Raw genomic sequence first — 56,040 nt, 5'->3', positions numbered from 1 at the left:
CGCCCGTACGCATCTCGTCTCCCTGCCGCACCGGTGCGCGTACGGACTTTTGGGGGCGCACCGGTGCGGCAGGGAGACGAGATGCGTACGGGCGAGAGCGGGCCGGAGCCGCAGGCAGGCGCGGGGGCGGAAACGCCGGCAGGTCCGCCCGGGTCCGCGTCCGGTGGTGTGCCCCTCGGCCGGCCGGACCGCTCCGTACGGGCCGGGCGGGTGGCGGTCTCCGTGGTGTTCGCGGTGCACGGGACGGCCAGCGGCACGTTCGCCACCCGGATCCCCTGGCTGCGGGAACATCTTGGCCTCAGCCCCGGCTGGCTGGGGCTGGCGCTGGTGTTCATGACGGCCGGCGCCTCCGCCGCCATGCCGCTCTCGGCGCGGCTGGCCCACCGCTACGGCCCGCGCCGCGCACTGGCCGCGGTTTCGCTGGCCTGCTGCGCCGGACTGGTGCTGCCGCCGCTCGCCCCGGGCCTGTGGTGGCTGTGCCTGGCACTGTTCGTGTTCGGCTGCGGACTCGGCCTGATGGACGTCGCGATGAACGCCCAGGGGGTGCGGGTCGAGGCGGCGTACGGGCGCTCGGTGATGTCCGCGCTGCACGGCCTGTGGAGCGTGGGCACGCTGCTGGGCGGTGCGGGAGGCGTGGTGGCCGCGCATGCGGGGCTGGACGCGCGGGTGCACCTGGGAGTGGCGGCACCGCTGTTGGCCGTGGTCGCGGTGGTCGCGGCGCGGTGGACGCCCGGCGAGGAGCGAAGCCTCCGCGCGGATGCCGGGGACGCGGCGGAAGCCCCGCCCCGCTTCGCGCTGCCCTCGCGCGGCGTGCTGGCGATCGGGTTGCTCGGCTTCTGTGCGGTGTTCGCCGAGGGCGCCTCGATGGACTGGTCCGGCATCTATCTGGCCGACGTGACGGGCGCCGGGCCCGCTCTCGCCGCCTCCGCCTACACGGCGTTCGCCTGCACGATGGCCCTCGCCCGGCTGTCCGGCGACGCCGTGGTGCGGCGGTTCGGGCCGGTGGCGACGGTACGGGCGGGCGGCGTACTTGCGGCGGTGGGCGCGGCGCTGGTGGTAGCCGCGCGGACGCCGCCCGCTGCCGTCGCGGGGTTCGCCCTGATCGGGGTGGGGATCGCCGTGGTCGTCCCGCTGTGCTTCGCGGCAGCGGGCCGTACCGCCGCGGCCGCCCCCGGCCAGGCCATCGCGGGCGTCGCCACCCTGGCGTACGCCTCGGGCCTCGCGGCCCCCGCCGCGGTCGGCTGGATCGCCGAGTCCACCTCCCTCTCGGTCTCCTTCGGCGTCGTCACCGCGCTGCTGCTGGGGCTGGTCACCGGAGCGAGGGTGCTTCGCACCTGAGGGCCGCCTCTTCGGTTGCCCCCTCGCGTTCTGTCCGCCGTCGGGGCGAGCCGTCGCGGCCAGCTCCCTTTCCGCCTCCTTCCCCCGCGACGGCGGGACGCCCGACCGCGGAGACCGGCAGTACCGAGGCGGCGGACACCCGCCGTTGGGGCTTCGCCGAGCGCCCGAGCGCGGGCTCGTCGTGGCCACTCGCGCAGTTCCCCGCGCCCCTGCGGGGCGCCCCCACCGTCACGGCGAACCCCCTCTTCCCCCGCAACGGCGGAGACCGGCAGTACCGAGGCGGCGGACACCCACCGTTGCGGCTTCCCGAATTGCCCGCGTGCGGGCACGGCGTGGCCGCTCGCGCAGTTCCCCGCGCCTCTGCGGGGCGCCCATGCCGGGACGCGGAGGAGAAGTGGCGCGGCGAAGTCGGACTAGTATGTGCGGCGATCAAAATCGGCCAGGGGAGCGGAGCGACATGCGCGGGCTCGGCGTGCGGTGGAAGGTGCACGGCGACGGGCGTGTCCCGGCGCCCGGCGCGGTGGTGCGGCCGGAGGAGCGGCTGTCCTGGCCGCGGACGGCGGGGCTCGGTGCCCAGCATGTGGTGGCAATGTTCGGGGCGAGTTTCGTGGCTCCGGTGCTCATGGGACTGGACCCGAACCTGGCGATCATGATGTCCGGGCTCGCGACGATGGTCTTCCTGCTCGCGACCCGCGGCCGGGTGCCGAGCTATCTGGGCTGCAGCCTCTCCTTCGTCGGCGTGGCCGCGGCCATCCGCGGCCAGGGCGGCAGCAGCGCCACGGTGACCGGCGCGATCCTGGTGGTCGGCGCCGTGCTCCTCCTCGTCGGGCTGGCCGTGCAGAAGTTCGGCGCGCGGATCATCCACGCGGTGATGCCGCCCGTGGTGACCGGCGCCGTCGTCATGCTGATCGGCTTCAACCTGGCGCCCGTCACCGCCTCGACGTACTGGCCGCAGGACCAGTGGACGGCGCTGCTGACCATGCTGCTGACCGGGCTCGCCGTGGTGTGTCTGCGCGGCTTCTGGTCGCGGATCGCGATCTTCCTGGGGCTGGTCGCGGGCTATCTGATGTCGTGGGCGTTCGACACCGTCTTCGGCCGGATCCATTCGCCGGACGCCGGCGGCAAGACGGTGGACCACTGGCGGCTGGATCTCTCCGCCGTGGGCAAGGCTGACTGGTTCGGGCTGCCGTCCGTGCACGGCCCCGACTTCTCCTGGTCGCCCGTTCTGGTGGCGCTGCCGGTGGTGATCGCCCTGGTGGCCGAGAACGCAGGGCACGTCAAGGCGGTCGGCGAGATGACCGGCGATCCGCTGGACGACAAGCTCGGCACCGCGATCGCCGCGGACGGGGCGGGCAGCGTCCTGTCGACCGCGTTCGGCGGTCCCGCCACGACGACGTACTCGGAGAACATCGGCGTCATGGCAGCGACCCGGGTCTACTCGACGGCCGCGTACTGGGCTGCCGCCTGCTTCGCGCTGCTCTTCGGGCTCTGTCCCAAGTTCGGTGCCGTCGTCGCGGCCATCCCCGGCGGGGTGCTCGGCGGTATCACCGTGATCCTCTACGGAATGATCGGGCTGCTCGGCGCGCAGATCTGGCTCAGCAACGGCGTCGACTTGCGCAACCCGCTGAACCTGGTGCCGGTTGCTGCGGGCATCATCATCGGCATCGGCAACGTCACGCTGAAGTTCACCGACACCTTCGAACTCGGCGGTATCGCACTGGGCACCCTCGTCGTGCTCACCGGCTACCACGCCCTCAAGGCGCTGGCCCCGCCCCACCTCAAGACCCAGGAACCGCTGCTGGACGAGGGCACCAGCGACTACGACGAACCGAGCTGAGCCGGGTCGCCGGGCGCCGCTTCCTGCCGCTGCATCTCGAAGTACCGCACCCGGTGGTCCTCCCCCACCACCCGCATACCGACGGCGGTCATCACCCGCTGCGAGGCGAGGTTGTCGAGATCGGCGTCGGCCTTGACCAGGGTGACGCCGCGGGACCAGGCGAAGGCGAGCAGCGCACGCAGCGCCTCGGAGGCGTAACCCTGCCCGCGCACCGAGGCGTTGAGGGCGTACCCCACAGTGACGGTGCGCTGCGCGTCGGGGATCTGGTTGAAGCCGATGCCGCCGATGGCGCGGCCGTCGGTGCGGCGGCGTATCTCGTAGTTGCCGAAGGGGCGGGGGTCCCCGTCGGCCGCGCATGCCTTCAGCAGGTCCTCGGCGCCCTTCACATCCAGGGAGTCCGGGTACTCGGCCCCCCACAGCTCTCCCTCGCCCGGTGTTCCGGCCACGATCCGCTCGGCCTCCTGAGGGCTCATGGGGTGCAGCACGAGCCGTTCGGTGTGCAGGTCGGCCAGGGCATCGGTGGTGCCGGGTGTGTCCGTCATGCCAGGTGACGTATCACGCGGGCAGGCCGCGCCGCACCCGGATAACCGGCAGCGCACACGTCCTCCGTCCGGGGGCCGTACGGGCCGGGCTGCCCTCATGGCGGGAAAGCGGCTGTCAGGCTGCGGGCATGACCTCTACGGATCAGGTGCCCGCGCAGCGCGCGCTCGCCTCGGCACCCATCGCCGAAGTGACGGCCCAGATGCGGGAGATCGGCGCGATACTGCCCCGGCAGGACGGCGTGGCGGTCTTCAACCGGGTGTACCTCTCGGTGACCGAGGAGCTGGAACGGCGCCTGACCGCGGGGCACTTCGATGACCGGGCCGCCACCGGCGAGCTGGGCACCCGGTTCGCGCGGCGCTTTCTGGCGGCGGTGGACGCCGAGGCGGCGGGGCTGCGGGTGCCCTCGTGCTGGCGGGCGCTCTTCCGCTTCCGGCGCCATCCCTCCGTCCATCCGCTCCAGTTCGCGCTGGCAGGCATCAACGCGCACATCGGCCACGACCTGCCGCTCGCGCTGGTGGACACCTGCCGGGCGCTGGAGGCCGCCCCCGACGACCTGGAGGCGGACTTCGAGCGGATCGGCGAACTGCTGACGGGCCTGGAGGAGCGCATCCGCGAGGAGCTGATGCCGGGCCCGGACCTGCTGGACGTGGCCGATCCGCTCACCCATCTGATCGGCTCGTGGAGTCTGGAGCGCGCACGTGCGGGCGCATGGGTGTCGTTCCGGGCACTGTGGGGGCTGCGGATGTGCGGCGACCTGCTGGAGGAGACGGCGGAGGGGCTGGACGCCACGGTCGGCGTGGCCGGGCGCTGCCTGCTGACACCGCTGTGGAACTGAATGTCGACCCGTACAGTCGGACACCCGAGCAATCACCGTGCTACGGAGGCGAGATGGCACTGCGACTGGGCCTGGGGCTGCCGCAGACCGGAACCTACGACCTGACCAGAGACGTCACCGCGGTGGCGCGGGCGGCGGAGGAGCTGGGGTACGACAGCGTCTGGGTGCTGGAGCGGCTCATGCGTCCCGAGGAGCCGCTGGACGACATGTATCTGGTGCCGGGGCTGCGGTGGTCGGGGTACTTCCGGTCGGTCGCCGACCCGCTGGTCACCCTGTCGCTGGCGGCGGCCGTCACCGAGCGGGTACGGCTGGGCTCCGCGGTACTGGTCGGCCCGCTGCATCAGCCGTTCCTGCTGGCGCGGGCGCTGGGGTCGCTGGATGCGGCCAGCGGCGGCCGGGTGATCGCGGGGCTGGGCACCGGCTGGTCCCGCGACGAGTACGCCGCGGCGGGCGCCGACCACGCCACCCGCGGCGCGGCGCTGGACGAGCTGCTGGATGTGTGCGCCGCCGTGTGGGGCCCGGACCCGGCCGCGTACGAGGGACGGCGGACCCGGTTCTCCCCCTCGGCGGTCGGCCCCAAGCCCGCAGGACGGATCCCGGTGCTGCTGGCAGGCGGCACCGACAGGGCGCTGCGCCGCTTGGTGCGGCGGGCCGACGGGTGGCTGCCCGCGATGCTGACCGACGAGCAGATCGCAGCCACCCGGTCCCGGATCGCCGAGCTGGCCCGCGAGGCGGGCCGGGACCCGGCCGAGCTGTCCACCACCCTGCGCACTTCGGTGCAGCTCACCGACCGCCCGGTCGACGGCAAGCGCCGCCCGCACCAGGGCAGTCTCGAACAGATCGTGGCGGACCTGGCCGGCGCGGCGCGGGCAGGCGTCCAAGAGGTACTGCTGGACGCTCAGTTGACCTGCCACGACGCGCAGGAGCTCATCGAGACGGCGAAGGCGCTGCGGGAAGCGGTGACCGAGGCCGGCCTGTAGGCCGGCCTCCCCGGCCGCCCTGGCCTGTCCGCACTCCCCGGTCAGTCCTCCGGGAGCCGCACCGGCTCGATCGCGTCGAAGACGTCGCCCGGTCCCGGGTTGCCGTGGTCGGTGGTGCCGCCCAGGTGGTGCATGACGCCCCAGACGGCGTTGAGCGCGGTCTGTACGGCGCCCTCGGCCCAGCCCGCGGTCCAGGAGATGTCGTCTCCGGCGAGGAAGAGGCCGCGCCGGTCCGCGGGCAGCGTCTCCTGCATGAAGTGGGTGAACAGCCGCCGCTGGTAGCGGTAGTGGCCCGGCAGGTTCGCCTTGAACGCGCCCAGGAAGTAGGGCTCGTCCTCCCAGGAGACGGTGAGCGGATTGCCGGTGATGTGCTTGCGGATGTCGACGCCGGGATAGATCTCGCCGAGCGACTTGAGCATCACCTCCATCCGCTCGTTGGCGTCCAGCGGCAGCCACTTGAGGCTGTCGTCGCACCAGGTGTACGACAGACAGATCACGGCCGGCTTGTCGGGGCCGTCGTCCAGCAGGTAGGTGCCGCGCGTCATCCGGTCGGTCAGCGTCATGCTCATCGTGTCGCGCCCGGTACGCGGGTCCTGATCGAGCCAGAACGGGCGGTCGACGGGCACGAACAGCTTGGAGGACTCCATGTAGTGGGTGCGCTCCACCGCCGTCCAGTGGTCGATGGGCAGCAGCGCGTCGTCGCAGTCGATCCGGCTCAGCAGCAGCCACGACTGGGCGGTGAAGACGGCAGCGCGGTAGGTGCGGATGTCGCCGTCGGTGTCCGTGACCGTGACCCGGTTGCCCGCCGTACGGTGCAGTCTGGTGACGGCGGGCCGGTGCACGCCGCCGGGGTGCAGCGACCTGAGGCTGGTGCCCTGCGGCCAGTGGACGAGCTTGCCCGGCTCGCGCTCCCACAGCCGGAGCGGAAGCTGCTGGCAGCCGCCGACGATGCCGCGGTGATCGTCGTCGGCGCCGGTGTAGACGACGCGCAGGATCTCCAGGATGGAGTTGGGGAAGTCGGTGTCCCAGCCGCCGGTGCCGAACCCGACCTGGCCGAAGATCTCCCGGTGCCGGAAGGAGGCGAAGGCCGCCGAGTCGCACAGAAAGCCGTAGAAGGTCTGGTTGTCCAGCTTCTCCACCAGCCGGGACCAGATCTCGCGGATGCGGGGCACATCCCGCTCGCGTATCGCCTGCTGCATCGCGGAGAAGTCGGCGCCCTCCTCCAGGCACGCGTTCCACGCGTCCATCACCTGGTGGTAGACCGGCGGCAGGTCCTCCAGCGTACGGGCGTAGTGCGACTCACCCTTGAGGTCCACGACCGTCGAGGGGGTGTCGGGGGCCAGCGGGTTGGGGAACGGCTCGGTCTCCAGGCCGACCAGGTCGATGTAGTGCTGGAGCGCGGTCGAGGACGGCGGGAAGCGCATGGCGCCCATCTCGGCGTGCAGTGCCGGGTCGCCGCCCTCGAACGTCGACGTCCGCAGCCGCCCGCCGAGCTGGTCGGCCTCGTAGACGACCGGCTTGAGCCCCATCTTCATCAGCTCGTACGCCGCCACCAGCCCCGACAGCCCGCCGCCGATGACGGCGACCTCGGTGCCGTGCTCGGTCGGCGGTACGGCACCGAGACCGGCCGGGTGCGCGAGGAAGTCGTCGTAGGCGAACGGGAAGTCGGGGCCGAACATGGTCAGCGGACGCTGGGCGCGCTGCTGGGCTTCGTGCTGCTCGTCGTGCTCGTGGGCAGCGTTGGGCACGGTGGGCACGGTGGAGGTCATGCGGGTGTCGCTCCTGGGTGGTACGGGAATTCTTGACGGCTTACGCGGATGCGGCTTCGGGAGCTAGCGCGCGTACAGCTCGGGGCGGCGGTCGGCCAGATACGGGTTGCGGTCACGGGAGGCACGCAGCGCCGCGAGGTCGACGTCGGCCACCAGCACGGCCCCGCCGTTGCCCGCAGCGCGCACCGGCACGGTCCCGTCGGGTGCGGCCAGGCAGCTCAGCCCCGCGAAGTCGAACTCGCCCTCGCGGCCCGCGCGATTGGCGTACGCGACATACAGCTGGCTCTCCACCGCGCGGGCCACGACGAGGGTCTCGGCGACGGTTTCGTACGGGCGCATCAGCGCCGTCGGCACCAGCAGCACGTCGGTGCCCGCCAGCGCATGCGCGCGGACCGCCTCGGGGAACTCCACGTCGTAGCAGATCAGCAGCCCGAGCCGGAGCCCGTCCAGCTCCGCCTGCACGGGCAGCTGCTCGCCTGGGGTGTAGTGCTTCGCCTCGTAGGGGCCGTACAGATGCGTCTTGCGGTAGTTCGCGAGTGCGGCACCGTCCGGGCCGACGAGCTGTACGGAGTTGTGGACCGCGCCGTCCTCGCCACGTTCGGGGTACCCGTAGGCGACGGCGACGCCGTGCTGCCGGGCGATGCGGGAGACGGCCGCGGCGCTCGGGCCGTCAGCCGGTTCGGCGAGCTGAGCCGGGTCCTCCAGCGCGTAGCCGGTGAGGGAGAGCTCCGGCGTGACCAGCAGCCGGGCGCCTCGCGCCGCGGCTTCCCGGGCGGCGCTGTCGAGGGAGGTCAGGCCCGCGGAGCCCGGGGTGGAGGGCTGGGCATGGGTCTGGTGGAGAGCGATTCGCACGCCTTCGACGCTACGGTCGCCGTGGGTGCGCCACAAGCGGGGGATCTTGCGAGTTGACCCGCAGTTTGTTGCGCGTCAAGGCCGGTCGGCATCGATTTGTTGTGCGGGGCAGCCGCTCACAGGGGCGGGCCCGCGTTGTAGCGGCGCAGCAGCGGGGAGAGCACCAGGACGGACTTGGTGCGCTCGACGAAGGCTTCCCCGGCGATCCGTTCCAGCACGGCCTCGAAGTGCCGCATATCGGCGGCGAAGACCTGTACGAGCGCATCGGCCTCGCCGGTGACGGTCGAGGCCGCCGCCACCTCGGGATAGTGGGCCAGCGCCCGGTGGATGTCCTCCGGCGAGGTGCGGGAGCGGCAGTACATCTCGATGAATCCCTCCGTCTGCCAGCCCAGGGCCGAGGGGTCGACCCGCACCGTGAACCCGGTGATCGCGCCCCGCTCCCGCAGCCGGTCCACGCGCCGTTTCACGGCGGGCGCCGACAGGCCGACCTCGGCTCCGATATCTGCGTACGTACGGCGGGCATCCTCGGCGAGGGCGTGGACGATGCGTTCGTCCAGATCGTTCAGTGACACGGCGATCAGTAGAACACGGCGCCGGAGCACGGGCGCGGCGTGGCAGCCGCGTACCCCCGCATGGGGCTGCGCTTGCCGACCCGCTCCGCCAAGCTCTTCCAGCAGGGGGCGCCCAGAAGCGCGGCGCCCCCATCAGTGCGCGGCGGTCACCAACTGGCGTGCAGGGGCTTGCCCTCCGCGTAGCCGGCGGCGCTCTGGACGCCGACGACGGCCTTCTCGGCGAACTCGTCCAGTGTCGCGGCGCCCGCGTAGGTGCAGGCGGAGCGGACGCCCGCGATGATCGAGTCGATCAGGTCCTCGACGCCGGGGCGGGCCGGGTCCAGGAACATCCGGGAGGTGGAGATGCCCTCCTCGAACAGCCCCTTGCGGGCCCGGTCGTACGCCGACTCCTCGGCGGTCCGGTTGCGTACGGCGCGCGCTGAGGCCATGCCGAAGGACTCCTTGTAGAACCGCCCGTCGGCGGACTGCTGGAGGTCGCCCGGCGACTCGTAGGTGCCCGCGAACCAGGAGCCGATCATCACGTTGGAGGCACCGGCGGCCAGCGCCATGGCGACATCGCGCGGGTGCCGCACGCCGCCGTCGGCCCAGACGTGCTTGCCGTACTTGCGTGCCTCGGCGGCGCACTCCAGGACGGCGGAGAACTGCGGCCTGCCGACGCCGGTCATCATGCGGGTGGTGCACATGGCGCCCGGACCGACACCGACCTTGATGATGTCGGCGCCCGCGTCGACGAGGTCGCGTACGCCCTCGGCGGCCACCACGTTGCCCGCCACGATCGGCACGGCCGGGTCGAGACCGCGGACGGCCTTCAGCGCCTCCAGCATGCCTTCCTGGTGGCCGTGTGCCGTGTCCACGACGAGGGTGTCCACGCCAGCGTCGAGCAGCGCCTTGGCGCGGGCCACGGCCTCGCCGTTGATGCCGACGGCAGCGGCGACCCGCAGGGCGCCGTCGGCGTCGACGGCGGGGTTGTAGAGGGTGGCCCGCAGCGCGCCCTTGCGGGTGAGGATGCCCACGAGCTTGCCGTCGGAGTCGACGGCGGGCGCGAACTTGAAGTGGGCCGAGTCGAGTTGGGTGAAGGCGTCCTGCGGGTCGATGTCCGCGTCGAGCAGCATCAGCTCGGAGGTCATGACCTCCGAGAGCTGGGTGAAGCGGTCGACGCCGGTCAGGTCCGACTCGGTGACGACGCCGACGGGCTTGCCGTCGCGGACCACGACACCGGCGCCGTGTGCCCGCTTGGGCAGCAGCGACAGCGCATCGGCCACGGTCTGGGTGGGGGCGAGAGTGATGGGAGTGTCGAGGACGTGATGCCGTCGCTTGACCCAGCCGATGACTTCGGTGACGACGTCGATCGGGATGTCCTGGGGGATCACCACGAGGCCGCCGCGGCGGGCCACGGTCTCGGCCATCCGGCGTCCGGCGATGGCGGTCATGTTGGCGACCACCAGCGGGATGGTGGTGCCCGTGCCGTCGGGCGAGGACAGGTCCACGCCCTGCCGGGAGCCGACCGCTGAGCGGTTCGGCACCATGAAGACGTCGTCGTACGTCAGGTCGTACGGGGGCCGCTGATCATTGAGAAAACGCACGTACTTCATTCTCCCACGTCCGCACATTCATGCGACCACGGACGATCCGCTGGAGTGCCTGCAGCTCCCTGGTGGGATCGCACGAGGAGGTGACGGGGCCATGCAGGCCGGTCACCAAGGGTGACGGCCCACCCACGAGGGCCACCGCCCACGAGGACGACCGCCCACGACGAGGGGCCGCTCACGCGAGTTGATCGCTCACGACGAGTGACCGGCACCGCCCACCGGATCCGGCGCTGCCTCCTCCACGCGGGACAGGGAGCTCTCGTGCTGTGTGCTCGTGCTGTCCGCACGCCCGGCCTCCCGTCGCGTACGGCGGTCGGCCACCAGCCCCTGGAGGCCGCGTACGGCGGGCTCGGTCCAGCGCGCGGTCAGCGGGCCGAAGATCACCAGGAGCATCACATACGCGGTCGCCAGCGGGGTGATCCGCGGATCCGCACCCGCCGCGAGCCCCGCGATGACGATGGAGAACTCACCCCGCGCGACCAGCGCCCCGCCTGCCCGCAGTCTGCCCTTGCTGCCCACACCGGCACGGCCCGCCGCGTACCAGCCGGTGATCACCTTGGTGACCGAGGTGAACGCGGCCAGCGCCAGCGCGGGCAGCAGCACCGGGGGGATCTCGGCCGGTGCGGTGTTGAATCCGAAGAAGACGAAGAACACCGCGGCGAACAGATCACGCAGCGGGGTCAGCAGGCTGCGCGCGTTCTCCGCCGTCTCCCCGGAGAGCGCGATACCCACCAGGAAGGCACCGACGGCCGCCGAGACCTGGAGCTTCGCGGCAATCCCGGCGATCAGCAGGGTCAGCCCGAGGACGACGAGCAGCAGCATCTCGGGGGTGTCGGAGCTGACGGCTCGGCTGATCTGGCGGCCGAACCGCAGCGCCGCGAACAGCACGATGCCCACGGTTCCGATCGCGACGATCATCGCCAGGCTGGTCCCCGCCACTCCGAGACCGGCCACCAGCGCGGTCAGCAACGGCAGGTAGACGGCCATGGACAGGTCCTCGATGACCAGCACGCCCAGAATCACCGGCGTCTCCCGGTTACCGAGCCGGCCCAGATCGGTGAGGACCTTGGCGATGACACCGGACGAGGAGATCCAGGTGACGCCCGCCAGCGCCACGGCCGCGACCGGGCCCCAGCCCAGCAGCACCGCGGCCACCGCGCCCGGCACCGCGTTGAGCAGGAAGTCCACCAGTCCGGACGGGTACTGCGTCTTCAGGCTGGTGACCAGCTCGGACGCGCTGTACTCCAGGCCGAGCAGCAGCAGGAGCAGGATCACCCCGATCTCCGCGCCGACCTCGATGAACCCCTCGCTGGCGGTCAGCGGGAAGAAGCCGCCGTGCCCGAAGGCCAGGCCGCCCAGCAGGTACAGCGGAATCGGGGAGAGCCCGATCCGGCCCGCGAAGCGGCCGACCAGTCCCAGGCCCAGGATGACGGCGCCGAGTTCGATCAGCAGAACGGTGGTGTCGTGCACAAAGGGCCTTTCAGTTGTCCAGCGGCTCCAGTCCCGCTCAGGTGCCGGCGATGATCCGGGTCAGCTCGTCCACTCCCTCACGGGTGCCGACCGCGACCAGGGTGTCCCCCGCCTCCAGCCGGAAGTCCGGACTGGGCGAGGGAACCGCACCGGTACGGCGCAGCACGGCCACGATGGAGGCCCCGGTGCGGGACCGCGCCTGGGTGGCGCCCAACGGCTCCCCGCTGTACGGGGAGTGCCCGGACAGCGGGATGCGGACGGTGACCAGGTCGATCTCCATCTCGCACGTCCCCAGCCTGGGGCTCTCCCCCGGTGCGAGGATCTCCGCGAGGGAGGCGGCCTCCTCCTGGTCGAGCTGCACCGTCGCCTGGCAGGCGTCCGGGTCGTCCTCCCGGTAGAAGCCGAGGAACCTGCGGCCGTCCTGGTGTGCCACCACCGAGATGTGCCGGCCGGTCCGGGTGGTGATGTCGTACTGCTTGCCCAGCCCTGGCAGCTTGGTGCTCTTGGTCGTCATGGCGTACTGCCTTCCGAGAACCCTCTACGAAGAACCGGCTACGAAGCCGCGGTACTGTCCGGGTCCGTACGCTCCAACGCCGGACGGGGCCCCGGTTGTTCCTCGGTCAGCAGCCAGTCGGCGGCCGCCGTGTCCGTCACCAAGCTGGTGACCAGGCCGGAACGGAGCACGGCGCCGATGGCCGCCGCCTTGCGGTACCCGCCGGCGATGGCGACGACCTCCGGGATCCGGCGCAGCCGCTCGGCCTCCACCGTGATGCAGCGCTCCCCCAGGTCCCGGCCGATCCGCCGGCCCTGCGCGTCGAAGAGGTGCGCCGACATCTCGGCGGCCACCCCGAGCGACGAGTAGTGGTCCCGCTCCTTGGGACTGAGCATGTCGTGCACCGTGGAGATACCCGGCTCCCAGGAGCCGATCGAGACGGCGGCGACGGTCACCTTGTCGAAGTACTCGAAGGCGCGGGCGATACCTGTCTGGCTGCGCAGCGCCGCCGCGGTGGCACTGTCCGGCAGCAGCATCGGCGCGTAGACGGGGTGCGCCTCTCCTCCGGCGACCTCGGCCGCCCGCCGTACGGCCTCCACCGAGCCGCGGTCCGCCGTACCGGCGTCGTACACCCCGGTCAGCTGGACGACGGTGCAGGGCGGCAACTGGCGTAGCGCGGTTGCCATATGGATGGTGGAGCGGCCCCAGGCCAGCCCCAGCACATCGCCGTCGGTGACCAGTTCGCCGAGCAGATCGGCGGCCACCTCGCCGAGGTTCTCCGGGTCCGCCGCGTCGTCCCCGGCCTCGGTGGGCGACTCGACGACGACCGCGTGCCGCAGGCCGAACCGGGCACGGAGCGCGTCCGACCGCTCGGCGTCCAGCTCCGCCGGCACCCGGATCTCGATACGCACCAGGTCACGCTCGAGCGCGGTCTCCAGGACCCGGGCCACCTTGAAGCGGCTCACCCCGAACTCGTCAGCGATCTGGATCTTGGATTTGCCCTCCAGATAGAAGCGGCGCGCCATCGCCGCAGCCTGCATGAGTTCGGCGGGTCCCATTCGCGTGGCTCGCCCCGACGACACCGCTCTCACCTCACTGTCTTGCCGTGTCCGCGCTGTCGGCGCTCGCGCGCCGCGCGTTCATCCTTGCAGATCCCCTGACGAGTGTGACCGCGGTCACCCAGCGTTCATCTCAGCCTTCCCGGCCAGGCCCCACCGCTTCCTCGGCCTGCTGCCGCAGCGCGCGGACGGCCGCCGCCGGGTCCTCGGCTCCGTAGACGGCCGAACCCGCCACGAACACATCGGCGCCCGCCTCCGCGCAGCGCTCGATGGTGGAGGCCGAGACGCCGCCGTCGACCTGCAACCACATCTGGAGACCGTGCTTGTCGATGAGCTGCCGGGTCCTGCGGATCTTCGGCAGCATGATGTCCAGGAACGCCTGCCCGCCGAAGCCCGGCTCCACCGTCATGACCAGCAGCATGTCCAGTTCGGGCAGCAGATCCTCGTACGGCTCGATCGGCGTGGCGGGCTTCAGCGCCATCGAGGCGCGGGCACCCTTGGCCCGGATCTCGCGGGCCAGCCGCACCGGCGCCGCCGCGGCCTCCACGTGGAAGGTGACGGACCCGGCCCCGGCCTCCACAAAGCCGGGCGCCCAGCGGTCCGGCTCCTCGATCATCAGGTGGCAGTCCAGCGGAATGTCCGTGGCCCGGCTCAGCGACTCGACCACGGGAGCGCCCAGGGTCAGATTGGGCACGAAGTGGTTGTCCATCACATCGACGTGCAGCCAGTCGGCGCCGGCCACGCCGTCGGTGCCTTCGACGCGCCGCGCCTCCTCGGCGAGGCGTGCGAAGTCGGCGGACAGGATGCTGGGGTTGATCTGAGCCATGGCTACCAGTATTCCGTGTAGACGTTCGAGGTGATCACGCGGTACGGCGCAGCAGCGCCAGGTACATCGCGTCGGTGCCGTGCCGATGCGGCCACAGCTGGATGTCGGGTCCCTCCCCCAGGTCGGGCACACCGGGCAGCAGGGGACGCGCGTCCACCGGCTCGGCGGCCGTCGTGCCCTCCTTCTCCAGCCCGCGCAGTACGTCGTCCACCACGGCACGGGTCTCCGCCAGGTGCGGCGAGCACGTCACGTACGCGACGACGCCGCCGACCCGGGCCGACTCCAGCGCCTGCGTCAGCAGTCCGCGCTGCAACGGCGCGAACCCCGCCACGTCCTCCGGCCTGCGCCGCCAGCGCGCCTCGGGCCTGCGGCGCAGCGCACCCAGCCCGGTGCAGGGCACATCGACCAGCACCCGGTCGAAACTGCCCGGCGCCCAGGCGGGACGGGTGCCGTCCGCGCTGACGACCGCCCAGGGCCCGGGGTTTCCGGCCAGCGCGCGGGCGACGAGGCGGGCGCGGTGCGGCTGCTTCTCGGACGCCAGCAGCGCCGCGCCCCGCTCGGCCGCCAGCGCGCCCAGCAGCGCGGCCTTGCCGCCGGGGCCCGCGCAGGAGTCGAGCCAGCGCGCTTCGGCGCCGTCCAGGGGCGCGTTGGCGAGGGCGAGCGCGACAAGCTGGCTGCCCTCGTCCTGCACCCCGGCCCTGCCCTCGCGTACGGCGTCCAGCATACCGGGCTCACCGCCCTCGGCCAGCCGCACCGCGTACGGCGACCAACGGCCCGGTACGGTCTCGTCGGTGGTCAGCTCCGCTGTGGTGGCCCGTCCCGGCCGGGCGACCAGGGTGACCTCGGGGCGCTCGTTGTCGGCCTCCAGCAGCGCCGTGATCTCCTCGCGCCCGCCTCCCCCGGCCACCGCCGAGGACGCTCCCAGCGCGTCCCACAGTGCGGAGACCACCCAGCGGGGATGTGCATGGCGCAGCGCCAGGTGCTCCTCCGGGTCCTCGTCGTAGGGCGGTGCGATCCGGTCCAGCCAGCCGTCGAGATCGTCGGCCGTGAGGCGCCGCAGCACCGCGTTGACGAACTTCGCCCGCCCGTCCCCCAGCACCACGCGGGCCAGCTCGACCGTCGCGCTCACCGCGGCGTGCTGCGGGATGCGGGTGCCCAGCAACTGGTGGGCACCGAGGGAGAGGACGTCCAGCACGGGCGGGTCCACCTCGCGCAGCGGCCGGTCGACGCACTCGGCGATGATCGCGTCGTAGGTGCCCTGCCTGCGCAGCGTGCCGTACACCAGCTCGGTGGCCAGCGCGGCGTCGCGGGCGTCCAGGCCGCCGTGTGCCGGGTCCTTCTCGCGGGCCTTCCGCAGCAGCGGCGGCAGTACGAGGTTGGCGTAGGCATCCCGCTCGTCCACCGCCCGCAGCGCCTCGAAAGCGAGGATGCGGACGGGATCCTTACGCGGACGCCGGTACCGGTTGCCGCCCCGGCGGGGTTGAGTGCTCACGAAAAAGGTGCTCCGCAAGATGAGGGGTCGAGGCTTCGTAGGGTGAGACCTCCACCCTACGGCCCCGCTGCCCGGAGGCGGCGACCGGTGACGCCCGGCTCAGGAAGCGGGCGCGTCGAAGTGGGCGCCCGCTTCGATACGGGTGCCGCGGGCCCAGTCGGCGGCTCGCATCGGCTTCTTGCCCTGCGGCTGCACCCACTCCAGCTCCACCGGGTGGGAGCCCGTACCGACGTGCACCGAGTTCTTGCCGACCCGCAGCTCACCGGGGGCCGCCTCGTCCGCACCGGCGTCGGGAGCGGGCACGAGCGAACGCACCTTCAGCCGCTCCCCCCGGAAGACGGTCCACGCGCCGGGAGCGGGCGAGCACGCCCGTACCACCCGGTCGACGCGGAGTGCGGGCGCCGTCCAGTCGATCCTGGCGTCCTCGACGGTGATCTTCGGAGCGAGGGAGACCCCCTCCTCCGGCTGCGGCATCGCCTGCAGCGTGCCGTCCTCGATGCCGTCCATGGTGGCGGCCAGCAGTCCGGCACCGGCGAAGGCGAGCCGGGTCAGCAGATCCCCGCTGGTGTCGCGGGACCGTACCTCCTCGGTCACCACCCCGTAGACAGGGCCCGAGTCCAGCCCCTCCTCGATGAGGAAGGTGGTGGCCCCGCTCATCTCGTCCCCGGCCAGCAGCGCGTGCTGCACGGGCGCGGCGCCGCGCCAGGCGGGCAGCAGCGAGAAGTGCAGGTTGACCCAGCCCCTGCGAGGTACGTCGAGCGTGACACGGGGCAACAGCGCTCCGTAGGCGACGACCGGGCAGCAGTCCGGCCCGATCTCCCGCAGCCTGGCCAGGAAGTCCTCGTCCCGGGGGCGCGCGGGCTTGAGCACCTCGATCCCCTCCTCCTCCGCCCGCTGAGCCACAGGGCTGGGCACCAGGCGCCTGCCGCGCCCCGCACGGGCGTCGGGGCGGGTGATCACGGCGACGACCTCGTGCCGTTCGGAGGCGATCAGCGTGTCGAGCGCGGGGACGGCGACCTCGGGGGTGCCTGCGAAGACGAGCCTCATCAGTGGCGAACTACCTCTCACACGTGGAAAGCGTGGAAAGACGGCCCAGTTTACGGTCAGCGCGCCGTCGCCGGGTGAGGGGGCGTACGGGCACCCGCGCGCCCTGTCGATGCCCCTTCCGCGCCCCCGCAGCGTGACCAGAGAGCCCATCGCGGCGTTGGTCAAGTCAGATTGACCAAACCGAGCGCCGCCCCGCCGACGCGCCGCGGCCTCGTTCCCCCCCACATTCCGCACAGCCAGTCACCCCATCCAGCACCACAGCTGAACACCCCCATGTCAGCCGGTCCGAGAGGCTTCTTCATGGCCGACCACGCAACCCACGACGCCCAGGCGCGGGCCAGCCTGCACCTTCTGGTGCGGGACATCGAGCGGGTCCGCCGGCAGGTGGACGCGCTGCGCACCCTCACGGCGCAGCTGGGCAACGTCTATCGCCCACGGCGCACCGGCCCCTCCGCGGGCTTCGTCGTCTACGGCCGCGCTCCGGCGCCGACCGTCAGGCTCGCCCAGGAACTACGCGACAGCGTCGAGACACTGGTGACGGCGGCGGTGGACTTCGACCGCTCGCTCGGCTTCTCCTGGGACGCCGTGGGCTCGGCGCTGGGCGTCACCAAGCAGGCCGTGCACCGCAGGTACGGTTCTGCGCGGCGTGGCACCGCGCGCAACGCCCCCGAGAACGCCGAGACTTCCGCGGCGGGGACATCGCCGGTCCCGTCCCCGGCGTCGGTGCCCCGGCAACCCGAGACCGTGCCCGCCGCCGCCCGTTCGCTTCCCATGGCTCCCGGTACGGCAGCTCCCCGGCCCGCCGGTACGCCGGCGGTACCCGCCGCCCGCTCGATTCCGCCACAGCAGCCACCCGCGGCGCAGCCGTACGACACCCGTCACGAACCCCGGCACGAGCCTCGTCACGACTCGCGCCACGAGGTACGCCAGGACACCTACCGCGATGCCCGGCAGGAGCCGCGTACGGGGGCGCTCCCCTCGCCACGCAACGGCTAGCGCGGGCCCGGCGGGTCTTCCGCAGGGAACGCGCCCCGTCAGGGGCGCCGGGAACTGCGCGACCAGCCATGGGGGTACCTCCCTGCTCGAAGAGCTTGGGGAAACCCGCAGCCCGCGAACGCCGGACAGGGGCACCCCCTCACCGGAACCGGCTCCCACAGTTCGGGCTTCGGACTCCTGGCGTCCCTCTCACCTTCTTACCCCCGCGTTGCCCGGTGCCCTCCGCACCGGGCAACGCGGCGTCCGGGACCTGGCCGCCGCCACGGTCGGCCGGCGTCCGTACCCGGCCTCACCCGATGTCCAGCGGATCGATCCGGACGTGCGCGATCGGGCCCTCCCGGCGGGTCAACCGGCCCACCTGTGCGGTCTTCAGCGCCGCGGCCAGGGCCGCGCCGCTGCCGCGGGGCACCCGCACCAGCGCCCGCTCCCAGAGCTCGCCCGGCGGGGGGTCGCCCGGATTACGGGGTCGGCCCGGCTCCAGCACCGGGAGCGGCACGGGGCCCAACACCTGGGCGCCCTCGGGCAGTCCGGCGTCCCAGGCGGCAGCCAGCAGCCCGGCGACGGCCTCGGGCAGTCCGGTGACCGCCGCCATCCGGGACACCGGCGGAAAGCCCAACTCCGCGCGGTCCGCCAGCTCCCGCTGCGCGTGCCCCGCCGGGTCCCAGCGCACCAGGGCCTGCACCGGCCGCATCGACTCCTCCGCGACGACCACCACGCTCCCGCCCTCGCCCTGCGGCCGCACCAGCGAGGCAGCGCCCAGCCAGCGGCGCAGGGCCTCCTCCCCGGCCCGCAGATCGGGGCGGCCCAGCAGCGCCCAGCCGTCGAGCAGCAGCGCAGCCGCGTATCCCTCGCCGCCCTCCGGAACGGGTTCGGCACCCGGGGTGGCGACCACCAGCGCGGGCCGGCCCGGCACCGACTCCAGTACGTGCGCTCCGCCCGAGGTCCGTACGGGCACGGAAGCGAAGGCCCGCCCCAGCTCCTCCGCCGTGCGGCGGGCACCGATGACGCTGCCGCGCAGCCGCGTCCCCGAGCACATGGGGCAGCGCCACTCCGGCGTCTCCCGGGCACACCAGCCGCAGCGCAGTGCGCTGCCCTCGCCCGCCGCCTCCAGCGGGCCCGAGCAGTGCGCGCACCGCGCCGGCTCCCGGCACCGCTCGCACACCAGCCGCGGTACATAGCCACGGCGCGGCACCTGCACCAGCACCGGGCCGCGCTCCAGCGCGTCCCGCGCCGTGCGCCAGGCGAGACTCGGCAGCCGGGCGCTGCGAGCCGCCGGGTCCCGCCCCTCGTCGCCCTCGGCAGCCGTACGGACCCGAGGCATGGCCGCACGCACGGTGTCCCGGTCAGCAGCGAGTGGCCGCGCGAATCCGGACTCCACGAGCTGTGCGGCCTCCACGGTGCAGCCGTGCGCGCCGAGCAGGAACGCGGCCTGCTCGGTGACAGCACGCTGGAGCAGCACCTCCCGGGCGTGCGGCTGCGGGGCCCGCTCCTCGCTGTGGTTGCTGTCGCCGTCCTCCCAGATCGCGGCGAGGCCGAGGCGGCGTACGGGCGCGAACATCGCAGCCCGCGTTCCGACGACCGCCCGCACCGCCCCGCGGCTGACAGCCAGCCAGCGCCGGTAGCGCGGCTCGGGTCCGGCGTCCGCGGTCAGCAGGACGTGCTGTCCCTCGCCGACGAGCGCGGTGAGCGCGGCGTCCACCCGTGCCGCCGCCTTGCCGTCGGGCAGTACCGCGAGCGCCCCGCGGCCCGCCGCGAGGGTGGCGGCCATGGCGCGGGCCAGCTCGTCCGCCCAGCTCTCCGGGCCGGGCAGCGCGGTCCACACGGCGCGGGGCGCGGCCTTCTCGGCAAGCACCCGCAGGAACGCCGGGCCCTCGGGATAGCGCGCCCACCCGCCCGGCTCGGGCACCGGCGGCTTGGCCGGGCGGCGCCGCGAGGGCTGCTTCTCCGCTTTGGCCCGGCGCGGCGGGACGGCGAGCTGGACCACATCGGCGAGCGATCCCGCGTACCGGTCGGCCACCGCCCGGCACAGCTGGAGAAGTTCGGGCGTGAGCACCGGCTCGGGCGACAGCACCTGGGCGATCGGGGCGAGCCGTCCGGTGAAGTCGGTGTCGGCCCGGCGCTCGACGATGAACCCGTTGATGAGCCCGCCCCCTTCACGGCGCCCCTCGCGCTCCCCCGCCCCGAAGCGCACCCGCACCCGCACACCCGGCTGGGCCTCTTCGTCCATCGCCGCGGGGACGGCGTAGTCGAAGAACCGGTCGAGGTGGACCAGCCCCTTGTCGACCAGCACTCGCGCCACGGGCAGCCGCGCAGCCATCTCGGCACCCCGCCAGGTACGCGGCTTGGCCCTCGGCTGCTGGGCCTTGCGTTCCCGCACGGTCTCCCGGATCAGCGCGAGCTGCTCCGGCGCATGCCGCTGCCGCTCCCCTTCGCCGTTGCCATCACCCCTGCTCACAGCCTCAGTCTCGCAAACAGCACTGACGTCTGCCGCCCGCCGACGCAAGCCCCCTGGCTGACCTGCCCCGGACCCGGCCGGCCGCCCCGCAGGCGCTCCCCCTCCGAGGCGGCCCCGCCAACCAGCGGCCCGGCGACGGCCGGGTCAGTCCAGCGCACAGTCTGCTCTCCCGCCGCGTTGCCCTTCAGGCTGAGGCCGACGAGCGCAAGTGAGAGCCCCGCACTCAGCAGCAGGATCCCGAGCACATCCAGACGCACCCCGGCCGGACCGGCGTGACCGGCCGGACCGGCGTGACGGCCGGACCGGGCAGACCGGGCAGACCGGCTCCGTCGGATTGCACCGTCGGCGAGCCATAAGGTCAGGCGGCGTGCACCGCGGTGAACCGTTCGACGGCGTCCCACAACTCGCGCTCGCGCAGCGGGTCGTAGGACTCCTCGGACGACCGGGCCGTCCGCTCGCGGTCGACGTACGACCCGGTGGACGCTTCGGTCAGGCCGAGGACGATGTCGGCGAGATACCGGCCTGCGGCGGCGCGGCCGGTCGCGAACGGGGTGAGCGCCATCAGCGGCAGGATGCGCCGCATCGCGAACCGCGAGACGGGGCCCGCGTTGCGGGCAAGGCCGGTGCCGGGGACGAACCCCGGGTTGTAGGCGACGACATCCACCCCGGCCGGCAGGCGGCGCGCGTACTCGTGCACGAGATGGATGGCGGCCAGCTTGCTCGTCGAGTAGGCGGTGCGCCCGGCGGACGTGGAGTCCGGCTCGGGGAAGGCGCCCGTGCGGGCGAGGACTTCCGGAAGCTGCCAGACCGGCCCCGGCACCATCCCCATGTTGTGCTTGAAGTCGCCGAAGTGCGTGTCACTCGAGGTGATCACGATCCGGGCGGGTACCGCGAAGCAGTCCTGGAGCAGTCGGACGAACAGATGGTTGGCGAGCACGTTGACGGTGAATGTCGACTCGAGCCCCTCCGGGCCCTCGGTGAGCGCGTTCGTGTACTGCACTCCCGCATTGCCCACGAACCCGCGCAACGGCGGCAGCACACCACACTCCAGTCGGTCACGGATCTCCGCAACTGCAGACCGCACGCTCTCCAGCGAGCTGAGGTCCGCCTGTACGTGCGAGACCGCGCGCCCGCCCGAGCCGAGTTCCGCGGCCAGCCGCGCACCGGCGAGCCCGCGGGCCACGACGAGGAGGTGGGTGTCCGGGGATTCGCGCAGGATGTGCTCTGCGGCGACGCGGCCGATCCCGCGGCTCGCGCCCGTCATGACGGTGGTGGACTGCATGGGTGGCCCCTTCATCGGTCGGCCGACGGCGGCGTTTCAACGGTCGGTGGACGGGCGACGTTTCAACGGTCGCCCGACGGACGCCAGTTCGTCGCACGACGACCGACGGGCACCTGCTCGGCGCGCCCCCACGCTCGCCGCTCCGACCACCGCCGGCCAGAACCCTCCCCGTCACTAGGACTGCCAGTACCCAGGCTCGACGGGCGCCGGGCAGCGAGAATGCCGATATGGCTCCCTCCCGCTCAGCCTTCGCCGCACTCGTGCGCTCCTGGCGCGACCGCCTCTCCCCGGTCGACGCCGGTCTTCCCGTGCTGCCGGGCCGCCGCGTCCCAGGACTGCGCCGCGAGGAACTGGCACAGTTGGCGGGCCTCTCGGTCGACTACGTCCTGCGTCTGGAGCAGGGGCGTGCGAAGAACCCCTCCGCCCAGGTCGTCGGTGCCCTGGCTCGAGCCCTCCAGCTCTCCCGCATCGAACGCGACCAGCTCTACCGAAGCGCCGCCCTGCTGCCGCCGCAGGACGGGACGATCAGCGTGCATGTGCCGCCGGGCATACAGCGGCTCGCCGCACGCCTCGGGGACGTTCCCGTCGGGGTGTTCACCGCCGACTGGACCTTGGTGTGGTGGAACTCCCTGTGGAGCGCCCTGCTCGGCGACCCTGCCGAGCTCCCGGCCGAGGAGCGGAACCTTGCCCGCGCAATGTTCGGCAACGGCGCCGCGCTGCCGCCCGTACGGCCCGAGCGCGGCGAGGAGGCTTTCGCCGCGTCGATCGTCGCCGATCTGAAGGATGCCGCCTCGCGCTATCCCGCGGACGCCCAGCTCGATCGCCTCGTACAGGAGCTGCGGGAATCGTCCGACGCCTTCGGCCACTACTGGGCCACGGCGACGCCGACGCCGCACGCGACCGAGCGGAAGACGATTCGGCATCCGGAGATCGGCGACATCCTGCTCGACTGCGACGTCCTGCTCGTCCCGGGAGCGGATCTGCGCATGGTGACCTACACGGCGGCCGCGCGCAGCCGTGCCGCGGACAAGCTGGACCTGCTGCGTGTCACCGGGGGCCGTTCCGTCCCCGCGCTTCCGTGACGGGCCGCTGGTCATCACCGTCGGGGGGCGGGGACGGACGCGCCCGAGGTCTGAGTCGGCCGAGGGGCCAGGCCGATAGGCCGGAAACGGGTACGCCGGAGGCCCGGCACCCCGCCAGCATGGGGTGCCGGGCCTCGGCGGACGAACGGAGGGACGAACGCGCAGGCGGAGGGCTAGAGCCCGGCCGCCTTGCGCAGCGCTTCGACCCGGTCCGTGCGCTCCCACGTGAAGTCGGGCAGCGCGCGGCCGAAGTGCCCGTAGGCGGCCGTCTGGGCGTAGATGGGGCGCAGCAGGTCGAGATCGCGGATGATTGCGGCCGGACGGAGGTCGAAGACGTCAGCGATGGCCTGCTCGATCTTCTCGTCGTCCACCGTGGCGGTGCCGAAGGTCTCCACGAAGAGACCCACCGGCTCGGCCTTGCCGATCGCGTACGCGACCTGCACCTCGCAGCGGGAGGCGAGCCCGGCGGCCACGACGTTCTTGGCGACCCAGCGCATGGCGTACGCGGCGGAGCGGTCGACCTTGGACGGGTCCTTGCCGGAGAAGGCACCGCCACCGTGGCGGGCCATACCGCCGTAGGTGTCAATGATGATCTTCCGGCCGGTGAGTCCGGCGTCGCCCATGGGGCCACCGATCTCGAAGCGTCCGGTCGGGTTGACCAGCAGCCGGTAGCCCTCGGTTTCCAGCTTGATGCCCTCGTCGACCAGGGCCTTCAGCTCGGGCTCGACGACGAACTCGCGGATGTCGGGTGCGAGCAGCGAGTCCAGGTCGATGTCGGCGGCGTGCTGGGAGGAGACCACGACGGTGTCGAGACGCACGGCCTTGTCGCCGTTGTACTCGATCGTGACCTGGGTCTTTCCGTCGGGGCGCAGATAGGGGATGGTCCCGTTCTTGCGGACGGCGGAGAGCCGCTCCGAGAGCCGGTGGGCCAGGGTGATCGGCAGCGGCATGTACTCGGCGGTCTCGTCGCAGGCGTAGCCGAACATCAGGCCCTGGTCGCCGGCGCCCTGCTCGTCGAGCTCGTCCTCGTCGCCTTCCACCCGCCTCTCGTAGGCGGTGTCGACACCCTGCGCGATGTCGGGCGACTGGGCACCGATGGACTCCGAGACACCGCAGGAGGCGCCGTCGAAGCCCTTCTTGGAGGAGTCGTAGCCGATCTCGAGGATCTTGTTGCGCACGAGCGTCGAAATCGGGGCGTAAGCCTTGGTCGTCACCTCTCCGGCCACGTGGACGAGGCCGGTGGTGATCAGCGTCTCGACGGCGACCCTGGAGTGCGGGTCTTCCTTGAGGAGGGCGTCGAGGATGGTGTCGCTGACCTGGTCAGCGATCTTGTCAGGGTGACCCTCGGTCACAGATTCCGAGGTGAACAAGCGGCGCGACACATCGCTCCCTGGGGTTGCAGCGGCTGCTGGCTGAGCATGGGGCGGACCGGTCGGGGGCTGCGCCCAAGCACGGTCCGCGGCCAGTTTATCCATCTCCACCGGCATCCAATCACGGACTCTCGAACTACGAGACGACCATGACCTGCTCAATCCGGACTCCAACGGCGCCGGAAGGCCACCTGAGATCCGGATATGTCAGGGCGTGTCGGTCGGTGAAGGGCCTGGTCAAGAGTGTTGTTCCGGCCTCTTACGGCGACTTCCGGCCCACTCGGTCATAGCGCCGAATTCCTCCGGCCGAACGCCGGAAGGAGAGATTCCGCGATGCTCACCCATTCCCCGGAAGCCCGGGGAGGCGCTCGGCGATCAGATCCCACACCGTCTCCGCAAGCGCTTCCTTCGGCCCGTACGGCACCGGGGTCTCACTCCCGTCGGCGGCCAGCACGACGGCTTCGTTCTCCTCCGCGCCGAATGTCTTGCTCTCCCCCACCTCGTTGACGACCAGCAGGTCACAGCCCTTCGCGGCGAGCTTGGCGCGGCCGTGCGCCAGTACGTCGTCCGTCTCGGCGGCGAAGCCGACCACGACCTGACCCGGGCGCGGACGGTTGGCGGAGATTTCGACAAGGATGTCCGGGTTACGTACCAGTGCCAGCGGCTCGGGCTCCTGGTCGTCCTTCTTCTTGATCTTTCCGGTCGCGTACGCGGCGGGACGGAAGTCGGCGACCGCGGCAGCCATCACCACGGCGTCTGCGTCGGCAGCCGCCTTGGTCACGGCTTCGCGCAGCTCGAGCGCGCTGCCGACCCGCACGACGTCCACGCCAGCGGGGTCCGGGAGAGCACTGTTCGCGGAGACGAGCGTCACCCTGGCGCCCCGTGCGGCGGCCGTACGGGCGAGCGCGTAGCCCTGCTTGCCGGAGGAACGGTTGCCGAGGAAACGTACCGGATCGAGTGGTTCGCGGGTACCGCCCGCGCTGACGACGAGGTGCCGCCCCGTGAGATCCGCCTCGGCGCCCACCGCGCCCCGCAGCAGTGCCCGGCGGCAGACGTCGAAGATCGCGTCGGGGTCCGGGAGCCGCCCCTTGCCGGTGTCCTTGCCGGTCAGGCGGCCGACGGCCGGCTCGATGACAAGGGCGCCGCGACGCCGCAGAGTGGCGACGTTCTCCTGTGTCGCGGGGTGCTCCCACATCTCGGTGTGCATTGCGGGGGCGAAGACAACGGGACAGCGCGCAGTGAGCAGCGTATTGGTGAGCAGGTCATCGGCGAGCCCATGGGCAGCCTTGGCCAGCAGATCAGCTGTTGCGGGTGCAACGACGACGAGATCGGCCGTCTGCCCGATACGCACATGAGGCACCTCGTGCACGGATTCCCACACCTCCGTGGCCACCGGGTGCCCGGTCAGTGCCGACCAGGTGGCGGCCCCGACGAAGTGCAGCGCCGACTCGGTGGGGACGGCGCGGACATCGTGTCCGCTCTCGGTCAGCCGCCGCGCCAGCTCGCACGCCTTGTAGGCGGCGATGCCACCGCTCACCCCGAGCACGATCTTCGGCCTGCCGGCTGCCGCCCGCCCGTCCCGCTGCTGCGTCACTCGTCTCTCCCCATGCCATACGCGTCGTTATGCCCTTATGACACACCAGGGGCCCGGCAGCCGCGCTGCCGGGCCCCTGGTGGAAGTGGTGCCGACGGCTACTGGCCCACCGGCGGAGCCTCCACGGGCTCGGAGGTGAGGAGGCCGGCGTTGATCTCGCGGAGCGCGATGGAGAGCGGCTTCTCGTGCACGTGGGTGTCCACCAGCGGGCCGACGTACTCGAGGAGGCCCTCACCGAGCTGGGAGTAGTACGCGTTGATCTGGCGCGCGCGCTTGGCGGCGTAGATCACGAGGCTGTACTTCGAGTCGGTGGCCTCGAGCAGCTCATCAATCGGCGGGTTGATGATGCCCTCGGGCGTGGTGATGGAAGAGGACACTCTCTGCCTTCCGAAGGGTGAATTAAGAGGGGATCGATGCGCGGACAGCGCGCTGAGTGCTGGAGGTCTATCGATACGCACTCAATCGATACTCATCAAGGCTAGCAGCTCGGCGCTGACCTCCTCGACGGAGGTGTTCACCAAGGTCCGGTCGAACTCGGCCTCGGCCGCCAGCTCGGTGCGGGCGACCTTCAGCCGGCGCTCGATGACCTCCGGCGCCTCGGTGCCCCGGCCGGTCAGCCGCCTGACCAGCTCCTCCCAGCTGGGGGGAGCCAGAAAGACGAGCTGCGCCTCGGGCATCGACTGCTTGACCAGGCGGGCGCCCTGCAGATCGATCTCCAGCAGGACGGGCTCCCCGCGCTCCAAGTGCTCCAGCACCGCCTGCCGGGGGGTGCCGTAGCGGTTGCCCGCGAACTCGGCCCATTCGAGCAGCTCACCGTTGGCGACCAGCTTGTCGAACTCCTCGTCGTCCACGAAGAAGTACTGCACCCCATGGCGCTCGCCGGGGCGGGGCCTGCGGGTGGTGGCGGAGACGGAGAGCCAGACCTCGGGATGGGTCTTGCGCATATGTGCGACGACCGTGCTCTTACCGACCCCGGAGGGGCCGGAGAGCACGGTCAGCCGCGATGTGCCGACCGGGGGTGCCGGGGTCTCCCCCCGGGGAACTGCAGAACTCATGCAGCGATTATCCCGGTTAACGCGAGTGCCTGAGACCTCAGGCGTTGGCACCGCCGAACTCGCGCTCCAGGGCAGCGATCTGGTTGGAGCCGAGACCACGGACCCGCCGGCTCTCGGAGATCCCCAGCCGCTCCATGATCTGCTTGGCGCGGACCTTGCCGACGCCGGGCAGGGACTCCAGGAGCGCGGAGACCTTCATCTTGCCGATCACGTCGTTTTCCTGGCCCTGCTTGATGACCTCGTGCAGAGACGCGCCGGAGTGCTTGAGCCGGTTCTTGACCTCGGCGCGCTCCCGGCGAGCCGCGGCGGCCTTTTCGAGCGCGGCTGCGCGCTGTTCAGGGGTAAGGGGCGGAAGAGCCACGCCTACGTCACCTCGGATGTCGAACTGTCGGATACGGATCGGTGAGGAACCTAGTAGGCCCGCACCTGCGGAGCAACGAGCAACGCGCCTGTTCGCGGTGCTCTCGACGGAGACTAGCGGGCGTGAGCGCCGGAGTCAGCGAGAACAGACGAAAAGTCCAGGTCAGCCTCTGTCGACCCGGACTTTTCGGTACATACCCGGCGCATTTTCAGCTCTCAGCGTGGGATTCGCCGGTTCTCGCGGTGGGATTTGTCGACTCTCGGTGTGCGATTCGCGGGCCTCGCTTCGGATTCGTCGGCCCCCGGCGCCTGATTTCCCGCCCTCAGACGTCCGATTCTTAAACCCCGGACGTCCGATTCCGCGCGCCCGAACGTCCGATTCCGCGGCACCGGACGTCCGATTCCCGCCCTCGGTTCGGGATCACGAATGACGGCCCGGGTGCTCAGCCCACTGCGCTGCGTACCTCGTCGGCGAAACCGAGTGCGGAATTCCGCAGTCCGGTTGTGTCGGGACCGTGCCGGAGCACTCCCCTGCTGACGCTCGGTACGACATTGCGGACCGCGTCGCCGAAGACCGCGGGCAGATCGGCGGGGGTGGCGCCCTGCGCCCCGATGCCGGGCGCCAGCAGGGGACCGTTCACCGCCAGGTCGAAGGCCGACAGATCCCCCAGCGTGGCGCCGACCACCGCGCCGAAGGAGCCGAGCGGCTCGGCGCCCGCGTTCCGGTCCGCCAGGTGCCCCAGCACCGTGGCCGCCACCGACGAGCCGTCCGCGCGGACCGCGCGCTGGACCTCCTGCCCCTCCGGGTTGGAGGTGAGCGCCAGTACGAACAGCCCGGAGCCGCTCGCGGTGGCCGCCGTGAGGGCCGGTTCCAGCGCGCCGAAGCCCAGGTAGGGGCTGACGGTGAGCGCGTCCGAGAACAGCGGGCTGCCGGTGTCGAGGAAGGCCGCGGCGTAGGCGTCCATGGTCGAGCCGATGTCCCCGCGCTTGGCGTCCATGACGACGAGCGCCCCGGCCTGCCGGGCCTCGCTCACCGTCCGCTCCAGCACGGCGATGCCGCGGGAGCCGAAGCGCTCGAAGAAGGCCGACTGGGGCTTCAGCACGGCCACCCGGTCGGCAAGCGCCTCGACCACCGTACGGCTGAACCGCTCCAGCCCCGCCACGTCGTCGTCCAGCCCCCAGGCGTGCAGCAGGGAGGCGTGCGGGTCGATGCCGACGCACAGCGGGCCCCGGACGTCCATGGCGCGGCGGAGCCGGACGCCGAAGGGTTCGGGCGCGGTCGCGTCCCGCTCTGTCGTCCCCGGGGCTGTCATGCGGCGTCCTCCTGCTGCTTGCCGTCCTGCTGACGGTGCTCGGCGCCGACGGCCTCGGCGAGGGTGGCGTACGGGCTGGCCGCCAGCAGCTCGGCGAGCCCCTGGTGCATGCGGCGCATCCAGAAGGGGCCCTCGTACAGGAACGCCGTGTAGCCCTGCACGAGCGTGGCACCGGCCAGGATGCGGCGCCAGGCGTCGTCGGCGGTGGTGATGCCACCGACGCCGACGAGCGTGAGCCGGTCGCCGACGCGTGCGTACAGCCGGCGCAGCACCTCCAGGGACCGGTCGCGGACCGGCGCTCCGGACAGTCCGCCGGTCTCGGCGGTCAGTGCCGGGTCGGAGGTGAGGCCGAGCCCGTCGCGCGCGATGGTGGTGTTCGTGGCGATGATCCCGTCCAGCCCCAGCTCGACGGCCAGGTCGGCGACCGCGTCGATGTCCTCGTCCGCGAGATCGGGGGCGATCTTGACCAGGAGCGGGACGCGGCGCGTGGTGACCGTACGGTCGGCCGCCTCGCGTACGGCGGTCAGCAGCGGGCGCAGCTGCTCGGTGGCCTGGAGATTGCGCAGTCCGGGCGTGTTCGGCGAGGAGACGTTGACGACCAGGTAGTGGGCGTGCGGGGCCAGTGCCTCGGTGGAGGTGACGTAGTCGGCCACCGCCTCGGACTCCGGGACGGCCTTCGTCTTGCCGATGTTGACGCCGACGGTCGTACGGAAGACCGGCTCGCGGGTGGCCAGCCGGGCGGCGACGGCGGCCGAGCCCTCGTTGTTGAAGCCCATCCGGTTGATCAGCGCCCGGTCCTTGACCAGGCGGAACAGTCGCTTCTTCGGGTTGCCCGGCTGGGCGCTGCCGGTGACGGTGCCGACCTCGACATGGTCGAAGCCGAGCATGGCAAGGCCGTCGATCCCCTCCGCGTTCTTGTCGAACCCGGCGGCGAGGCCGAACGGCCCGTGCATCCGGCGGCCCAGGGCTTCGATGCGGAGTTCCTTGTGGCGCGGGGCGAGGGCGGCTGCCGCGAAGGTGCGGAGCACAGGGGTGCGTACTGCCCTGCGGATCCAGGAAAAGGCCAGGTGGTGGGCCTTTTCCGGGTCCATGCGGCAGAAGACGGTGCGGAAGAGGAGTCCGTACATGGGTGGGTGGGTTCCTGGTGGTGGGGCTCCTCCTCATACGCCGGGCCGACCGGTTCCGGCCTGCCCGGCGTATGAGGACCGGGGGTGGATCAGCTCTTGCGGGCGGCGATCAAGTGATCGGCGTGCTCCTGCAGCGACCGCACGCTGACCTCGTCGCGGGCCATGGCGTCGATGCCCTGTACCGCCGCGGCGAGCGCCTGCACGGTCGTCAGACACGGCACCGACCGGGCGACGGCTGCGGTGCGGATGTCGTAGCCGTCCAGGCGGCCACCCGTGCCGTACGGGGTGTTGACGATCAGGTCGACCTCGCCGTCGTGGATGAGCTGCACGATCGTCGGCTCACCGGCGGGGCCCACGCCCTGGCTCTGTTTGCGGACAACTGTCGCGTTGATCCCGTTGCGCTTGAGAACCTCTGCGGTGCCGGAGGTGGCCAGCAGCTCGAAGCCCATGGCGACCAGCTCCCGCGCGGGGAAGATCAGCGAGCGCTTGTCCCGGTTGGCGACCGAGACGAAGGCGCGGCCCTTGTCCGGCAGCGCACCGTACGCGGCGGTCTGCGACTTGGCGTAGGCGGTGCCGAAGACCGAGTCGATGCCCATGACCTCGCCGGTGGAGCGCATCTCCGGGCCCAGCACGGTGTCCACGCCGCGGCCCTGCACATCGCGGAACCTGCTCCAGGGCATCACCGCTTCCTTGACGGAGATCGGCGCGTCCAGCGGCAGGTCCCCGCCGTCGCCCTCGGCCGGGAGCAGGCCCTCGGCGCGCAGCTCGGCGATGGTGGCGCCCAGCGAGATCCGGGCTGCGGCCTTTGCGAGCGGAACGGCGGTGGCCTTGGAGGTGAAGGGCACCGTACGGGAGGCGCGCGGGTTGGCCTCCAGTACGTAGAGGATGTCGCCCGCCATCGCGAACTGGATGTTGATCAGACCCTGGACGCCGACGCCGCGGGCGATGGCCTCGGTGGAGGCGCGCAGCCGCTTGATGTCGTAGCCGCCGAGGGTGATCGGGGGCAGCGCACAGGCGGAGTCGCCGGAGTGGATGCCGGCCTCCTCGATGTGCTCCATGACGCCGCCGAGGTAGAGCTCGTTGCCGTCGTAGAGCGCGTCCACGTCGATCTCGATGGCGTCGTCGAGGAAGCGGTCGATGAGCACCGGGTGCTTCTCGATCAGTCCGGCGTGCCGCTCCAGGTAGGACTCCAGCGAGAGCTCGTCGTAGACGATCTCCATGCCGCGGCCGCCCAGTACGTAGGACGGGCGGACCATGACCGGGTAGCCGATCTCGGCAGCGATGCCCTTGGCCTGCTCGAAGGAGAAGGCGGTGCCGTACTTGGGGGCCGGCAGCCCGGCCTCGGTGAGCACCCGGCCGAACGCGCCGCGCTCCTCGGCCAGTTCGATGGCCTCGGGCGAGGTGCCGACGACGGGGACGCCGTTGTCCTTGAGCGCCTGGGCGAGGCCGAGCGGGGTCTGGCCGCCGAGCTGGACGAGGACACCGGCGACGGGGCCGGCCTGCTGCTCGGCGTGCACGATCTCCAGTACGTCCTCCAGGGTGAGCGGCTCGAAGTAGAGCCGGTCGGAGGTGTCGTAGTCGGTGGAGACGGTCTCCGGGTTGCAGTTGACCATGACGGTCTCGAACCCGGCGGCGCCCAGTGCGAAGGAGGCGTGGACGCAGGAGTAGTCGAACTCGATGCCCTGGCCGATGCGGTTGGGGCCGGAGCCGAGAATGATCACAGCGGGCTTCTCGCGGGGCGCGACCTCGGTCTCCTCGTCGTAGGAGGAGTAGAAGTACGGCGTCCTGGCCGCGAACTCGGCGGCGCAGGTGTCCACGGTCTTGTAGACGGGGCGGATGCCCAGCGCGTGCCGTACCTCGCGCACCACGTCCTCGCGCAGCGAGCGGATGGCGGCGATCTGCGCGTCGGAGAAGCCGTGCCGCTTCGCCTCGGCGAACATACCGGGGCTCAGTTCGGGCGCTGCGGCGATCTCCTCGGCGGTCTCCTTGATGAGGAAGAGCTGGTCGACGAACCAGGGGTCGATCTTCGTCGCGTCGAAGACCTCCTGCGGAGTGGCGCCGGCCCGGATGGCGGCCATGACCGTGTTGATCCGGCCGTCGGTGGGCCGCTCGGCGTCGGTGAGCAGCTGCGCCTTGTCGCCGAGTTCGGAGACCGGGGTGGCGAAGTCGAACTGGCTGCCCTTCTTCTCCAGCGAGCGCAGCGCCTTGTTCAGCGCCTCGGTGAAGTTCCGGCCGATGGCCATGGCCTCACCGACCGACTTCATGGTGGTGGTGAGCCGGGAGTCGGCGGCCGGGAACTTCTCGAAGGCGAAGCGGGGCGCCTTGACCACGACATAGTCGAGCGTGGGCTCGAAGGAGGCCGGGGTCTCCTCGGTGATGTCGTTGGGGATCTCGTCCAGCGTGTAGCCGACGGCCAGCTTCGCGGCGATCTTCGCGATAGGGAACCCGGTGGCCTTGGAGGCGAGCGCCGAGGAGCGGGAGACCCGCGGATTCATCTCGATGACGACGACCCGGCCGTCCTCCGGGTTGACGGCGAACTGGATGTTGCAGCCACCGGTGTCGACACCGACCTCGCGGATGACGGCGATACCGATGTCGCGGAGGATCTGGTACTCACGGTCGGTGAGCGTCATGGCGGGCGCGACGGTGATCGAGTCGCCGGTGTGCACGCCCATCGGGTCGAAGTTCTCGATGGAGCAGACGACCACCACGTTGTCGTGCTTGTCCCGCATCAGCTCCAGCTCGTACTCCTTCCAGCCGAGGATGGACTCCTCCAGGAGCACCTCGGTGGTCGGCGAGAGGGTCAGGCCCTGCCCGGCGATGCGGCGCAGCTCCTCCTCGTCGTGGGCGAAGCCGGAGCCGGCGCCGCCCATGGTGAAGGAGGGGCGGACGACGACGGGATAGCCGCCGAGTTCCTCGACGCCGCGCAGCACGTCGTCCATGGAGTGGCAGATGTAGGAGCGTGCGGACTCGCCGTGGCCGGTCTTACGGCGGACGGCCTCGACGACCTCCTTGAACTGGTCGCGGTCCTCGCCCTTGTGGATGGCCTCGGGGCGGGCGCCGATCAGCTCGACGCCGTACTTGTCCAGCGCGCCCGACTCATGGAGGGAGATCGCGGTGTTGAGCGCGGTCTGACCGCCGAGGGTGGGCAGCAGCGCGTCGGGGCGCTCCTTGGCGATGATCTTCTCGACGAAGTCGGGGGTGATCGGCTCGACGTAGGTGGCGTCGGCGATCTCCGGGTCGGTCATGATCGTGGCCGGGTTGGAGTTGACCAGGACAACGCGCAGGCCCTCGGCCTTGAGCACGCGGCACGCCTGGGTGCCGGAGTAGTCGAACTCGGCGGCCTGTCCGATGACGATCGGACCTGAGCCGATGACCAGGACGGACTGGATATCGGTGCGCTTAGGCACGCTGGTCCTCCATGAGCTGTGCGCTGTGCTTGTCGTTGTCTCGCATGAGCTCGACGAACCGGTCGAAGAGGTAGGCGGCGTCGTGCGGACCCGCTGCCGCTTCGGGGTGGTACTGGACGCTGAAGGCGGGCCTGTCGAGAAGCCGCAGTCCCTCGACGACGTCGTCGTTCAGGCAGACGTGCGAGACCTCGGCCCGGCCGTAGGGGGTGTCGCTGACGCGGTCGAGCGGCGCGTCCACGGCGAAGCCGTGGTTGTGCGCGGTGACCTCGACCTTGCCCGTCGTACGGTCCTGGACGGGCTGGTTGATGCCCCGGTGGCCGTACTTGAGCTTGAAGGTGCCGAACCCGAGGGCGCGGCCGAGGATCTGGTTGCCGAAGCAGATCCCGAACAGCGGGGTGCCGCGCTCCAGCACGCCGCGCATCAGCGCGACGGGGTGCTCGGCGGCGGCCGGGTCGCCGGGGCCGTTGGAGAAGAAGACCCCGTCGGGCTTGACGGCATAGAGGTCCTCGACGGTCGCGGTTGCGGGCAGCACATGCACCTCTATGCCGCGCTCGGCCATCCGGTGCGGGGTCATGCCCTTGATACCGAGGTCGACGGCTGCGACGGTGAAGCGCTTCTCACCGATCGCGGGGACGACATACGCCTGCTGGGTGGCGACCTCGCCCGCGAGGTCCGCGCCCTTCATGGCGGGGATCTCCCGCACCCGGGCCAGCAGCTGCTCCTCGCTGCCCGCGCAGGCGGCGCCGGAGAAGATGCCGACGCGCATGGCGCCGCGCTCCCGCAGGTGCCGGGTCAGTGCGCGGGTGTCGACCCCGCTGATGCCGACCACTCCCTGGTCGCGGAGTTCCTGGTCGAGGGAGCGGGTGGCGCGCCAGTTGGAGGGGGTGCGGGCCGGGTCGCGTACGACGTAGCCGGCCACCCAGATACGGGCCGACTCGGGGTCCTCGTCGTTGACGCCGGTGTTGCCGACGTGCGGGGCCGTCATGACGACGACCTGGCGGTGGTAGGAGGGGTCGGTGAGGGTCTCCTGGTATCCGGTCATCCCGGTGGAGAACACGGCCTCGCCGAACGTCTCCCCCACGGCCCCGTAGGCGCGCCCGCGGAAGATGCGGCCGTCCTCCAGGACGAGTAGGGCGGGATTCGCCGTGGTTCCGGTCGCTCCCCTGGCGGAGGTCGTCATCATGCGCCTTCCTTGTGCTGCTGCATCGCCGCGACGCCGTTGTCGCCGCACATTGCGTTGATCTTCTCGACCCATCGGGCCTGGTCGGCCGAGTGGTCGAAGCGGAATCCGGAGTCGAGCCGCCGTCCGCCGTGCTCCCAGGTGACGATCAGCAGGCCGCCCTCGGTGAGGACCTTGCCCGCGATGCCGGTGTCGAGCCTGGCGCCGCGCAGCTGCTCAGCGGGGACGAAGAAGTCCTGGGCCGCGGGCCGTACGACGTCCACACCGTGCTCGGTCAGCGTCAGCTCTGCGCGGCTGCGGGTGCCCAGGCCGTGCGCGACGATCCGGTCGAGCCACTGGCCCGCGCTGGTGGAGCCGTGGTAGCGGCCGGTGGCGCTCAGCAGCGGCTCGCCACTGGGCTCGGGCGACTGCGGAAGCTCCGGCAGGTCGCCCTGCAGGGTGCCGCGCCACTTCCAGCCCTGGCGCATCAGCCAGTACAGCAGCGCGACGAACAGGACGAGCCCGACAACCCAGCCGATCCGGGCGGCCCAGTCGGTGACTTGCTGTGACTTCTGTTCGGCGGCAAGGCCGATCAGGGGGAGGTTCGTTGCACTCACGCCGCTCACACTGCTCCCGCTGCTCCTACGAGTTTCCCGTCCACGACCGTCGGGCGGCCCCGCAGCCAGGTGTGGGTGACGCGTCCGGGCAGCTCGCGGCCCTGGTAGGGGGTGTTCGCGCTGCGGGAGGCGAAGCCCGCGGGGTCCACCTGTCCACGGTAGTCCGCGTCGAGGAGAACGAGGTTGGCTGGCTCGCCGGGTGAGACGGGGCGGCCGTGGCCCTCCAGCCGTCCGATGGCGGCGGGCCGGAAGGACATCCGGTCGGCGACCTGCGTCCAGTCCAGCAGCCCGGTGTCCACCATGGTGTGCTGCACCACCGCCAGCGCCGTCTCCAGGCCGACCATGCCCATGGCCGCCGCACCCCACTCGCAGTCCTTGTCCTCGTGCGGGTGCGGGGCGTGGTCGGTGGCGACGCAGTCGATGGTGCCGTCGGCCAGCGCCTCGCGGAGCGCCATCACATCGGCCTCGGTGCGCAGCGGCGGGTTGACCTTGTAGACGGGGTCGTAGGAGCGGACGAGCTCGTCGGTGAGCAGCAGATGGTGCGGGGTGACCTCGGCGGTGACGTTCCAGCCCTTGGATTTGGCCCAGCGGACGATCTCCACGGAGCCGGCCGTCGACAGGTGGCAGATGTGGACGCGGGAATCGACGTGCGCGGCGAGCAGCACATCCCGCGCGATGATCGACTCCTCGGCGACGGCCGGCCACCCCTGCAGGCCCAGCTCGGCGGAGACGGTGCCCTCGTTCATCTGGGCGCCCGCGGTCAGCCGGGGCTCCTGGGCGTGCTGGGCCACGACACCGTCGAACGCCTTCACATACTCCAGGGCGCGCCGCATGATCACCGCGTCGTCGACACACTTGCCGTCGTCGGAGAAGACCCGTACCTCGGCGGCGGAGTCGTGCATGGCGCCCAGCTCGGCGAGCTGCTTGCCCTCGAGGCCGACGGTGACGGCCCCGACGGGGCGTACGTCGCAGTAGCCGTACTCCTTGCCCAGCCGCCACACCTGCTCGACCACACCGGCGGTGTCGGCGACGGGGAAGGTGTTGGCCATGGCGTGCACGGCGGTGTAGCCGCCCTTGGCGGCGGCCCGGGTGCCGGTCAGCACCGTCTCGGAGTCCTCGCGGCCGGGCTCGCGCAGATGGGTGTGCAGGTCCACGAGGCCGGGCAGCAGGATTCGGCCCTCGGCCTCGACGACCTCGGCGCCGGGGGCCTCGATGCCGCGGCCGATCTCCTGGAGGGTGCCGTCGGCCAGCAGCACGTCCTGCGGCTCGCCGCCGAGGACCTTCGCACCGCGAATCAGGGTCTGGGTCATATCAGTTGCTCTCCTCAACGGCAGGGCGCGCAGCGCCTCCATCCGTGGTGGTGGCGGGTGCCGGGTGGGGCGGCTCGGCGCCGCCGAGCAGCAGGTACATCACGGCCATCCGGATGCTGACGCCGTTGGCGACCTGCTCGACCGCGGTGCAGCGGGGCGAGTCGGCCACCTCGGCAGTGATCTCCATGCCGCGGTTCATCGGCCCCGGGTGCATCACGATGGCGTGCTCGGGCATCCGCGCCATGCGCTCCCCGTCGAGGCCGTAGCGGCGGGCGTACTCGCGCTCGGTGGGGAAGAAGGCGGCGTTCATCCGCTCGCGCTGGACGCGCAGCATCATCACGGCGTCGGACTTGGCCAGTACGGCGTCCAGATCGTAGGAGACCTCGCACGGCCAGCTCCCCACGCCGATGGGCAGCAGGGTGGGTGGCGCGACGAGGGTGACGTGGGCGCCCAGGGTGCTCAGCAGATGCACGTTGGAGCGGGCGACGCGGCTGTGCAGGATGTCGCCGACGATCGTGATCCGCTTGCCGTCGAGCGCGGTGCCCTCCTCGCCGACCAGCCGGCGGCGCATGGTGAAGGCGTCCAGCAGCGCCTGGGTGGGGTGTTCGTGGGTGCCGTCACCGGCGTTGATGACGGAGCCGCCGATCCAGCCGGAGGTCGCCAGCCGGTGCGGGGCCCCCGAGTCGCCGTGCCGGATGACGACGCCGTCGGCGCCCATCGCCTCCAGGGTGAGCGCGGTGTCCTTGAGGGATTCGCCCTTGGAGACGGAGGAGCCCTTGGCGGAGAAGTTGATGACGTCCGCCGACAGCCGCTTGGCCGCCGCTTCGAAGGAGATCCGGGTGCGGGTGGAGTCCTCGAAGAAGAGGTTGACGATGGTGCGGCCGCGCAGGGTGGGCAGTTTCTTGATCGGCCGGTCGGCGAACCTGGCCATCTCCTCGGCGGTGTCGAGGATGAGGACGGCGTCGTCGCGGGTGAGGTCGGCGGCCGAGATGAGGTGACGCTTCATCTTTTGCCTGGTGCCTTCCGTGGGTGGGATATGAGGTCGTCGCGAGGGCTCGCCCGCTGGGGGCATTTCCCGGCCGAGACTGGGGGATACGCCTTCGGGCGGCGTGCGCCCGGGCAGGCCGTGGAGAGCGGGCACGCGGGCGTACGGCGGTGCTTCGCGCGCCGAGCGGATGCGCCGGGCAGGCGCGCGGGCACAGTTCGGTACGCGGCTAACCAGCGGGCGCGGCGCCGTGGCGCGCGTGTGCTGTTCCTTCGGCGTGCTCGGATTCGGCCGAGCGGATGCCGAGCAGTACGCCGTCATGGCCGTCCTCCTCGGTCAGCTGGACCTTGACGGTCTCGCGCTGCGAGGTGGGCAGGTTCTTGCCGACGTAGTCGGCGCGGATCGGAAGCTCGCGGTGACCACGGTCCACGAGGACGGCGAGCTGGACCGCGCGAGGACGCCCGATGTCACCCAGGGCATCGAGTGCGGCGCGGATGGTGCGGCCGGAGTAGAGCACGTCGTCGACGAGGACCACTAGTCGTCCGTCGACCCCATCGCCGGGGATCTCGGTGTGTGCGAGGGCCCGTGCGGGGCCGAGCCGGAGATCGTCCCGGTACATCGTGATGTCGAGCGAGCCGACCGGGATCGCGCTTCCGGTGATCTCTTCGAGCTTGGCGGCCAGCCGGCGGGCGAGGAAGACGCCGCGGGTGGGAATGCCGAGAAGTACCACGTCGTCGGCGCCCTTGGCGCGCTCGACGATCTCGTGGGCGATGCGGGTGAGCACCCGCTTGATGTCCGGCGCCTCCAGTACGGGGCGTGCCGGATGCAGGCTCGCGCTGTTGTCGTCCATGAAGAGTGGACCTCCTTCCCCGCCTCACGGGACGGGCCTTAAAGGACGTCTTGCTGTCGCTGCTCAACGCTACCAGGGGCCCGCTCACGTCCCGCGCGGGGGCGGAGCCAACCGTTCGGACCCCCTCGGCTTGACGCGGCACATTACGCTGCGTAACCTCACAGTGAGTTACGAAGCGCGAAGGCGCGCGGCGCAGCACACCGCGTGGCGCAGCCGCTCAGCGATACAGCGTCCGGGGAGCCATATGTCCAGCGAATACGCCAAACAGCTCGGAGCCAAGCTCCGCGCCATCCGCACCCAGCAGGGCCTCTCCCTCCACGGTGTCGAGGAGAAGTCCCAGGGCCGCTGGAAGGCGGTCGTGGTGGGCTCGTACGAGCGCGGCGACCGGGCCGTGACCGTGCAGCGCCTCGCCGAGCTGGCTGACTTCTACGGGGTGCCGGTGCAGGAGCTGCTGCCGGGAACCACTCCGGGCGGGGCCGCCGAGCCGCCGCCGAAGCTGGTGCTCGACCTCGAGCGCCTGGCCCACGTACCGGCCGAGAAGGCGGGTCCGCTCCAGCGGTACGCCGCGACGATCCAGTCGCAGCGTGGGGACTACAACGGCAAGGTCCTCTCCATCCGCCAGGACGATCTGCGCACCTTGGCCGTCATCTACGACCAGTCGCCGTCAGTGCTGACGGAGCAGCTGATCAGCTGGGGCGTCCTCGACGCGGACGCACGGCGGGCTGTTTCACACGAAGAGGTCTGACCTTTTCCCGCTGACGGCACAGATCGGCGGTGCCGAGCTGACCGCAACCCATCCCAAGGACGGGTCCGGTCGGCTTGGCACCGCCGATTGCGCTATTTCAGGGTCTAAGCACCTTCGCGCCGGGAAAGAGAGGGCTTCAGTTCCTTCAGCCGGCCCAGCAGGCCGTTGATGAAGCCCGGCGATTCATCTGTGGAGAACTCCTTGGCCAGCTGAACGGCCTCGTCGATGACCACCGCGTCGGGAACCTCGTCCACCCACAGCAGCTCGTAGACGCCCAGCCGCAGGATGCTCCGGTCCACATCGGGCATCCGGTCCAGGGTCCAGCCCACCGCGTAGGTGGACAGCAGTTCGTCGATACGGGCTATGTTCCCCGCATAGCCCTCGACGAGCGTCATCGTGTACTCGGAGACCGGCGGCTGCCGGGAGTCCGTCCGGGCGAGCCGCAACCAGTCCGCGAGCACGGTGCGTACGTCCGCACCACGCTGGTCGGCCTCGAAGAGGATCTGGAAGGCGCGCTTGCGGGCCTTGTTGCGTGCAGCCACGGTTAGCTGTTCACCCGACCGAGGTACTCACCGGAGCGCGTGTCGACCTTGATCTTCTCGCCGGTCGTGATGAAGAGCGGGACCTGGATGCTGTGGCCCGTCTCCAGCTCGGCGGGCTTGGAGCCGCCGGTGGAGCGGTCGCCCTGGATGCCCGGCTCGGTGTGCTTGATCTCCAGCTCGACGGCGGCGGGCAGCTCCACGTAGAGCACCTCGCCCTCGTGCTGCGCGACCGTGGCGTCGAAGCCCTCGATCAGGAAGTTGGCCGCGTCGCCGACGGTCTTGCGGTCGACGTGGAGCTGGTCGAAGGTCTGCATGTCCATGAAGACGAAGTAGTCGCCGTCCATGTATGAGAACTGCATGTCCCGTCGGTCCACGGTGGCCGTTTCGACCTTGGTGCCCGCGTTGAACGTCTTGTCGACGATCTTGCCGGAGAGGACGTTCTTCAGCTTCGTTCGGACAAAAGCGGGCCCCTTGCCGGGCTTGACGTGCTGGAACTCGACAACGGACCAGAGCTGGTCGCTGTCGAGCTTGAGCACCATGCCGTTCTTGAGGTCGTTCGTGGATGCCACGGTCGCGGAATCTCCTGAGACTGCTGCGGAGACCAGGGCGGCTGCCGCGCCTCCGACGGCCCGTGGGCTGAGCCCCGTGGGGGGCTAGAGGGCGAGCAGCTCCTTGGTCGTGATGGTGAGTAGCTCGGGTCCGCCGTCCGCCTGCGGGCGGACGACGAGCGTGTCGTCGATCCGGACGCCGCCCCGGCCCGGGAGATGGACCCCCGGCTCGACGGTGACCGGCACACAAGCGTCCAGTTTACCCACGGCCTCAGGTGAGATCCGAGGGTCCTCACCGATTTCCAGCCCGACTCCGTGCCCGGTCGCCTCGCCCAGCGCCGCACCGTGCCCCGCGGCCCCCAGCACCTGACGCGCCGCACGGTCCACCTCCCGGCACTCCGTGCCCGGCCCCAGCGACTCCCGCGCGGCCCGCTGAGCGGCGAAGACGGTGTCGTACAGCTCGATCTGCCAGGACTCGGGCGCGGTGCCGATGACGAAGGTACGGCCGATCTGGCAGCCGTATCCCCGGTAGCGGGCGCCCAGCCGTACGGAGAGGAAATCACCCTCCTCGACCCGGCGGTCGGTGGGCCGGTGCCCGGGAAGTCCGGAGTTGGGGCCGGTGGCGACGGAGGTGGGGAGGGCGGCGCCCTCGGCACCGTGGTCGATCAGCCGGCGCTCCAGCTCCAGCGCCAGATGCCGCTCGGTGCGGCCGACCAGGATCGACTCCAGCAGTTCACCGAGGGCCTGGTCGGTGATCTCGGCGGCGATCCGCAGCGCGGAGATCTCCTCGTCGTCCTTGACGACCCGTTGCTGTTCCACCACCAGGCCCAGGTCCGCGAGGCGTACGGAGGGCGCGACCGCGGCCAGCGCGCGGTGCCGGGCGACGGTCAGATGGTGCTCCTCCACGGCCAGTGCGCCGGCCCCGCTTTTCTCGGCGAGCCCGGCGGCGGCCACGGCGGTGTCGTTCCGGGCGCCGCCGTGCGGTTCGGCGGCGTAAGCGCCGCTCGGCATGTCCAGGGTGACCTCGCGGAGGTCGTCGGCCGGGTGGGCGCCGTTGGCAGGTCCCTCCCCGGGAGCCGAGACGAGGGTGTCCTGGCCGTCCGGGCCCAGCAGCAGCACGCTGCCGGGCGCCGCGCGGCCGGTCAGATACCGGACGTTGGCGGGACGGGAGATCAGCACCGCGTCGGCCGGACCGTCGTGGGCGGTGCTCGCCGCACAGCGGTCGCGCAGCCGGGCGCGGCGGGACACATGCACCTCGGACATATGCCGAGCGTACGCAGCACCCGGCTCGTCGGCCCTCCGGACACGGCCGAGCGAGCGATGCGGTGAAGATTGTCAGCTCAGCAGTCGGCTCTGCGGCCCGGTACCCGGGCCGGCCGGCCCCTGGTGCCGTACGCGGGACGGCGGATCAGTGCCCGGCCGGTCACCAGCTCACGGGGCTGGCGAGGCTGCGGGCGACCACGTTGTCGAGCATCTGCGCCGTGCTGGCCACATCCTGTCGGGAGTTGTCGATGATCGGCAGCCCGGAGCTGTACCAGCCGGCCATCCGGCCGTGGATGTGCGCCACCTCCTCGTCGGAGAGCCGCCTGTTGCCCGTACGCTCCGCGTTCCGCTCCAGGACGATGTCGAGGCCGGGCAGCAGCACCACCGGGATGAGGCCGGGGCCGACGTGCCGTTTCCAGCCGCCGAGCCCGATGACGGGCCAGTCGGGGAAGACGGCGTCGTCCAGGATGCAGGAGATGCCGTTTGCCAGGAAGTTGCGGGCCGCGAAGCCGCAGGTGCGGCGGGCGAGGCGGTACTGGGCCTCGGAGTTCTCGTTCCAGCCCGCCTGCGGGTCGGCGAAGCCGGAGCGCACCCACTCGCGTACGTCGTCGAGGCTGATGTGGGCCGTGCGCACCGCACGGTGTTCCGCCCAGTAGCGCGCCACGGTGGTCTTCCCGGCGCCCGCCGGGCCGATCAGCAGGACGGCGACGGCGGCACGGGTGGCATCCAGCTGGGCCGGGGTCGCGCCCGGCGCCGGGACCTGGACGGGGGCGCCCGGCGGCAGCTTGACGTGGCCCGTCGACTCTCCGCCGGGCGCGCCGTTGCCCGGCTGCGAGGGTGCACCCGGGGGCGGCGCCGGCGTGCCGCCGCCGGGGTTGCCCGGCGGCTGGGCGGGGAGGGGGCGCGTGTGCTGCGGGGGTGGCTGATGCGGCGGCTGGGGTGGCTGCGGCGCCGGAGCGTGGGGCCGGGGCTGGGGCTGCGGCTGGGGCTGCGGGGGCTGTGGCGGAGGGGCCTGGGTGTGCGGGCGCGGCGGCGGTGCCTGCGGATGGGGGTGCGGCTGGTGGGCCGGGCCCTGTGCCGAGCGGGCGCCGGGGGCCGGCGGGGGTGCGGGCCACTGTGCCCCGAAGCCTCCGTAGGCGCCTTGGGCACCGCTGTGCTGCATCCGGACCCCAACTCCGTCCCACTTGTGAAGGCGCTGCAACGCAACGCCAGGTGTTATGCGAATACTGACGGTACCTTCCCCGTCCGTCTCCGTGTGAACGGCCGGGTCCACTCCCGAGTGCCCGACGCCCGCTGCGGCCAACGCGGTTCCCGCTCCAGGCTCCGTGTGACGGCCCGCGCAACGGCCCCGCCGGGCACAGGGGCGGGCGGACTTCAGGCGGCGATCTCGGCGTGTGCCGCCAGCAGCATCGCGGGGTCCGGGCTCTCCAGGACGGCCGGTTTGGCCAGCCCTTCGAGCACGATGAAGCGCAACCGGTTCCCGCGGGACTTCTTGTCGACCTTCATGGTCTCCAGCAGCTTGGGCCACTGGTCGCCGCGGTAGGTGACGGGCAGCCCCACCGACTCCAGCACCGTGCGGTGCCGGTCGGCCGTCGCGTCGTCCAGCCGGCCCGCGATCCGGCCCAGTTCGGCGGCGAAGACCATGCCGACCGACACGGCCGCGCCGTGCCGCCAGTTGTAGCGTTCGTTCTTCTCGATGGCGTGGCCGAGGGTGTGCCCGTAGTTGAGGATCTCGCGGCGGCCCGACTCCTTCAGGTCCTCGGAGACGACCTCGGCCTTCACCCGGATCGAGCGCTCGATCAGCTCGGCGGTGTGCGGCCCCTGGGGCGTCCGCGCCGCCTCCGGGTCGGACTCGATCAGCTCCAGGATGGCCGGGTCGGCGATGAAGCCCGCCTTGATGATCTCCGCGAGACCGCTGACGTAGTCGTGTACGCCCAGCGACTCCAGCGCCGCCAGGTCGCACAGCACCCCGGCCGGCGGGTGAAAGGCACCCACCAGGTTCTTGCCCTCGGCGGTGTTGATGCCCGTCTTGCCGCCGACCGCAGCGTCCACCATGGCCAGCACGGTGGTCGGCACCGCGATCCAGCGCACCCCGCGCAGCCAGGTCGCCGCGACGAAGCCGGCCACATCGGTGGTGGCCCCTCCCCCGACGCCGACGATCACATCGGTACGGGTGAAGCCGGTCTGGCCCAGCGCCTTCCAGCAGTAGGCGGCGACCTCGGCGGTCTTGGCCTCCTCCGCGTTGGGCAGCTGGACGGCGACGGCCTCGTAGCCCTGACCCGCCAGATCCTCGCGCAGCGCCTCCCCGGTGGAGGCGAGCGCCTCGGGGTGCAGCACGGCGACGCGCTGGGCTTCGGCGCCGATGAGGCCGGGGAGTTCGCCGAGGAGCTGCCGTCCGACGAGCACGTCATAGGGGGCCGTGCCCGCCGTGCCACCGACGGCGATACGGGTCACGGCGGGGTCCTGGGTCGTCATTGCTGCTTCTCCGGCTGGGTGGTCGGTAGCTGAAGGGCGGCGAGGATCTCGTCGGCGACCTCGTCGGGCGTGCGGTCCTCGGTGCTGACGACGACGCGGGCCACCTCGGTGTACAGCGGCCTGCGCTCCTCCATCAGCTTGCGCCACTGCTGGCGCGGATTGATGACGAGCAGCGGGCGCGGGGCGTCCAGTCCGACGCGCTTGACGGCCTCCGCCACCCCCATCTCCAGGAAGACGACCGGCCGTCCGGCCAGCAGCGCCCTGGTCTCCTCTGCCAGTACGGCGCCGCCGCCGAGCGCGAGCACGCCCGTGTGCTCGGCCAGCGCCGTACGCACCGCCGCCCGCTCCAGCTCGCGGAAGTGCGGCTCGCCCTCGTCCAGGAAGATCTCCGAGATGGGCTTGCCCGCCTTGGCGACGATGTCCTGGTCGGTGTCGCGGCAGGTCACGCCGAGCCGCTCGGCGAGGATGGCGCCGACGGTCGACTTGCCGACCCCCATGGGGCCGACCAGCACGATGGCGGGCCCGGTCACTTGATCTCCAGGTTGTCGAGGAAGCCGCGCACGTTGCGGCCGGTCTCGGCAACGCTGTCGCCGCCGAACTTCTCGGCCACCGCGTCCGCCAGCACCAGTGCGACCATCGCCTCCGCGACGATCCCGGCGGCCGGTACCGCGCACACGTCCGAGCGCTGGTGGTGCGCCTTGTCGGCCTCGCCGGTGCGGACGTCGACGGTGGCCAGGGCGCGCGGCACGGTCGCGATCGGCTTCATCGCGGCGCGTACCCGCAGCAGTTCGCCGGTGGACAGACCGCCCTCGGTGCCGCCGCTGCGTCCGGAGGCGCGGCGGATACCGTCCGGGGTCTGCAGGATCTCGTCGTGCGCCTGGGAGCCGGGGACCCTGGCGAGACCGAAGCCGTCGCCCAGTTCGACGCCCTTGATGGCCTGGATGCCCATGAGCGCTCCGGCCAGCCGCGAGTCCAGCCGCCGGTCCCAGTGCACGTGGGAGCCCAGGCCGACGGGCACACCGTGTGCGACGACCTCGACGACGCCGCCGAGGGTGTCGCCGTCCTTGTGGGCCTGGTCGATCTCGGCGACCATCGCCTCGCTCGCCTCGGTGTCCAGGCAGCGCACCGGGTCGGCGTCCAGCCGCGCCACGTCGCCGGGCTCCGGGACCTTTCCGTACGGGGCCTTCGCCGCACCCAGCTCCACCACGTGCGAGACGATCTCGATGCCGGCCGTCTCCTTGAGGAAGGAGCGTGCGACGGTGCCGAGCGCGACCCGTGCCGCGGTCTCCCGCGCCGAGGCGCGCTCCAGGATCGGTCGGGCCTCGTCGAAGCCGTACTTCTGCATCCCCGCCAGATCGGCATGGCCGGGGCGGGGCCGGGTGAGCGGGGCGTTGCGGGCCAGCTGCTCCAGCTCAGCGGGGTCGACCGGGTCGGCCGCCATCACCTGCTCCCACTTGGGCCACTCGGTGTTGCCGACCATGATCGCGACCGGCGAGCCGAGGGTGCGGCCGTGGCGGACACCGCCGAGGAAGGTGACCTCGTCGCGCTCGAACTTCATCCGGGCGCCGCGGCCGTAGCCGAGGCGGCGGCGGGCCAGCTCGTCGGCGACCATGTCGGTGGTCACCGGTACACCGGAGGGAAGGCCCTCCAGGGTTGCCACGAGTGCGGGGCCGTGCGACTCCCCTGCGGTCAGCCAGCGCAACCTGCTCAACGGTGCTCCTCTCGGCCGCCTTGCGGCCCGTCCACTTTCCTGGAACCGATCCTCCCACGCCGCCGGGAGGACCCTTTCCCCAAGGCGTTCCCGTCTCGGAATGTGGGCGGCACACCGGGTCACACGGTGCGGGCCCGCAGTTCGGCCTCTCCGGCGGCACGCATGGCCGCCAGCGGCGCCGGGCGGCGTCCTGTCATCAGCTCCACCTGGAGCACCGCCTGGTGCACCAGCAGGTCGAGGCCGCCGATGACGGCACCGTTCCAGGCGCCGGCCAGGGCGGTCGGCCACGGGTCGTACAGGACGTCGAAGAGGGTGCCCCCCGAGGCGGGCACCGTCTGGGCGAGCCCGTCGGTGGCACCCGCGGGCGTGGTGGAGATGACCAGAGGCGCCCGCAGCCCCTCGGCGGCCCGCGTCCAGTCGGCCGTCCGTACGGCGACCCCGAGCCGTTCCCCCCACCCGCGCATCTCGCGGCCCCGCTCCTCGCTCCGTACATACGCGGTGACCTCGCCCTCGCAGATCCGGGCGAGGGCGGCCAGTGCGGAGGACGCCGTGGCGCCCGCGCCCAGCACGGTGGCGCTTTCGACGGTGCGGATGCCGCGTTCTCGCAGTGCGGCGATCATGCCGGGGATGTCGGTGTTGTCCCCGGTGCGGCGCCCGTCCTCGGTGAACAGGACCGTGTTGACGGCCTCCACGGAGGCGGCCGTCTCGCTGATCTCGTCCAGCAGCGGGATCACGGCGCGCTTCAGCGGCATGGTGAGGGAGAGCCCCGCCCACCGCCGTCCTGCTTCGTCCTGCTCGTCGAGGCCGGCGAGAAAGCCCGCGAGGCCCTGTTCGTCCACCTGGTAGCGGTCGTAGGTCCAGCCGTCGAGGCCGAGTTCGGCGTAGGCGGCCCGGTGCAGCACCGGGGAGAGGGAGTGCGCGACCGGCGAGCCGAGGACGGCGGCGCGCCCGGCCTCCTGCGAGAGGGTGGATGGCATCAGCCGCCGTTCCCCTTCCTACTTGCGCTGTTCCTTGTTGAAGTCTTCGACATTCTTCTGGTGTTCGTGCGGGTCGTCGGTGAAGCGGGTGTCGCCGGGCTTGACCGTGACGAAGTACAGCCAGTCGCCCTTCGTCGGCTTGAGTGCCGCCTCTATCGCCTGGTGCCCAGGATTGCCGATCGGCCCTGGCGGGAGGCCCTTGTGCAGATAGGTGTTGTACGGCGAGGGGTATTTGGTGTCGGCGACCGAGGTGTTGAGCGTGGAGCGGCCCATCGCGTAGTTGATGGTGGAGTCGAAGCCGAGCTGCATTCTCTTGTCGAGCCGGTTGTAGATGACGCGGGAGACCTTGCCGAACTCCTCGTCCTCCTGGGCCTCCGCCTGTACGAGAGAGGCAATGGTGATGATCTGCTCCGGCGTCTTGCCGGTCTCCTTGGCCTTCTTCTCCAGGCCGGTCCTGGCGTACTCGGACTCCGCCCGTTTGACCATCTCCCGCAGCACGTCCTTGGGCTTGCTGGCCTTGCCGACGCTGTACTTGGAGGGGAAGAGGAAACCTTCCGGCTTGCCGTGCGCCCACGCGGGCAGGCCGAGACCGCCGGACTCTGCGGCCTTCTTGGTGGTGCCCTTGGCGACGTGGAGCTTCTTGTCGATCTCCGCGTAGATCCTTGTGGCGCGCCAGCCCTCGGCGACGATGATGCCGTTCTGGCTGGCCGGATCGAGCATCATCTCGACGGCGCTGGCCCCGGACATCTTCTTGCGCAGCGTGTAGGTGCCCGCCTGGATGCTCTTGTCGCCCGCCGCATCGACGAAGGCACCGGGGCTCTTGACGACACCCTCCTTCTGCAGGAGGGCTCCCATGTCGGCGAGCGAGGCGCCGTCCGGGATGTCGACCATGACCTCGCCGGTGCCTTCGCCCGCGTAGTCGGGAGCCGGGCCGAAGTGGGTCTGGTAGAAGTCGTAGCCGAAGTATCCGACGACACCGACCCCCGCCACGAGAGCGGCAGAGATGACGATTCCGCAGCCGCGCCCCCGCTTGGTCCTGCCGCCGCCCTCACGTCCGCGGCGGCCACGGTCGTCGTCCTCGTCGTAGTAGTCCTCGGGCAGCTCGTCCTCACGGTCCCGGAAAAAGGCGTGCTCGCCCTGATCGGGCCCCGGGTCCCAGCCCGTCTCCGGATCGGCCGCCGGCACCGGTGCCTGCCGCGGCCCGGGCACGGGGGCCTGCTGCGGACCGGGGGCGGGGGCCTGCTGCGGACCGGGGGCGGGGGCCTGCTGCGGACCGGGCACGGGGACCTGCTGCGGGTGCACAGCGGGATTGCCGTCCGGGTAGCCGCCCTGCTGCGCGTAGTAGCCGGGGTGTTCGCCGGTGCTGTACTCGGCGGAGCGGTACTCGCCCGAGGGGTATTCGCCTGTCGAGTACTCACCCGTCGGGTATTCGCCGGTGCGGTACTGCCCGGTGCTGTAGTTACCCGTGCTGTATCCGCCCGTGCTGTACTCGCCGCTGGGGTATTCCGTGTAGTGCCCGCCGGTGGGGTACTCCCCCGTGCTGTAGTTGCCGGTCGGATACCCACCGGTGTGGTACTCCCCGGTCGGGTACTCCCCCGTGCCGTATTCGCCGGTCGGGTACTCGCCCGTGGAGTACTCACCCGTGCGGTACTCCCCGGTGCCGTACGGGTCCGCCGGGTGTCCGGGGTGCTGCTGGGCGGCGTACGACGGGTCGTAATGCTGCCCGGTTCCGTGGGCGGCCTGCTGGGTGCCGTCCCAGCCGTTGTGACCGTACTGCTGCTGCGGGTGCGGGTACTGCTGCTGGTACTGCTGCTCCGCGTACTGCTGGGGGCCGGGGTGGCCGGAATACTCCCCCTGTTGAGGGATCTCGTTCCAGCCACCCTGGTACTCGGGCTGCCGGCCACCGTCCCACTCCTGATCCCCGTAGAGAGGGTCGTCGGGGTGCCACGGTTGGGAGCCATGTCCCTGGCCATAGTCAGTCATCGGTCCCCTTGCGACGCGAGAGCGGCAGCCGGTGACGCACCGGACATCCTGCGCCGGAGTCCCCCGCACCGTACGGGTTCGTCGTTCCGTTCACGTGCTGTACCAGTGCGGTTACGCGTGCATCGGCGGCTGCCGTGTCGCGCGGAACGTTACCGTACAGCGATCAGACAACCACCTCGACGCACTGCCCCGGGGGACGGCCCGAGGACCGTTCCGCCTCCATAGCGCTCTGGAGAATCACCACGGCGGCCGCCTGATCGATGCGTGAACGTCCCTTTTTGGAACTGACTCCGGAGGCCCGCATCCCCTGCGCCGCGGTGACCGTCGACAGACGTTCATCGACGAGTCTGACCGGAACGGGTGTGATGTTTTTCGCCAACTCCTGGGCGAAGCTTCGGACCTTGGCCGCCGCCGGGCCCTCCCCTCCGCTGAGCGAACGGGGCAGCCCGACGACGACCTCCAACGGCTCGTACTCCGCCACCAGCGCCACCAGCCGACGCTGGGCCGCCGGGACATCGCGCCCGGGAACCGTCTCCACCGGGGTGGCCAGCAGCCCGTCGGGGTCGCTGCTCGCGACCCCGATCCGAGCGTCCCCGACATCGACGGCGAGCCGCCTGCCGCGCCGGAAGGACTCCGGCTGCGCGGCATCGTCCGGGACCATCAGGCGTTGCCCCCGGCCTCCGCGACCAGGCGCTCCACGGCGGCCACGGCGTCGTCAACGGCTTCCGGGTTCTGGCCGCCGCCCTGGGCGACGTCCGGCTTGCCGCCGCCACCGCCCCCGAGCGTCTTGGCAGCCGTACGCACCAGGTCACCGGCGCGCAGCCCGGCGTCCCTGGCGGCCTCGTTGGTGGCGATCACCGTGACGGGGCGCCCGTTGGTGACGGCGAACAGCGCCACGACGGCCGGGCGGCTGCCGAGCCGCTGGCGTACGTCGAGCACCAGGGTGCGCAGGTCGTCGGCCGCTGTGCCGTCCGGCACCCGGGCCGCGGCCAGCGCGATACCGCGGACGTCCTTGGCGTTCTGGGCGATCCCGGCGGCGGCCTGGAGGACCTTCTCGGCGCGGAACCGCTCGATCTCCTTCTCGGCGTCCTTCAGCCTGGTCAGCATCCCGGAGATACGCTCGGGCAGCTCCTCGGAGCGGCCCTTGAGCAGCTCGGTCAGCTGCGAGACGACAGTGTGCTCGCGGGCGAGGAACCGGTAGGCGTCCACACCCACCAGGGCCTCGACACGGCGCACACCGGAGCCGATGGAGGACTCGCCCAGCAGCTTGACCAGGCCGAGCTGCGCCGTGTTGTGCACGTGCGTGCCGCCGCACAGCTCCTTGGAGAAGTCGCCGATGGTCACCACGCGCACGGTCTGGCCGTACTTCTCGCCGAACTCGGCCAGCGCACCCTGCTTCTTGGCGTCGTCGATGCCCATGTACTCCGCGTGCACGTCCAGTTCGCGGGCCAGCACCTCGTTGATCTTCTGCTCGACGTCGGTGAGCACGGTGCCGGGGACGGCGGCGGGCGAGCCGAAGTCGAAGCGGAAGCGGCCGGGGGCGTTCTCCGAACCGGCCTGCGCGGCCGTCGGGCCGAGCGCGTCACGCAGCGCCTGGTGGGTGAGGTGGGTGGCGCTGTGGGCCCGGGCGATGGAGCGGCGGCGGTCGCCGTCGATCTGCGCGTAGGCGGACGAGCCGACGGTGACCTCGCCGACCTGGACGGTGCCCTTGTGCACACTGACGCCGGGCACCGGCTGCTGGACGTCGCGCACCTGCACGACGGCGCCGCCCTCCAGCCGGATGCGGCCGGTGTCGGCGAGCTGCCCGCCGCCCTCGGCGTAGAAGGGGGTGCGGTCCAGAACGACCTCGACCTCGTCGCCCTCACCGGCGGCGGGCGAGGAGATGCCGTCGACCAGCAGTCCGACGACGGTGGCCTCGCCGGAGGTCTCGCCGTAGCCGGTGAAGTCGGTGGCGCCGGCGCTGTCGGCGATCTCGCGGTAGGCGGACAGATCGGCGTGGCCGGTCTTCTTGGCCTTGGCGTCGGCCTTGGCGCGCTCCCGCTGTTCCTTCATCAGCCGGCGGAAGCCCTGCTCGTCCACCGACAGGCCCTGCTCGGCGGCCATTTCCAGGGTGAGGTCGATGGGGAAGCCCCAGGTGTCGTGGAGCAGGAACGCCTTGTCACCCGGCAGCACGCTGCTACCGGTCTTCTTGGTGTCGGCGACGGCGGTGTCGAGGATGTTGGTGCCGGCCTTCAGCGTCTTGAGGAAGGCGGCTTCCTCGGCGAGCGCGACGGTCTCGATGCGCTTCCGGTCGGTGACCAGCTCGGGGTACTGCTGGCCCATCGTCTTGATGACGACGTCGATCAGGTCCTCGGCGACCGGTCCCGTGGCACCCAGGATGCGCATGTTGCGGATGGCACGGCGCATGATGCGGCGCAGCACATAGCCGCGGCCCTCGTTGCCGGGGGTGACGCCGTCGCCGATGAGCATCACGGACGTACGGATGTGGTCGCAGACGACGCGCAGCGACACATCGCTGTCCTCGGCGGCACCGTAGGCGACGCCGGTCAGCTCGGTGGCCTTGTCGATGACGGCGCGCGAGGTGTCGATCTCGTACATGTTGTGCACGCCCTGGAGGACCATCGCCAGGCGTTCGAGGCCGAGACCGGTGTCGATGTTCTTGCTGGGCAGCTCGCCGAGGATCTCGAAGTCCGTCTTGGTGGAGCCCTCGCCGCGCTCGTACTGCATGAAGACGAGGTTCCACAGCTCCACGTACCGCTCGTCGTTGACGGCGGGGCCGCCCTCGGGGCCGAACTCGGGCCCGCGGTCGTAGTTGATCTCCGAGCAGGGTCCGCACGGGCCCGGTACGCCCATGGACCAGTAGTTCTCCTCCATGCCCAAGCGCTGGATGCGCTCGGCGGGCACGCCGACGACGTCACGCCAGATCCGCTCGGCCTCGTCGTCCTGCTCGTAGACGGTGATCCACAGGCGCTCGGGGTCCAGTCCGTAGCCGCCCTGCTCCTGCGAGGAGGTCAGCAGCTCCCAGGCGAGCTCGGCGGCCCCCTCCTTGAAGTAGTCGCCGAAGGAGAAGTTGCCGCACATCTGGAAGAAGGTGCCGTGCCGGGTGGTCTTGCCGACCTCTTCGATGTCCGGTGTACGCACGCACTTCTGCACGCTGGTGGCCCGCGGCCAGGGCGGGGTGGTCTCGCCCAGGAAGTACGGCTTGAAGGGCACCATGCCCGCGTTGACCAGCAGCAGCGTCGGGTCGTCCGCGATCAGCGACGCCGACGGCACGACGTGGTGCCCGCGCTCCTCGAAGAAGCGCAGCCAGCGGCGGCGGATTTCAGCCGACTCCATCAGTGGTCCTCGTTTCGGTCGTTCGGGTGGTTGGGGGTGGCGGGCCGGTCCTGGTGGTCCGGCGGTTCCGGGGTGAGCGGCGGGGCGTGGGGGTCCCTCCCGGCCGGAGGCTGGGGGAGCACACCGCCCAACTGCCGCTTGCCCTGCTGCCGCGGAAGGCGCTTGCCCTGCCGCCGTGGGGCGGGGGCCGGTTGCGCGGCCGGGAGCTCCCGGAACCGCTCGGCCTCCCCGGGCGCCGACAGGCCCAGCGCGTCCTTGAGTTCGCTCTCCCGCTGGACCATGCCCGCGCGTACGTCGAGCGCGAACTCGCGGAGCCGGTGGCCGCCTTCGACGGCCTTGTCGGCGGCGCGCAGTGCCAGCGCGTCCGGGGCGAGGCTACGGATCTTGCGCTGGACCTTGGTGGTGGCCCAGACCCCGGCGGCGGCGCCGGTGGTGAACCAGAAGGCACGGCGGAACATCTGCGCTCAGCCCCTTCCACGCTTGCGGCCGCCGCGGCGGGCGGCGGGCACGGTGCGGCTGACGACGACCTTCCGGCCGCCGCGCGTCTCCCGCTCGGGCACGTCCTTGCGGCCCAACGCCCGCCGTACGCCGTAGCCGAAGGCGGCGACCTTGACGAGCGGGCCGCCGAAGGTGGTCGAGACGGTGGAGGAGAGCGCGGAGGCGTTGGAGGTGACCTCCTGGACGTCCGTCGCGATGGCGTCGACGCGGTCGAGCTGGGTCTGTGCGGAACGGACGGTCGCCGACGCCTCTCCCAGGAGGGGGACTGCCTGCTCCGTCACGCCTGTCACCAGCTTGGTCGCCGCCTTGAGCGTCTGCGCGAGCCTCACCAGCACAACGGCGAGGAACGACACCAGGATCGCCCAGAAGACGGCCACGAGGAGGCCGGCCACTTCTCCACCGGACACGCTGCACCGCTTCCCTTGATGGTCATGGGGGTCGGCCGCCGCTCGCCGGGGGCCGACCGCGGCGGCGTACGAGGTATCGACCTTATCGCGCCGCACCGTCACCGCCGTACCGCATTCCGAGGCGGCACCCCCGGGGAACGCCGCAGCCCGCCGTACCCGTACCGGGTGGGACCGGCGCCGGGCAGGCGGGCTGGCGGGGCTGAGCCGAAGCAGGCGGTCAGCGGGCGTAGTACTCGACGACGAGCTGCTCGTCGCAGATCACCGGAACTTCCTTGCGGTTGGGGTCCCGGTCCAGGCGGAAGGCGAGGGCCTGGAGGTTGACCTGGAGGTAGCGCGGGGTCTCTCCCTCACCGGCGTAGCCACCCTCACGGGCGACCTGGAAGGGGTGCTTGCTGCGGCTGCGCTCGCGGACCATCACCACATCGTCGGGGCGCACCCGGAACGACGGCTTGTCGACCTTGCGGTCGTTGACCGCGATGTGGCCGTGCACCACCATCTGCCGGGCCTGGTAGATGGTGCGGGCCAGCCCGGAGCGCAGCACGAGCGCGTCCAGCCGCCGCTCCAGCTCTATGACCAGGGCCTCGCCCGTCTTGAGCTCGGTCTTGCGGGCGCGCTCGTAGGCGCGGCGCATCTGGCTCTCGCTGATGTCGTACTGCGCGCGCAGGCGCTGCTTCTCCAGCAGACGGACCTTGTAGTCACTGTTCTGCTTGCGGCCCCTGCCGTGCTCCCCGGGCGGGTACGGGCGCTGCTCGAAGTACTTGACGGCCTTCGGGGTCAGCGCGACGCCCAGGGCACGCGACTTCTTGACCTTGGGACGCGACTGGTTCACGTTGAACGGACCTCCGTGTAAGTTAGGTGAGCCTTACCTTAGCCGAGGAGCACGTATGTTTCGACCTGGGATTTCCCCGCCTGGCACCGACGCCGAGGAGGAACAGCCGCGTCCCGTGGAAGACGCCCGGCGGCCGACCGCCGCCGAACGCGTACGAACCCTCGCGCAATCCAGCGTATCCGCCCTGCTGAGCATCCCCGGAGCCGAGGCCGACCTGCGGGAACCCGGCTCAGGCATGCCCGAGGCCCGCACCGTCACCCCCGACGGAGACGTCCTGCTGCTGGTCCCGGCGGACTCACTGGAAGCACGCGTGAGCGCCAACGCACAGGACGACGACCTCGTGGCGGTGATGGAGATCACGGATGTGGCGCCCGTCTCAGTACCTCACCGGGTACGCGGACGCGCCTGGATCGCCGGCTGGCTCACCCCCGTACGTGGCGAGGAACGCGCCGTCTGCGCCCGGCTGCTCGCCGAGGCGGCTCCCTCGGCCCCCGTCGCCGGCACCTCCCGGCGAATGTTGCGACTGGAGGTCGGCGAGGCGTACATCGACGACCTGTGGGGCGAGGAAGAGGTGGAACCGGACGCCTTCGCCGCGGCCTTCCCCGACCCGCTCGCCGTCCATGAGGCGGAGCTGCTGCAGCACCTGGCCGCCGCGCACCAGGAGCAGGTGCGAGGGCTGTGTGCCTGCCAGGGGTGGGAGCGTGCCGTTCCGCTGGCGCTCGACCGGTTCGGGCTGCGGGTGCGCGGATGGAGCCGTACGGGCATGTGTGCGGACGCCCGCTTCGAATTCGCGGAGCCCGTCAGCACGGTTGCGGAGCTGCGCCATGCCATGCACGCGCTGTTCGCGGCGGGCGGGTAGCGGCCTCTCGGCGATCCGGTGGGGAGGTCAGTCCCCCTCTCCCCGGAGCCGGGCCCGCACACGGTCGGCGATGTCGGCGTAGCGGGCCTCCGCGCCGTAACGGGTCGGCTCGTAGTAGCGGCGCCCGTGCACCGCGTCCGGCGCGTACTGCTGGGCTGCGATACCGCCCGGCAGATCGTGCGGGTACTGATACCCCTCGCCGTGCCCCAGCTGCTGCGAGCCCTTGTAGTGGCTGTCCCGCAGATGCGGCGGCACCGGCCCGGCGAGCCCGGCGCGTACGTCTGCGAGCGCCGCGTCGACGGCGAGATACGCCGCGTTCGACTTGGGCGCCAACGCGAGGGCCACCGTGGCATGGCCGAGGGTGATCCGCGCTTCGGGGAAGCCGATCATCGCGACCGCCTGCGCCGCGGCGACAGCCGTCTGGAGCGCGGTCGGATCCGCGAGTCCGATGTCCTCGCTCGCGGAGATCATCAGGCGCCGGGCGATGAACCGCGGATCCTCCCCGGCCTCGATCATCCGCGCGAGGTAGTGCAGCGCGGCGTCCACGTCGGAGCCCCGGATCGACTTGATCAGCGCGCTGGCCACGTCGTAGTGCTGGTCACCGGCGCGGTCGTACTTCACGGCTGCGCGGTCGACGGCCTCCTCCACGCTGGCCAGCGAGATGGTGCTCTCGCCCTTGGCGAGTGCAGCTCCCGCACCCGCCTCCAGCGCCGTCAACGCACGCCGGGCGTCGCCGCCCGCGATGCGCAGCAGATGGTCCTCGGAGTCCTCCGGGAGTGTCACCTCTCCGGCCAGACCGCGCTCGTCGGCGACGGCCCGGCGCAACAGTCCGCGGATGTCGTCGTCGGTCAGCGGCTCCAGCGTCAGCAGCAACGAGCGGGAGAGCAGCGGGGAGATCACCGAGAAGTACGGGTTCTCCGTCGTGGCCGCGATCAGCGTGACCCAGCGGTTCTCCACCGCGGGCAGCAGCGAGTCCTGCTGGGCCTTGCTGAAGCGGTGGATCTCGTCGAGGAAGAGGACGGTGTCCTTGCCGTAGGCGCCGGAGGCGCGGCGGGCGCCGTCGATGACGCTGCGTACTTCCTTGACTCCGGCGGTGATTGCCGAAAGCTCCACGAACCGCTTTTCGGTGGCCTTGCTGACGACGTATGCGAGCGTCGTCTTTCCGGTGCCGGGCGGACCCCACAGCATCACGGAGGAGGTGCCGGCCGGACCGCCGCCGCCCTCCCCCACCAGCCGGCGCAGCGGTGAGCCGGGGCGCAGCAGATGCTGCTGCCCCACGACCTCGTCCAGGGTGCGCGGCCGCATCCGTACGGCGAGGGGGCTGGCGGACGGGTCCTTGGCCTGGCGTTCCTCTGCTGCTGCGGTGAAAAGATCGGGCTCCACACCGGAAACCCTAAGTCAGCCCTCTGACAGCCGTACCGCCCGCGGTCCGGCCCCGGGGAGCCCTCGCTCCTCGGCCGATACGCGGCCCCGGAGTCAGCTCGTCCAGAAGTCCCACCAGCGGGTGAGGACCAGGATGCCGATCACTCCGATGTGCAGCACCGGGAGCACCCATGGGAACTCGTCGGCGAAGCCGCGTACCGCAGCAGGGGCCGGCAGGAAGCCGTTGCGGACGCTGTGCGCGGTCACGTACCAGAACATGATGATCGTCGCGACCCAGGCCAGGCAGCACCACAGGCACAGGTTCCCGATGTTGTACAGCGACTGGTACTGGAGCCAGGTCACGAAGCCGACGCCGAACAGGCACCCCGCGTTGAACGTCAGCCAGTACCAGCGCGGGAAGGTGGTGCGGGTGAGCAGGGTGACGCCGACGCAGATGACGATGCCGTAGGCCACCAGCCCGATCATGGGGTTCGGTGCACCGAAGGCCGCGGCCTGGTCGCTCTGCATGATGTTGCCGCAGGAGACGACCGGGTTGATGCTGCACCCCGGCTTGAAGTTCTTGTCCTCCAGCAGCTTGAACTTGTCCAGCGTGATGACCCAGGACGCGAGCAGTCCGGCGGCGCCCGTGACGATGAGCATCCAGGCGAAGGCCAGGCTCGCGCCGACGGCACCCCCCTTCGGTGTGTCCGCGCCCACGTGCGCCTCGTCGAGGGGTGCCGTCGTCGTCATAACCTTCGTCATCCCGTCATCTGGTCCATGCCCGGCAGGGGCACATTCTGCCCCAACTGGCTGTGCGGTCGTTGCAGCTTGGCCCGCAC

51 protein-coding genes (1 of these 51 only partly in view) are annotated in these 56,040 nt (G+C 71.5%); 8 read left to right on the top strand and 43 right to left on the bottom strand.

Features of this window, described 5'->3' with window-relative positions; genetic code table 11:
- Window positions 1-81: 81 nt before the first annotated feature.
- Complete coding sequence (locus tag ACTWP9_RS26875) at window positions 82-1,338, top strand: MFS transporter (protein WP_443248859.1); 1,257 nt, start codon at window positions 82-84, stop codon at window positions 1,336-1,338.
- A gap of 457 nt (window positions 1,339-1,795) precedes the next feature.
- Entirely contained in the window at window positions 1,796-3,175 is a 1,380-nt protein-coding gene (locus ACTWP9_RS26870; protein WP_443248852.1) for a uracil-xanthine permease family protein, read from the top strand.
- On the opposite strand, the gene ACTWP9_RS26865 is transcribed toward ACTWP9_RS26870, so the two are convergent.
- A complete protein-coding gene (locus ACTWP9_RS26865; protein WP_443248851.1) occupies window positions 3,157-3,717 on the bottom strand; it encodes a GNAT family N-acetyltransferase in 561 nt (186 codons plus the stop codon). The two genes, ACTWP9_RS26870 and ACTWP9_RS26865, sit on opposite strands and share 19 nt — an antisense overlap.
- A gap of 128 nt (window positions 3,718-3,845) precedes the next feature.
- Here ACTWP9_RS26865 and ACTWP9_RS26860 point away from each other — a divergent pair, with 128 nt between their 5' ends.
- Window positions 3,846-4,553, top strand: coding sequence for a DUF5995 family protein (locus ACTWP9_RS26860; protein WP_443248850.1), 708 nt, complete (start codon window positions 3,846-3,848; stop codon window positions 4,551-4,553).
- 53 nt (window positions 4,554-4,606) lie between these two features.
- Window positions 4,607-5,533, top strand: a complete 927-nt coding sequence (locus ACTWP9_RS26855; RefSeq protein WP_443248849.1) for a TIGR03619 family F420-dependent LLM class oxidoreductase — start codon at window positions 4,607-4,609, stop codon at window positions 5,531-5,533.
- Window positions 5,534-5,574: 41 nt separating this feature from the next.
- On the opposite strand, the gene ACTWP9_RS26850 is transcribed toward ACTWP9_RS26855, so the two are convergent.
- The 10 genes from ACTWP9_RS26850 to fmt all read right to left on the bottom strand — a co-directional run bounded on the left by ACTWP9_RS26850 (window position 5,575) and on the right by fmt (window position 16,701).
- Window positions 5,575-7,302: a flavin monoamine oxidase family protein gene (locus tag ACTWP9_RS26850; protein ID WP_443248848.1), complete on the bottom strand. Its 1,728-nt coding sequence runs from the start codon at window positions 7,300-7,302 to the stop codon at window positions 5,575-5,577.
- A gap of 63 nt (window positions 7,303-7,365) precedes the next feature.
- Window positions 7,366-8,154 (bottom strand): carbon-nitrogen hydrolase family protein, encoded by a 789-nt coding sequence (locus ACTWP9_RS26845; RefSeq protein ID WP_443248847.1) that lies wholly within the window; start codon window positions 8,152-8,154, stop codon window positions 7,366-7,368.
- 116 nt (window positions 8,155-8,270) lie between these two features.
- Complete coding sequence (locus tag ACTWP9_RS26840; protein WP_443248846.1) at window positions 8,271-8,726, bottom strand: Lrp/AsnC family transcriptional regulator; 456 nt, start codon at window positions 8,724-8,726, stop codon at window positions 8,271-8,273.
- Window positions 8,727-8,872: 146 nt separating this feature from the next.
- Complete coding sequence (locus ACTWP9_RS26835; protein WP_443248845.1) at window positions 8,873-10,318, bottom strand: GuaB1 family IMP dehydrogenase-related protein; 1,446 nt, start codon at window positions 10,316-10,318, stop codon at window positions 8,873-8,875.
- A gap of 189 nt (window positions 10,319-10,507) precedes the next feature.
- The gene (locus tag ACTWP9_RS26830) at window positions 10,508-11,785 is read right to left on the bottom strand and encodes a cation:proton antiporter (protein WP_443248844.1); all 1,278 of its coding nucleotides are present in this window, start codon (window positions 11,783-11,785) and stop codon (window positions 10,508-10,510) included.
- A 37-nt stretch (window positions 11,786-11,822) separates the two neighbouring features.
- On the bottom strand, window positions 11,823-12,299 hold the full coding sequence (locus ACTWP9_RS26825; RefSeq protein ID WP_443248843.1) for a cation:proton antiporter regulatory subunit: 477 nt from the start codon (window positions 12,297-12,299) through the stop codon (window positions 11,823-11,825).
- A gap of 38 nt (window positions 12,300-12,337) precedes the next feature.
- A complete protein-coding gene (locus ACTWP9_RS26820; RefSeq protein WP_443248842.1) occupies window positions 12,338-13,336 on the bottom strand; it encodes a sugar-binding transcriptional regulator in 999 nt (332 codons plus the stop codon).
- Window positions 13,337-13,469: 133 nt separating this feature from the next.
- On the bottom strand, window positions 13,470-14,162 hold the full coding sequence (gene rpe, locus ACTWP9_RS26815) for a ribulose-phosphate 3-epimerase (protein ID WP_443248841.1): 693 nt from the start codon (window positions 14,160-14,162) through the stop codon (window positions 13,470-13,472).
- Window positions 14,163-14,196: 34 nt separating this feature from the next.
- Window positions 14,197-15,654, bottom strand: a complete 1,458-nt coding sequence (locus tag ACTWP9_RS26810) for an RsmB/NOP family class I SAM-dependent RNA methyltransferase (protein ID WP_443248840.1) — start codon at window positions 15,652-15,654, stop codon at window positions 14,197-14,199.
- Window positions 15,655-15,753: 99 nt separating this feature from the next.
- A complete protein-coding gene (fmt, locus tag ACTWP9_RS26805; RefSeq protein WP_443248839.1) occupies window positions 15,754-16,701 on the bottom strand; it encodes a methionyl-tRNA formyltransferase in 948 nt (315 codons plus the stop codon).
- 300 nt (window positions 16,702-17,001) lie between these two features.
- On the opposite strand from fmt, the gene ACTWP9_RS26800 reads away from it, so the two are divergent.
- Window positions 17,002-17,697 (top strand): hypothetical protein, encoded by a 696-nt coding sequence (locus ACTWP9_RS26800; protein ID WP_443248838.1) that lies wholly within the window; start codon window positions 17,002-17,004, stop codon window positions 17,695-17,697.
- Between the two features lie 289 nt (window positions 17,698-17,986).
- Here ACTWP9_RS26800 and ACTWP9_RS26795 read toward each other — a convergent pair whose 3' ends face one another.
- Both ACTWP9_RS26795 and ACTWP9_RS26790 read right to left on the bottom strand, forming a co-directional pair.
- A complete protein-coding gene (locus ACTWP9_RS26795) occupies window positions 17,987-20,152 on the bottom strand; it encodes a primosomal protein N' (protein ID WP_443248837.1) in 2,166 nt (721 codons plus the stop codon).
- Window positions 20,153-20,510: 358 nt separating this feature from the next.
- Complete coding sequence (locus tag ACTWP9_RS26790; RefSeq protein WP_443248836.1) at window positions 20,511-21,434, bottom strand: SDR family NAD(P)-dependent oxidoreductase; 924 nt, start codon at window positions 21,432-21,434, stop codon at window positions 20,511-20,513.
- Window positions 21,435-21,661: 227 nt separating this feature from the next.
- Here ACTWP9_RS26790 and ACTWP9_RS26785 point away from each other — a divergent pair, with 227 nt between their 5' ends.
- Window positions 21,662-22,516, top strand: coding sequence for a helix-turn-helix transcriptional regulator (locus tag ACTWP9_RS26785; RefSeq protein WP_443248835.1), 855 nt, complete (start codon window positions 21,662-21,664; stop codon window positions 22,514-22,516).
- Window positions 22,517-22,689: 173 nt separating this feature from the next.
- On the opposite strand, the gene metK is transcribed toward ACTWP9_RS26785, so the two are convergent.
- From metK to pyrR, 13 genes are all read right to left on the bottom strand, one after another.
- Window positions 22,690-23,898: a methionine adenosyltransferase gene (gene metK / locus ACTWP9_RS26780; protein ID WP_443248834.1), complete on the bottom strand. Its 1,209-nt coding sequence runs from the start codon at window positions 23,896-23,898 to the stop codon at window positions 22,690-22,692.
- A gap of 325 nt (window positions 23,899-24,223) precedes the next feature.
- Window positions 24,224-25,480 (bottom strand): bifunctional phosphopantothenoylcysteine decarboxylase/phosphopantothenate--cysteine ligase CoaBC, encoded by a 1,257-nt coding sequence (coaBC, locus tag ACTWP9_RS26775; protein ID WP_443248833.1) that lies wholly within the window; start codon window positions 25,478-25,480, stop codon window positions 24,224-24,226.
- 98 nt (window positions 25,481-25,578) lie between these two features.
- A complete protein-coding gene (gene rpoZ, locus ACTWP9_RS26770) occupies window positions 25,579-25,857 on the bottom strand; it encodes a DNA-directed RNA polymerase subunit omega (protein ID WP_443248832.1) in 279 nt (92 codons plus the stop codon).
- An 81-nt stretch (window positions 25,858-25,938) separates the two neighbouring features.
- Window positions 25,939-26,535: a guanylate kinase gene (gene gmk, locus ACTWP9_RS26765; RefSeq protein ID WP_443248831.1), complete on the bottom strand. Its 597-nt coding sequence runs from the start codon at window positions 26,533-26,535 to the stop codon at window positions 25,939-25,941.
- Between the two features lie 37 nt (window positions 26,536-26,572).
- On the bottom strand, window positions 26,573-26,896 hold the full coding sequence (locus tag ACTWP9_RS26760) for an integration host factor (RefSeq protein ID WP_019356158.1): 324 nt from the start codon (window positions 26,894-26,896) through the stop codon (window positions 26,573-26,575).
- Window positions 26,897-27,338: 442 nt separating this feature from the next.
- Window positions 27,339-28,208 carry an orotidine-5'-phosphate decarboxylase gene (gene pyrF, locus ACTWP9_RS26755; protein ID WP_443248830.1) on the bottom strand — a complete coding sequence of 290 codons (870 nt, stop codon included), beginning with the start codon at window positions 28,206-28,208 and terminating at the stop codon, window positions 27,339-27,341.
- The gene (locus ACTWP9_RS26750; RefSeq protein WP_443248829.1) at window positions 28,205-29,335 is read right to left on the bottom strand and encodes a quinone-dependent dihydroorotate dehydrogenase; all 1,131 of its coding nucleotides are present in this window, start codon (window positions 29,333-29,335) and stop codon (window positions 28,205-28,207) included. The genes pyrF and ACTWP9_RS26750 overlap by 4 nt, the downstream gene beginning before the upstream one ends.
- Before the next feature lie 89 nt (window positions 29,336-29,424).
- Window positions 29,425-32,745 carry a carbamoyl-phosphate synthase large subunit gene (carB, locus tag ACTWP9_RS26745; RefSeq protein WP_443248828.1) on the bottom strand — a complete coding sequence of 1,107 codons (3,321 nt, stop codon included), beginning with the start codon at window positions 32,743-32,745 and terminating at the stop codon, window positions 29,425-29,427.
- Window positions 32,738-33,925, bottom strand: coding sequence for a glutamine-hydrolyzing carbamoyl-phosphate synthase small subunit (gene carA / locus ACTWP9_RS26740; protein ID WP_443248858.1), 1,188 nt, complete (start codon window positions 33,923-33,925; stop codon window positions 32,738-32,740). Before carA ends, carB begins: the two co-directional genes overlap by 8 nt.
- Complete coding sequence (locus ACTWP9_RS26735; RefSeq protein WP_443248827.1) at window positions 33,925-34,521, bottom strand: PH-like domain-containing protein; 597 nt, start codon at window positions 34,519-34,521, stop codon at window positions 33,925-33,927. Before ACTWP9_RS26735 ends, carA begins: the two co-directional genes overlap by 1 nt.
- Before the next feature lie 5 nt (window positions 34,522-34,526).
- Window positions 34,527-35,831, bottom strand: coding sequence for a dihydroorotase (locus ACTWP9_RS26730; protein ID WP_443248826.1), 1,305 nt, complete (start codon window positions 35,829-35,831; stop codon window positions 34,527-34,529).
- Window position 35,832: 1 nt separating this feature from the next.
- Window positions 35,833-36,837, bottom strand: coding sequence for an aspartate carbamoyltransferase catalytic subunit (locus ACTWP9_RS26725; RefSeq protein ID WP_443248825.1), 1,005 nt, complete (start codon window positions 36,835-36,837; stop codon window positions 35,833-35,835).
- 208 nt (window positions 36,838-37,045) lie between these two features.
- Window positions 37,046-37,666 carry a bifunctional pyr operon transcriptional regulator/uracil phosphoribosyltransferase PyrR gene (gene pyrR / locus ACTWP9_RS26720; RefSeq protein WP_443248824.1) on the bottom strand — a complete coding sequence of 207 codons (621 nt, stop codon included), beginning with the start codon at window positions 37,664-37,666 and terminating at the stop codon, window positions 37,046-37,048.
- A 244-nt stretch (window positions 37,667-37,910) separates the two neighbouring features.
- Here pyrR and bldD point away from each other — a divergent pair, with 244 nt between their 5' ends.
- The gene (gene bldD, locus ACTWP9_RS26715; protein WP_030407913.1) at window positions 37,911-38,411 is read left to right on the top strand and encodes a transcriptional regulator BldD; all 501 of its coding nucleotides are present in this window, start codon (window positions 37,911-37,913) and stop codon (window positions 38,409-38,411) included.
- Between the two features lie 104 nt (window positions 38,412-38,515).
- Here bldD and nusB read toward each other — a convergent pair whose 3' ends face one another.
- From nusB to rpsD, 14 genes are all read right to left on the bottom strand, one after another.
- On the bottom strand, window positions 38,516-38,953 hold the full coding sequence (gene nusB / locus ACTWP9_RS26710) for a transcription antitermination factor NusB (RefSeq protein ID WP_443248823.1): 438 nt from the start codon (window positions 38,951-38,953) through the stop codon (window positions 38,516-38,518).
- Window positions 38,954-38,955: 2 nt separating this feature from the next.
- On the bottom strand, window positions 38,956-39,522 hold the full coding sequence (gene efp, locus ACTWP9_RS26705; RefSeq protein ID WP_443248822.1) for an elongation factor P: 567 nt from the start codon (window positions 39,520-39,522) through the stop codon (window positions 38,956-38,958).
- Window positions 39,523-39,606: 84 nt separating this feature from the next.
- Window positions 39,607-40,764: an aminopeptidase P family protein gene (locus ACTWP9_RS26700; RefSeq protein WP_443248821.1), complete on the bottom strand. Its 1,158-nt coding sequence runs from the start codon at window positions 40,762-40,764 to the stop codon at window positions 39,607-39,609.
- Between the two features lie 160 nt (window positions 40,765-40,924).
- The gene (locus ACTWP9_RS26695) at window positions 40,925-41,926 is read right to left on the bottom strand and encodes an AAA family ATPase (protein WP_443248820.1); all 1,002 of its coding nucleotides are present in this window, start codon (window positions 41,924-41,926) and stop codon (window positions 40,925-40,927) included.
- Between the two features lie 212 nt (window positions 41,927-42,138).
- Entirely contained in the window at window positions 42,139-43,239 is a 1,101-nt protein-coding gene (aroB, locus tag ACTWP9_RS26690) for a 3-dehydroquinate synthase (RefSeq protein WP_443248819.1), read from the bottom strand.
- The gene (locus ACTWP9_RS26685) at window positions 43,236-43,769 is read right to left on the bottom strand and encodes a shikimate kinase (RefSeq protein WP_443248818.1); all 534 of its coding nucleotides are present in this window, start codon (window positions 43,767-43,769) and stop codon (window positions 43,236-43,238) included. The genes aroB and ACTWP9_RS26685 overlap by 4 nt, the downstream gene beginning before the upstream one ends.
- Window positions 43,766-44,950 carry a chorismate synthase gene (gene aroC / locus ACTWP9_RS26680; RefSeq protein WP_443248817.1) on the bottom strand — a complete coding sequence of 395 codons (1,185 nt, stop codon included), beginning with the start codon at window positions 44,948-44,950 and terminating at the stop codon, window positions 43,766-43,768. The genes ACTWP9_RS26685 and aroC overlap by 4 nt, the downstream gene beginning before the upstream one ends.
- 119 nt (window positions 44,951-45,069) lie before the next feature.
- A complete protein-coding gene (locus tag ACTWP9_RS26675; RefSeq protein ID WP_443248816.1) occupies window positions 45,070-45,927 on the bottom strand; it encodes a shikimate dehydrogenase in 858 nt (285 codons plus the stop codon).
- 18 nt (window positions 45,928-45,945) lie between these two features.
- The gene (gene mltG, locus ACTWP9_RS26670; RefSeq protein WP_443248815.1) at window positions 45,946-47,910 is read right to left on the bottom strand and encodes an endolytic transglycosylase MltG; all 1,965 of its coding nucleotides are present in this window, start codon (window positions 47,908-47,910) and stop codon (window positions 45,946-45,948) included.
- Between the two features lie 163 nt (window positions 47,911-48,073).
- Window positions 48,074-48,571, bottom strand: coding sequence for a Holliday junction resolvase RuvX (gene ruvX / locus ACTWP9_RS26665; protein ID WP_443248814.1), 498 nt, complete (start codon window positions 48,569-48,571; stop codon window positions 48,074-48,076).
- Window positions 48,571-51,246 (bottom strand): alanine--tRNA ligase, encoded by a 2,676-nt coding sequence (alaS, locus tag ACTWP9_RS26660; RefSeq protein WP_443248813.1) that lies wholly within the window; start codon window positions 51,244-51,246, stop codon window positions 48,571-48,573. The genes ruvX and alaS overlap by 1 nt, the downstream gene beginning before the upstream one ends.
- Complete coding sequence (locus ACTWP9_RS26655) at window positions 51,246-51,704, bottom strand: DUF6167 family protein (protein WP_443248812.1); 459 nt, start codon at window positions 51,702-51,704, stop codon at window positions 51,246-51,248. Before ACTWP9_RS26655 ends, alaS begins: the two co-directional genes overlap by 1 nt.
- Window positions 51,705-51,710: 6 nt before the next feature.
- On the bottom strand, window positions 51,711-52,151 hold the full coding sequence (locus ACTWP9_RS26650) for a DUF948 domain-containing protein (RefSeq protein ID WP_443248811.1): 441 nt from the start codon (window positions 52,149-52,151) through the stop codon (window positions 51,711-51,713).
- 217 nt (window positions 52,152-52,368) lie between these two features.
- Window positions 52,369-52,980: a 30S ribosomal protein S4 gene (gene rpsD / locus ACTWP9_RS26645; RefSeq protein ID WP_443248810.1), complete on the bottom strand. Its 612-nt coding sequence runs from the start codon at window positions 52,978-52,980 to the stop codon at window positions 52,369-52,371.
- Between the two features lie 55 nt (window positions 52,981-53,035).
- Between rpsD and ACTWP9_RS26640 the strand changes: the two genes are divergently transcribed.
- Window positions 53,036-53,839: a DUF2470 domain-containing protein gene (locus tag ACTWP9_RS26640; protein WP_443248809.1), complete on the top strand. Its 804-nt coding sequence runs from the start codon at window positions 53,036-53,038 to the stop codon at window positions 53,837-53,839.
- A 27-nt stretch (window positions 53,840-53,866) separates the two neighbouring features.
- On the opposite strand, the gene ACTWP9_RS26635 is transcribed toward ACTWP9_RS26640, so the two are convergent.
- From ACTWP9_RS26635 to hisS, 3 genes are all read right to left on the bottom strand, one after another.
- On the bottom strand, window positions 53,867-55,222 hold the full coding sequence (locus ACTWP9_RS26635) for a replication-associated recombination protein A (protein WP_443248808.1): 1,356 nt from the start codon (window positions 55,220-55,222) through the stop codon (window positions 53,867-53,869).
- A gap of 93 nt (window positions 55,223-55,315) precedes the next feature.
- The gene (locus ACTWP9_RS26630; RefSeq protein ID WP_443248857.1) at window positions 55,316-55,951 is read right to left on the bottom strand and encodes a vitamin K epoxide reductase family protein; all 636 of its coding nucleotides are present in this window, start codon (window positions 55,949-55,951) and stop codon (window positions 55,316-55,318) included.
- 8 nt (window positions 55,952-55,959) lie between these two features.
- Window positions 55,960-56,040, bottom strand: partial view of a histidine--tRNA ligase gene (hisS, locus tag ACTWP9_RS26625; RefSeq protein ID WP_443248807.1) — the 3' portion only. Its footprint extends 1,242 nt past the window's final position; only the last 81 of its 1,323 coding nucleotides appear in the window; its start codon lies beyond the right edge, outside the window; the stop codon is at window positions 55,960-55,962.

The organism is Streptomyces sp. 3N207 (genome assembly GCF_052246355.1).
Classification (GTDB): domain Bacteria; phylum Actinomycetota; class Actinomycetes; order Streptomycetales; family Streptomycetaceae; genus Streptomyces.
The sequence above is the reverse complement of the archived record's forward strand: the minus strand, read 5'-3'. Positions and strand labels throughout refer to the sequence as shown.

What these genes read in the sequence shown, in the direction of transcription:
- ACTWP9_RS26725 (WP_443248825.1), bottom strand. Translation starts at nt 36,837, where the DNA reads ATGAAGCGTCACCTCATCTCGGCCGCCGACCTCACCCGCGACGACGCC.
- ACTWP9_RS26820 (WP_443248842.1), bottom strand. Translation starts at nt 13,336, where the DNA reads ATGGGACCCGCCGAACTCATGCAGGCTGCGGCGATGGCGCGCCGCTTC.
- ACTWP9_RS26790 (WP_443248836.1), bottom strand. Translation starts at nt 21,434, where the DNA reads ATGCAGTCCACCACCGTCATGACGGGCGCGAGCCGCGGGATCGGCCGC.
- ACTWP9_RS26865 (WP_443248851.1), bottom strand. Translation starts at nt 3,717, where the DNA reads ATGACGGACACACCCGGCACCACCGATGCCCTGGCCGACCTGCACACC.
- ACTWP9_RS26860 (WP_443248850.1), top strand. Translation starts at nt 3,846, where the DNA reads ATGACCTCTACGGATCAGGTGCCCGCGCAGCGCGCGCTCGCCTCGGCA.
- alaS (WP_443248813.1), bottom strand. Translation starts at nt 51,246, where the DNA reads ATGGAGTCGGCTGAAATCCGCCGCCGCTGGCTGCGCTTCTTCGAGGAG.
- fmt (WP_443248839.1), bottom strand. Translation starts at nt 16,701, where the DNA reads ATGAGGCTCGTCTTCGCAGGCACCCCCGAGGTCGCCGTCCCCGCGCTC.
- mltG (WP_443248815.1), bottom strand. Translation starts at nt 47,910, where the DNA reads ATGACTGACTATGGCCAGGGACATGGCTCCCAACCGTGGCACCCCGAC.
- ACTWP9_RS26785 (WP_443248835.1), top strand. Translation starts at nt 21,662, where the DNA reads ATGGCTCCCTCCCGCTCAGCCTTCGCCGCACTCGTGCGCTCCTGGCGC.
- ruvX (WP_443248814.1), bottom strand. Translation starts at nt 48,571, where the DNA reads ATGGTCCCGGACGATGCCGCGCAGCCGGAGTCCTTCCGGCGCGGCAGG.
- rpe (WP_443248841.1), bottom strand. Translation starts at nt 14,162, where the DNA reads ATGGCTCAGATCAACCCCAGCATCCTGTCCGCCGACTTCGCACGCCTC.
- ACTWP9_RS26835 (WP_443248845.1), bottom strand. Translation starts at nt 10,318, where the DNA reads ATGAAGTACGTGCGTTTTCTCAATGATCAGCGGCCCCCGTACGACCTG.
- ACTWP9_RS26675 (WP_443248816.1), bottom strand. Translation starts at nt 45,927, where the DNA reads ATGCCATCCACCCTCTCGCAGGAGGCCGGGCGCGCCGCCGTCCTCGGC.
- bldD (WP_030407913.1), top strand. Translation starts at nt 37,911, where the DNA reads ATGTCCAGCGAATACGCCAAACAGCTCGGAGCCAAGCTCCGCGCCATC.
- aroB (WP_443248819.1), bottom strand. Translation starts at nt 43,239, where the DNA reads ATGACGACCCAGGACCCCGCCGTGACCCGTATCGCCGTCGGTGGCACG.
- ACTWP9_RS26655 (WP_443248812.1), bottom strand. Translation starts at nt 51,704, where the DNA reads ATGTTCCGCCGTGCCTTCTGGTTCACCACCGGCGCCGCCGCCGGGGTC.
- ACTWP9_RS26800 (WP_443248838.1), top strand. Translation starts at nt 17,002, where the DNA reads ATGGCCGACCACGCAACCCACGACGCCCAGGCGCGGGCCAGCCTGCAC.
- ACTWP9_RS26695 (WP_443248820.1), bottom strand. Translation starts at nt 41,926, where the DNA reads ATGCAGCACAGCGGTGCCCAAGGCGCCTACGGAGGCTTCGGGGCACAG.
- ACTWP9_RS26630 (WP_443248857.1), bottom strand. Translation starts at nt 55,951, where the DNA reads ATGACGACGACGGCACCCCTCGACGAGGCGCACGTGGGCGCGGACACA.
- ACTWP9_RS26730 (WP_443248826.1), bottom strand. Translation starts at nt 35,831, where the DNA reads ATGACCCAGACCCTGATTCGCGGTGCGAAGGTCCTCGGCGGCGAGCCG.
- ACTWP9_RS26850 (WP_443248848.1), bottom strand. Translation starts at nt 7,302, where the DNA reads ATGACCTCCACCGTGCCCACCGTGCCCAACGCTGCCCACGAGCACGAC.
- carA (WP_443248858.1), bottom strand. Translation starts at nt 33,925, where the DNA reads ATGACGACCTCCGCCAGGGGAGCGACCGGAACCACGGCGAATCCCGCC.
- pyrF (WP_443248830.1), bottom strand. Translation starts at nt 28,208, where the DNA reads ATGACAGCCCCGGGGACGACAGAGCGGGACGCGACCGCGCCCGAACCC.
- ACTWP9_RS26870 (WP_443248852.1), top strand. Translation starts at nt 1,796, where the DNA reads ATGCGCGGGCTCGGCGTGCGGTGGAAGGTGCACGGCGACGGGCGTGTC.
- gmk (WP_443248831.1), bottom strand. Translation starts at nt 26,535, where the DNA reads ATGAGTTCTGCAGTTCCCCGGGGGGAGACCCCGGCACCCCCGGTCGGC.
- ACTWP9_RS26825 (WP_443248843.1), bottom strand. Translation starts at nt 12,299, where the DNA reads ATGACGACCAAGAGCACCAAGCTGCCAGGGCTGGGCAAGCAGTACGAC.
- pyrR (WP_443248824.1), bottom strand. Translation starts at nt 37,666, where the DNA reads ATGGACGACAACAGCGCGAGCCTGCATCCGGCACGCCCCGTACTGGAG.
- ACTWP9_RS26700 (WP_443248821.1), bottom strand. Translation starts at nt 40,764, where the DNA reads ATGTCCGAGGTGCATGTGTCCCGCCGCGCCCGGCTGCGCGACCGCTGT.
- ACTWP9_RS26640 (WP_443248809.1), top strand. Translation starts at nt 53,036, where the DNA reads ATGTTTCGACCTGGGATTTCCCCGCCTGGCACCGACGCCGAGGAGGAA.
- ACTWP9_RS26875 (WP_443248859.1), top strand. Translation starts at nt 82, where the DNA reads ATGCGTACGGGCGAGAGCGGGCCGGAGCCGCAGGCAGGCGCGGGGGCG.
- ACTWP9_RS26750 (WP_443248829.1), bottom strand. Translation starts at nt 29,335, where the DNA reads ATGTACGGACTCCTCTTCCGCACCGTCTTCTGCCGCATGGACCCGGAA.
- ACTWP9_RS26855 (WP_443248849.1), top strand. Translation starts at nt 4,607, where the DNA reads ATGGCACTGCGACTGGGCCTGGGGCTGCCGCAGACCGGAACCTACGAC.